General features: G+C 34.5%; 61 protein-coding genes and 1 tRNA gene (1 of these 62 only partly in view). 31 read left to right on the top strand and 31 right to left on the bottom strand.

Annotated features, from left to right (window positions below; genetic code table 11):
* On the top strand, positions 1–715 hold the 3' portion of the coding sequence (locus DRF58_RS07915) for an MBL fold metallo-hydrolase (protein WP_116034433.1). 221 nt of this gene lie to the left of the window's left edge; the window shows 715 of its 936 coding nt (coding positions 222–936); its start codon lies beyond the left edge, outside the window; the stop codon is at positions 713–715.
* A gap of 66 nt (positions 716–781) precedes the next feature.
* Here DRF58_RS07915 and DRF58_RS07910 read toward each other — a convergent pair whose 3' ends face one another.
* Complete coding sequence (locus DRF58_RS07910) at positions 782–2,092, bottom strand: ABC transporter permease (protein WP_116034431.1); 1,311 nt, start codon at positions 2,090–2,092, stop codon at positions 782–784.
* Positions 2,093–2,144: 52 nt separating this feature from the next.
* On the bottom strand, positions 2,145–3,050 hold the full coding sequence (locus tag DRF58_RS07905; protein WP_116034430.1) for an ABC transporter ATP-binding protein: 906 nt from the start codon (positions 3,048–3,050) through the stop codon (positions 2,145–2,147).
* 412 nt (positions 3,051–3,462) lie between these two features.
* Here DRF58_RS07905 and DRF58_RS07900 point away from each other — a divergent pair, with 412 nt between their 5' ends.
* The 3 genes from DRF58_RS07900 to gloA2 all read left to right on the top strand — a co-directional run bounded on the left by DRF58_RS07900 (position 3,463) and on the right by gloA2 (position 5,549).
* The gene (locus DRF58_RS07900) at positions 3,463–4,518 is read left to right on the top strand and encodes a diphosphomevalonate/mevalonate 3,5-bisphosphate decarboxylase family protein (protein WP_116034428.1); all 1,056 of its coding nucleotides are present in this window, start codon (positions 3,463–3,465) and stop codon (positions 4,516–4,518) included.
* 212 nt (positions 4,519–4,730) lie between these two features.
* Positions 4,731–5,111, top strand: a complete 381-nt coding sequence (locus tag DRF58_RS07895; RefSeq protein WP_116034426.1) for a hypothetical protein — start codon at positions 4,731–4,733, stop codon at positions 5,109–5,111.
* Positions 5,112–5,171: 60 nt separating this feature from the next.
* Entirely contained in the window at positions 5,172–5,549 is a 378-nt protein-coding gene (gloA2, locus tag DRF58_RS07890) for an SMU1112c/YaeR family gloxylase I-like metalloprotein (RefSeq protein WP_116034423.1), read from the top strand.
* Between the two features lie 75 nt (positions 5,550–5,624).
* Here gloA2 and DRF58_RS07885 read toward each other — a convergent pair whose 3' ends face one another.
* On the bottom strand, positions 5,625–6,011 hold the full coding sequence (locus DRF58_RS07885) for a DUF1634 domain-containing protein (RefSeq protein WP_116034422.1): 387 nt from the start codon (positions 6,009–6,011) through the stop codon (positions 5,625–5,627).
* Positions 6,012–6,842, bottom strand: coding sequence for a sulfite exporter TauE/SafE family protein (locus DRF58_RS07880; RefSeq protein WP_116034419.1), 831 nt, complete (start codon positions 6,840–6,842; stop codon positions 6,012–6,014).
* A gap of 181 nt (positions 6,843–7,023) precedes the next feature.
* Here DRF58_RS07880 and DRF58_RS07875 point away from each other — a divergent pair, with 181 nt between their 5' ends.
* Both DRF58_RS07875 and DRF58_RS07870 read left to right on the top strand, forming a co-directional pair.
* Complete coding sequence (locus DRF58_RS07875) at positions 7,024–7,464, top strand: nuclear transport factor 2 family protein (RefSeq protein ID WP_116034417.1); 441 nt, start codon at positions 7,024–7,026, stop codon at positions 7,462–7,464.
* A 200-nt stretch (positions 7,465–7,664) separates the two neighbouring features.
* Positions 7,665–8,777, top strand: a complete 1,113-nt coding sequence (locus DRF58_RS07870) for a 5-(carboxyamino)imidazole ribonucleotide synthase (protein WP_116034416.1) — start codon at positions 7,665–7,667, stop codon at positions 8,775–8,777.
* Positions 8,778–8,817: 40 nt separating this feature from the next.
* Here the strand turns inward: DRF58_RS07870 and DRF58_RS07865 are convergent, their stop codons facing one another.
* Positions 8,818–9,318 (bottom strand): hypothetical protein, encoded by a 501-nt coding sequence (locus tag DRF58_RS07865; RefSeq protein WP_116034414.1) that lies wholly within the window; start codon positions 9,316–9,318, stop codon positions 8,818–8,820.
* A gap of 64 nt (positions 9,319–9,382) precedes the next feature.
* Positions 9,383–10,291, bottom strand: a complete 909-nt coding sequence (locus tag DRF58_RS07860; protein WP_116034413.1) for a DMT family transporter — start codon at positions 10,289–10,291, stop codon at positions 9,383–9,385.
* Between the two features lie 86 nt (positions 10,292–10,377).
* Between DRF58_RS07860 and purE the strand changes: the two genes are divergently transcribed.
* The gene (gene purE, locus DRF58_RS07855) at positions 10,378–10,881 is read left to right on the top strand and encodes a 5-(carboxyamino)imidazole ribonucleotide mutase (protein WP_116034411.1); all 504 of its coding nucleotides are present in this window, start codon (positions 10,378–10,380) and stop codon (positions 10,879–10,881) included.
* 213 nt (positions 10,882–11,094) lie between these two features.
* On the opposite strand, the gene DRF58_RS07850 is transcribed toward purE, so the two are convergent.
* The 4 genes from DRF58_RS07850 to tsaE form a co-directional block, all read right to left on the bottom strand.
* Positions 11,095–11,940, bottom strand: a complete 846-nt coding sequence (locus DRF58_RS07850; RefSeq protein WP_116034409.1) for a prephenate dehydrogenase — start codon at positions 11,938–11,940, stop codon at positions 11,095–11,097.
* 167 nt (positions 11,941–12,107) lie between these two features.
* On the bottom strand, positions 12,108–12,479 hold the full coding sequence (locus DRF58_RS07845) for a hypothetical protein (RefSeq protein ID WP_116034407.1): 372 nt from the start codon (positions 12,477–12,479) through the stop codon (positions 12,108–12,110).
* Between the two features lie 9 nt (positions 12,480–12,488).
* Entirely contained in the window at positions 12,489–13,688 is a 1,200-nt protein-coding gene (locus DRF58_RS07840) for an alanine dehydrogenase (RefSeq protein ID WP_116034405.1), read from the bottom strand.
* Positions 13,689–13,745: 57 nt separating this feature from the next.
* On the bottom strand, positions 13,746–14,153 hold the full coding sequence (gene tsaE, locus DRF58_RS07835) for a tRNA (adenosine(37)-N6)-threonylcarbamoyltransferase complex ATPase subunit type 1 TsaE (protein WP_116034402.1): 408 nt from the start codon (positions 14,151–14,153) through the stop codon (positions 13,746–13,748).
* A gap of 108 nt (positions 14,154–14,261) precedes the next feature.
* On the opposite strand from tsaE, the gene dnaG reads away from it, so the two are divergent.
* From dnaG to DRF58_RS07785, 10 genes are all read left to right on the top strand, one after another.
* Positions 14,262–16,187 (top strand): DNA primase, encoded by a 1,926-nt coding sequence (gene dnaG / locus DRF58_RS07830; RefSeq protein ID WP_116034400.1) that lies wholly within the window; start codon positions 14,262–14,264, stop codon positions 16,185–16,187.
* 72 nt (positions 16,188–16,259) lie between these two features.
* A complete protein-coding gene (gene clpP, locus DRF58_RS07825) occupies positions 16,260–16,937 on the top strand; it encodes an ATP-dependent Clp endopeptidase proteolytic subunit ClpP (protein WP_116034399.1) in 678 nt (225 codons plus the stop codon).
* 304 nt (positions 16,938–17,241) lie between these two features.
* Positions 17,242–17,496: a hypothetical protein gene (locus tag DRF58_RS07820; RefSeq protein WP_116034397.1), complete on the top strand. Its 255-nt coding sequence runs from the start codon at positions 17,242–17,244 to the stop codon at positions 17,494–17,496.
* Positions 17,497–17,632: 136 nt separating this feature from the next.
* The gene (locus DRF58_RS07815; RefSeq protein WP_116034395.1) at positions 17,633–19,015 is read left to right on the top strand and encodes a dipeptidase; all 1,383 of its coding nucleotides are present in this window, start codon (positions 17,633–17,635) and stop codon (positions 19,013–19,015) included.
* Positions 19,016–19,194: 179 nt separating this feature from the next.
* Positions 19,195–19,896 (top strand): SDR family oxidoreductase, encoded by a 702-nt coding sequence (locus tag DRF58_RS07810; RefSeq protein ID WP_116034394.1) that lies wholly within the window; start codon positions 19,195–19,197, stop codon positions 19,894–19,896.
* 264 nt (positions 19,897–20,160) lie between these two features.
* Positions 20,161–20,907: an electron transfer flavoprotein subunit beta/FixA family protein gene (locus DRF58_RS07805; RefSeq protein ID WP_116034392.1), complete on the top strand. Its 747-nt coding sequence runs from the start codon at positions 20,161–20,163 to the stop codon at positions 20,905–20,907.
* Positions 20,908–20,932: 25 nt separating this feature from the next.
* Positions 20,933–21,880: an electron transfer flavoprotein subunit alpha/FixB family protein gene (locus tag DRF58_RS07800; RefSeq protein WP_116034390.1), complete on the top strand. Its 948-nt coding sequence runs from the start codon at positions 20,933–20,935 to the stop codon at positions 21,878–21,880.
* A 177-nt stretch (positions 21,881–22,057) separates the two neighbouring features.
* Positions 22,058–22,663, top strand: coding sequence for a bifunctional nuclease family protein (locus DRF58_RS07795; protein ID WP_116034389.1), 606 nt, complete (start codon positions 22,058–22,060; stop codon positions 22,661–22,663).
* A gap of 27 nt (positions 22,664–22,690) precedes the next feature.
* Positions 22,691–24,025 (top strand): MFS transporter, encoded by a 1,335-nt coding sequence (locus DRF58_RS07790; protein WP_116034387.1) that lies wholly within the window; start codon positions 22,691–22,693, stop codon positions 24,023–24,025.
* 38 nt (positions 24,026–24,063) lie between these two features.
* Complete coding sequence (locus DRF58_RS07785; protein WP_116034385.1) at positions 24,064–24,639, top strand: hypothetical protein; 576 nt, start codon at positions 24,064–24,066, stop codon at positions 24,637–24,639.
* A gap of 30 nt (positions 24,640–24,669) precedes the next feature.
* Here the strand turns inward: DRF58_RS07785 and DRF58_RS07780 are convergent, their stop codons facing one another.
* From DRF58_RS07780 to DRF58_RS07750, 7 genes are all read right to left on the bottom strand, one after another.
* Positions 24,670–24,987: a DUF6804 family protein gene (locus DRF58_RS07780; RefSeq protein WP_116034384.1), complete on the bottom strand. Its 318-nt coding sequence runs from the start codon at positions 24,985–24,987 to the stop codon at positions 24,670–24,672.
* 104 nt (positions 24,988–25,091) lie between these two features.
* Positions 25,092–26,069 (bottom strand): chorismate-binding protein, encoded by a 978-nt coding sequence (locus DRF58_RS07775; RefSeq protein ID WP_185144537.1) that lies wholly within the window; start codon positions 26,067–26,069, stop codon positions 25,092–25,094.
* Positions 26,070–26,080: 11 nt separating this feature from the next.
* On the bottom strand, positions 26,081–26,512 hold the full coding sequence (locus DRF58_RS07770) for a PaaI family thioesterase (protein WP_116034380.1): 432 nt from the start codon (positions 26,510–26,512) through the stop codon (positions 26,081–26,083).
* An 80-nt stretch (positions 26,513–26,592) separates the two neighbouring features.
* The gene (locus DRF58_RS07765) at positions 26,593–27,165 is read right to left on the bottom strand and encodes a 1-acyl-sn-glycerol-3-phosphate acyltransferase (RefSeq protein WP_116034379.1); all 573 of its coding nucleotides are present in this window, start codon (positions 27,163–27,165) and stop codon (positions 26,593–26,595) included.
* 247 nt (positions 27,166–27,412) lie between these two features.
* The gene (locus DRF58_RS07760; RefSeq protein ID WP_116034377.1) at positions 27,413–28,243 is read right to left on the bottom strand and encodes a GLPGLI family protein; all 831 of its coding nucleotides are present in this window, start codon (positions 28,241–28,243) and stop codon (positions 27,413–27,415) included.
* A 92-nt stretch (positions 28,244–28,335) separates the two neighbouring features.
* The gene (locus DRF58_RS07755; RefSeq protein WP_116034376.1) at positions 28,336–30,036 is read right to left on the bottom strand and encodes a PspC domain-containing protein; all 1,701 of its coding nucleotides are present in this window, start codon (positions 30,034–30,036) and stop codon (positions 28,336–28,338) included.
* A gap of 4 nt (positions 30,037–30,040) precedes the next feature.
* On the bottom strand, positions 30,041–30,382 hold the full coding sequence (locus tag DRF58_RS07750) for a PadR family transcriptional regulator (RefSeq protein ID WP_116034374.1): 342 nt from the start codon (positions 30,380–30,382) through the stop codon (positions 30,041–30,043).
* Positions 30,383–30,919: 537 nt separating this feature from the next.
* On the opposite strand from DRF58_RS07750, the gene thrA reads away from it, so the two are divergent.
* The 4 genes from thrA to rpsO all read left to right on the top strand — a co-directional run bounded on the left by thrA (position 30,920) and on the right by rpsO (position 36,099).
* Positions 30,920–33,364: a bifunctional aspartate kinase/homoserine dehydrogenase I gene (gene thrA / locus DRF58_RS07745; RefSeq protein WP_116034373.1), complete on the top strand. Its 2,445-nt coding sequence runs from the start codon at positions 30,920–30,922 to the stop codon at positions 33,362–33,364.
* Between the two features lie 82 nt (positions 33,365–33,446).
* Positions 33,447–34,373 (top strand): homoserine kinase, encoded by a 927-nt coding sequence (locus tag DRF58_RS07740; protein ID WP_116034371.1) that lies wholly within the window; start codon positions 33,447–33,449, stop codon positions 34,371–34,373.
* Between the two features lie 63 nt (positions 34,374–34,436).
* Positions 34,437–35,744, top strand: coding sequence for a threonine synthase (thrC, locus tag DRF58_RS07735; RefSeq protein ID WP_116034370.1), 1,308 nt, complete (start codon positions 34,437–34,439; stop codon positions 35,742–35,744).
* 85 nt (positions 35,745–35,829) lie between these two features.
* Positions 35,830–36,099, top strand: a complete 270-nt coding sequence (rpsO, locus tag DRF58_RS07730; protein WP_116034368.1) for a 30S ribosomal protein S15 — start codon at positions 35,830–35,832, stop codon at positions 36,097–36,099.
* A 63-nt stretch (positions 36,100–36,162) separates the two neighbouring features.
* Here the strand turns inward: rpsO and DRF58_RS07725 are convergent, their stop codons facing one another.
* The 9 genes from DRF58_RS07725 to DRF58_RS07685 all read right to left on the bottom strand — a co-directional run bounded on the left by DRF58_RS07725 (position 36,163) and on the right by DRF58_RS07685 (position 42,984).
* Positions 36,163–36,633 carry a hypothetical protein gene (locus tag DRF58_RS07725; RefSeq protein WP_116034366.1) on the bottom strand — a complete coding sequence of 157 codons (471 nt, stop codon included), beginning with the start codon at positions 36,631–36,633 and terminating at the stop codon, positions 36,163–36,165.
* Between the two features lie 25 nt (positions 36,634–36,658).
* Entirely contained in the window at positions 36,659–39,196 is a 2,538-nt protein-coding gene (locus DRF58_RS07720) for a YfhO family protein (protein ID WP_116034365.1), read from the bottom strand.
* A 100-nt stretch (positions 39,197–39,296) separates the two neighbouring features.
* Positions 39,297–39,524 (bottom strand): hypothetical protein, encoded by a 228-nt coding sequence (locus DRF58_RS07715; protein ID WP_116034363.1) that lies wholly within the window; start codon positions 39,522–39,524, stop codon positions 39,297–39,299.
* Positions 39,525–39,533: 9 nt separating this feature from the next.
* On the bottom strand, positions 39,534–40,577 hold the full coding sequence (locus tag DRF58_RS07710; RefSeq protein WP_116034362.1) for a DUF6263 family protein: 1,044 nt from the start codon (positions 40,575–40,577) through the stop codon (positions 39,534–39,536).
* 48 nt (positions 40,578–40,625) lie between these two features.
* Positions 40,626–41,372: a 23S rRNA (guanosine(2251)-2'-O)-methyltransferase RlmB gene (gene rlmB / locus DRF58_RS07705; protein ID WP_116034360.1), complete on the bottom strand. Its 747-nt coding sequence runs from the start codon at positions 41,370–41,372 to the stop codon at positions 40,626–40,628.
* A gap of 98 nt (positions 41,373–41,470) precedes the next feature.
* Positions 41,471–41,914 (bottom strand): hypothetical protein, encoded by a 444-nt coding sequence (locus DRF58_RS07700; protein WP_116034358.1) that lies wholly within the window; start codon positions 41,912–41,914, stop codon positions 41,471–41,473.
* A 21-nt stretch (positions 41,915–41,935) separates the two neighbouring features.
* Positions 41,936–42,415, bottom strand: a complete 480-nt coding sequence (locus DRF58_RS07695; RefSeq protein ID WP_116034357.1) for a DinB family protein — start codon at positions 42,413–42,415, stop codon at positions 41,936–41,938.
* 18 nt (positions 42,416–42,433) lie between these two features.
* Positions 42,434–42,751, bottom strand: coding sequence for a type II toxin-antitoxin system RelE/ParE family toxin (locus tag DRF58_RS07690; RefSeq protein ID WP_116034355.1), 318 nt, complete (start codon positions 42,749–42,751; stop codon positions 42,434–42,436).
* Positions 42,742–42,984, bottom strand: a complete 243-nt coding sequence (locus tag DRF58_RS07685; RefSeq protein ID WP_116034354.1) for a hypothetical protein — start codon at positions 42,982–42,984, stop codon at positions 42,742–42,744. Before DRF58_RS07685 ends, DRF58_RS07690 begins: the two co-directional genes overlap by 10 nt.
* Positions 42,985–43,195: 211 nt before the next feature.
* Between DRF58_RS07685 and DRF58_RS07680 the strand changes: the two genes are divergently transcribed.
* The 5 genes from DRF58_RS07680 (at position 43,196) to DRF58_RS07660 (ending at position 48,284) form a co-directional block, all read left to right on the top strand.
* The gene (locus DRF58_RS07680) at positions 43,196–44,200 is read left to right on the top strand and encodes an AAA family ATPase (RefSeq protein ID WP_116034352.1); all 1,005 of its coding nucleotides are present in this window, start codon (positions 43,196–43,198) and stop codon (positions 44,198–44,200) included.
* Between the two features lie 88 nt (positions 44,201–44,288).
* Positions 44,289–45,149 carry a DUF58 domain-containing protein gene (locus DRF58_RS07675; protein WP_116034350.1) on the top strand — a complete coding sequence of 287 codons (861 nt, stop codon included), beginning with the start codon at positions 44,289–44,291 and terminating at the stop codon, positions 45,147–45,149.
* Between the two features lie 125 nt (positions 45,150–45,274).
* Positions 45,275–46,228 (top strand): BatD family protein, encoded by a 954-nt coding sequence (locus DRF58_RS07670; protein WP_116034349.1) that lies wholly within the window; start codon positions 45,275–45,277, stop codon positions 46,226–46,228.
* A 99-nt stretch (positions 46,229–46,327) separates the two neighbouring features.
* Positions 46,328–47,272 carry a VWA domain-containing protein gene (locus DRF58_RS07665; protein WP_245955381.1) on the top strand — a complete coding sequence of 315 codons (945 nt, stop codon included), beginning with the start codon at positions 46,328–46,330 and terminating at the stop codon, positions 47,270–47,272.
* A gap of 4 nt (positions 47,273–47,276) precedes the next feature.
* Entirely contained in the window at positions 47,277–48,284 is a 1,008-nt protein-coding gene (locus tag DRF58_RS07660; protein ID WP_116034345.1) for a VWA domain-containing protein, read from the top strand.
* A gap of 4 nt (positions 48,285–48,288) precedes the next feature.
* On the opposite strand, the gene DRF58_RS07655 is transcribed toward DRF58_RS07660, so the two are convergent.
* Positions 48,289–48,723: a type I restriction enzyme HsdR N-terminal domain-containing protein gene (locus DRF58_RS07655; RefSeq protein ID WP_116034344.1), complete on the bottom strand. Its 435-nt coding sequence runs from the start codon at positions 48,721–48,723 to the stop codon at positions 48,289–48,291.
* A gap of 8 nt (positions 48,724–48,731) precedes the next feature.
* Between DRF58_RS07655 and holA the strand changes: the two genes are divergently transcribed.
* Together holA and trxB are read left to right on the top strand one after the other, a co-directional pair.
* On the top strand, positions 48,732–49,769 hold the full coding sequence (holA, locus tag DRF58_RS07650; RefSeq protein ID WP_116034342.1) for a DNA polymerase III subunit delta: 1,038 nt from the start codon (positions 48,732–48,734) through the stop codon (positions 49,767–49,769).
* 177 nt (positions 49,770–49,946) lie between these two features.
* Positions 49,947–50,915, top strand: a complete 969-nt coding sequence (gene trxB, locus DRF58_RS07645) for a thioredoxin-disulfide reductase (RefSeq protein WP_116034341.1) — start codon at positions 49,947–49,949, stop codon at positions 50,913–50,915.
* Positions 50,916–51,017: 102 nt separating this feature from the next.
* Here the strand turns inward: trxB and DRF58_RS07640 are convergent, their stop codons facing one another.
* From DRF58_RS07640 to DRF58_RS07625, 4 genes are all read right to left on the bottom strand, one after another.
* On the bottom strand, positions 51,018–51,875 hold the full coding sequence (locus tag DRF58_RS07640; RefSeq protein WP_116034339.1) for a YoaK family protein: 858 nt from the start codon (positions 51,873–51,875) through the stop codon (positions 51,018–51,020).
* Positions 51,876–51,915: 40 nt separating this feature from the next.
* Positions 51,916–52,407: a hypothetical protein gene (locus DRF58_RS07635; protein WP_116034494.1), complete on the bottom strand. Its 492-nt coding sequence runs from the start codon at positions 52,405–52,407 to the stop codon at positions 51,916–51,918.
* A 174-nt stretch (positions 52,408–52,581) separates the two neighbouring features.
* The gene (locus tag DRF58_RS07630) at positions 52,582–53,979 is read right to left on the bottom strand and encodes a HAMP domain-containing sensor histidine kinase (RefSeq protein WP_245955380.1); all 1,398 of its coding nucleotides are present in this window, start codon (positions 53,977–53,979) and stop codon (positions 52,582–52,584) included.
* Positions 53,979–54,680, bottom strand: a complete 702-nt coding sequence (locus DRF58_RS07625) for a response regulator transcription factor (RefSeq protein WP_116034337.1) — start codon at positions 54,678–54,680, stop codon at positions 53,979–53,981. The genes DRF58_RS07630 and DRF58_RS07625 overlap by 1 nt, the downstream gene beginning before the upstream one ends.
* A 94-nt stretch (positions 54,681–54,774) precedes the next feature.
* Here DRF58_RS07625 and crcB point away from each other — a divergent pair, with 94 nt between their 5' ends.
* The 3 genes from crcB (at position 54,775) to DRF58_RS07610 (ending at position 56,831) form a co-directional block, all read left to right on the top strand.
* Positions 54,775–55,140, top strand: coding sequence for a fluoride efflux transporter CrcB (crcB, locus tag DRF58_RS07620; RefSeq protein WP_116034336.1), 366 nt, complete (start codon positions 54,775–54,777; stop codon positions 55,138–55,140).
* Between the two features lie 115 nt (positions 55,141–55,255).
* Positions 55,256–55,340: transfer RNA gene (locus tag DRF58_RS07615), tRNA-Ser, on the top strand.
* A gap of 252 nt (positions 55,341–55,592) precedes the next feature.
* Entirely contained in the window at positions 55,593–56,831 is a 1,239-nt protein-coding gene (locus DRF58_RS07610) for a site-specific integrase (RefSeq protein ID WP_116034334.1), read from the top strand.
* Positions 56,832–56,985: the final 154 nt, after the last annotated feature.

Genomic DNA, 56,985 nt, shown 5'->3' with positions numbered 1-56,985 from the left:
AAGAGATGTTGTTCTCAAAGATTATATCAAAGCTTATTTTATATCACATGGTCATTTGGATCATATTTCAGGATTAATTATCAATTCTCCTGCAGATTCTAAAAAAAATGTCTATGCTATCCCTTTTGTGCAAGATATTATAAAGAAACATTATTTTATTAATGATACTTGGGCCAATTTTACTGATGAAGGCGTTGCTCCTATTGGAAAATATACGTTGAAAAATTTGGATACTCAGAGTTATACAGAAATCCCAGAAACTGGATTGAAAATAAAAGCTTTCGAACTGAGTCATACCAAAGATTATAAAAGTTCTGCAGTTTTGGTTAATCACAACAATCAGTATGTTTTATATTTTGGCGATACTGGAGCAGATAGAATTGAGGAAAGTAAAGATTTAGAAATTCTTTGGAAAAGCATTGCCGAATTAATCAAGAAAAATAGTTTAAAGGCGATTTTGATAGAAGTTTCTTTTCCTAATAATCAACCCGAGAAATTTCTTTTTGGTCATCTTACTCCCAATTTGCTGAACGAAGAATTTTCTAAATTGGCAAAACTTGCAAGCAAGGAAAAGATGAAAAATTTTAAGGTTATAGTTACCCATAGAAAACCAACCGGCAACAACCCAGAGATTATAAAAAAAGAATTGCTGCAAAATAATTCTTTGGAACTTAATTATATTTTCCCTGTTCAGGGAGAAAAATTAAGTTTTTAATTACAGAATTTGATTTTGTTTTTAGCTAAAATAAACCCTCAGAATTTTCTGAGGGTTACTTTTTTATTAACTCCTAATCCACTTCCAAATCTCCTTCAAAGTCGCCTTATTTCCATACATCAGGATTCCAACTCTATAAATTTTCGCTGCAATGTAAACCATCAATAGAGTAGAAGCAATCAATAGGAAAATCGATAACAAAATCTCCCAAAGCGGAACTCCAAATGGGATTCTCGCAATCATTGCAACTGGCGACGTAAACGGAATAATAGACAACCAAAAAGCCATTGGTCCGTCTGGATTTTTCATAATCGTAAAACTTCCATAAAGTCCCAACATCAAAGGAACAATTGCAAACATCGTGAATTGCTGAGTCTCTGTTTCATTATCAACTGCACTTCCAATCGCGGCATACATCGAGCTATAAAAGATATAACCGAACAAAAAGAAGAACACGAAAACACTGATGATTCCTATATAATTCATATCCAAAAGAACGTGAGAAATCTCGGTAGCTGTTTGTTGGAAATCCATATTTTTCATCATTTCAGTTTGTTCTGCGGGGATGTTTTTGTGCATTGCTGCAAATCCTGTGTTGAGGAAAATTGCTGCAGTTACAGACATTGCAATCCAAACGATAAACTGAGTGAGAGCCACCAGAGTTACGCCCAATATTTTTCCCATCATCAGTTCAAATGGCTTTACAGATGAGATGATGATTTCCACAACACGGTTGTTTTTCTCTTCCAAAACGCTTCGCATTACTCTTACACCATAGATGATGATGAACATAAAAACCACATACATCAATCCAAAACTCAACGCAGTTTTGATTCCGAAAGCGAGATCGCTTTCTGGGCTGTCACTTTCCGTTACATTTTGAGAAATGATTTTGAAGTTCTTATCAAGATTTACAATTCTGTCTTCGGAGATTCCAAGCATTTTAATTTTTTCTTTTTTCAAGATTTCGCTCAAGTCTCTAGAAACAGCAGTTTTTGTATCGATGCCAATTTTTTTATTCGTTAGTAGTTTTGTTCCACTTTCCAGCGCATCAAAATTCTTATCTTTCAGTTCTGGAATTATGAGGATTCCGTCTGAACCTTTCATTTCTTTCAGGCTTTTAACTAGTGCATTTTCTACGTTGGTTGATACAAAAGTGTAAGTAATATCTTTTGTTGATTTCAATTGACCAGCGAAGATTCCGCTTTTGTCAACCACTTCAAATTGGTATTCAGCTTCGTTGGCTTTGAACATAAAACCAATTAACGCACCAAATCCAACTATCATTAATGGCGCCAAAATCGTCAAAATAATAAAAGATTTTTTCTTAACCTGCGTCAGGAATTCTCTTTTCGTTATGAGGAATATATTTTTCATTCTTTTTGTAAAAAGTAAAATGTATTAAGTAAAAAGTAAAATCCGTCAACTATCAACCACGAACAGCATTAATGAAGACCTCATTCATACTAGGGATTTTCTCATTAAAAGTTCGTATCGTTCCGGTTTTCAAAAGGTCTTGCAAAAGAATCGTCTGATTCTCGGTATTTTTCAACTCAAAATTGAACAAACCATTCGCCGTTCCAAGATTTTCGATTTGATATTTTCTCGTCAGTTCCTCCAGATTTTCAGAATTTACGTCTGACAAAACCACAGAAAAAACATTCTGTTTAAACTGTTCACGAACATCAAAAACTTTCCCGTCCAGAACTTTTTTAGAATTATTAATCAATGCTACAAAATCACACATTTCCTCTACACTTTCCATTCGGTGTGTTGACAGGATGATTGTCGTTCCCTCATTTTTCAATCGGATGATTTGGTCTTTAATAAGATTCGCATTTACAGGGTCAAAACCCGAAAAAGGTTCATCCAGAATCAACAATTTCGGACGATGCAAAACTGTCACAACAAACTGAATTTTCTGCGCCATTCCTTTGGAAAGTTCACTTAGTTTTTTCTTCCACCATTGGTCGATATTCAGTTGTTCGAACCAAAATTTTGCTTGCGAAAGAGCTTCTTGTCGGGACATTCCTTTCAGTTCTCCAAAATACAAAAGCTGGTCGCCCACCGTCATATTCTTGTAAAGACCGCGTTCTTCCGGCATATAACCAATGTTTTTGATATGTTCCGGATTCAGTTTTTCGCCATCAATCCAAACATTTCCCTCATCAGCTTGAGTGATTTGATTAATAATTCGGATGAACGACGTTTTTCCTGCACCATTTGGACCAAGAAGTCCATAAATACTCGCAGTTGGAACTTCAATAGAGAAGTCCTGAAGTGCAATTTTTTTTCCGGCGTTGTACGTTTTTTTGATATTTTCTGCTTTTAGCATACAGATTTTTTATTTTTAGGAGCAACTAGATTTGCTCTTTAGTTCATTTTTCCAACCCGCTGTCCGCTATATCTTTTTTTTGCAAAAAAGGATGCCGCTACCATCGGGGCTATGTTGAGGTTTTGTCTTCTTTCTCAACCGATTTTTAAAACCTCACAAAATTAGTTTAAAAAAGACAAAAATGTTACAGAATACGAAATTCAAAATATGATATTAATTCTTTGATGAGCGTCAGCGTCTTTATCTCCTATATTTATTATTTTTAAAGGAATCGATGAATCTATGATTTGTTAACCTTAAAAATGTTTTCAATAATTTCAAAAATCTTTGTTGACTTTGTATTCAAAACCCCAAAGTCGAATTTAAAATAATTAAATTTGCGCAATAAAAGCAATTCGCTAAAATCCAAACTATGACTCAAGAATTTTTGGGGAATTCCCAATTCCAGATATCCAATCAACTCGTTTCCGCAAGCTGTCCTTCCAATATCGCACTCATCAAATATTGGGGGAAATACGAAAATCAAATTCCTGCCAATCCAAGTATAAGCTATACTTTGAACCATTGCAGAACCAACACAACAATGGAGTTTTTTGCCGGAGATGATTTCTCTGTTCAGACTTTTTTATCAGGAAATGAAGAGAAAAAATTTGCTGAAAAAATTGAAAAATATTTCAAAAATATCGAGCCATATCTGCCTTGGATTCTGAAAGGAAAATATATCATCAAAACCGAAAATACCTTTCCTCACAGTTCTGGAATCGCCAGTTCAGCTTCTGGTTTTGGAGCGATTGCAAAATGTCTGATGAATCTTGATGGTATTTTCACAAATAATTCTGCTGAAAATTTCAAAACTAAAAAAGAAAGTTTTCTTGCAAGATTAGGAAGCGGAAGTGCTTGCAGAAGTCTTTATGAAGGTTTGGTAGTTTGGGGCAAAACCGAAGAAGTGGAAGGAAGTTCGGATTTGTTTGCTGTTCCTTATAATAATGACGAGATTCACCCGATTTTCAGAAACTTCAACGATTGGGTTTTGTTGATTCACGAAGGGCAGAAATCGGTTTCTTCAACAGTTGGTCACGGTTTGATGAACACCAATCCTTACGCAGAAAGACGTTTCCAGGAAGCTCACGAGAATTTCACCAAACTCAAAACGATTCTTTCATCCGGCGATATGGAAGGTTTCATCAAATTGGTTGAGCACGAAGCATTGACGCTTCACGCAATGATGATGATGAGCGAGCCTGCTTTCATTTTGATGCAAACAGGCACCTGGCAAGTCATTAATAAAATTTGGGAATTTAGAAAAATCACTGGTTTGGCTTTGTTCTTTACACTAGACGCAGGAGCCAACGTTCATCTTCTTTTCCCTAATGATATTGACAACGACAGAATCACAGATTTTATCAAAACAGAATTGATTCCATTCACGCAAAAAGGTGGAGTTGTGAAAGATGTGATGAGGTTTTAATTTTTGTAAAATGTATTATGTACAAAGTCAAATGTACTTTAATAATAAAATAACAGTTTGTCTTTCCGGAGAAATCTCAACATAGAAGTAAAAAGTAGTTTAGATTCCTCCGAAATGACAAACTTTGTGGATAATGACTATTCTTATCTTTATGGAAAAATTAGAGTTTGCAGAATTTTTAAAATTAAGAAGAAGAAAAAGATATTTTAAATTTGGGAGTTTATAAAGAGATTCCAACACAAAAGGTATTTCGTCAAAGCGGAAGTTTATTTTGGGTGATCTTGATGACTACATTAATTTTATTCTTTTACATTTATAGAACCAATAATTCTGATAAAGCTTATGAACTTGCAATGGGGGGTGTCGTTTTTTCGATCCTTATATTTGGTTTTCTTGTTAAATTTATTCTAAGTTTATTTTTCCCCGAATTAAGTGAAACTGGAATTAAATTTATAGGAAAAAAATCCATTGATTGGAAAGAAATTAAAAAGATAAAAATTGTATTTAGTGACGTTTCCAAAATTAGGGTTATTATCATCAAAAGGAATTCGAAAAAAATCTCTGAAAATCTTAATTTTTTCCAATCTTTATGAATTAAGATTTTTGATAAGATCTTTTATGAAAAAATACCGTTTAAAACATTTTTTATTAAAGTGAAAATTCACCACATCGCCATCATCTGTTCCAATTACGAAGTCTCCAAAAAATTCTATACAGAAGTTTTAGAACTTAATATTATTCGTGAAGTTTATCGTGAAGAGAGACAATCTTACAAACTTGATTTAGCAATCGGTGAACATTATGTTATCGAATTGTTTTCTTTCCCGAATCCGCCAGCTCGACCTTCAAGACCGGAAAGTTGCGGACTGCGTCATCTCGCTTTTTCAGTAGATAATGTAGAAGAAAAACGAAATGAATTAATTTCAAAAGGATTAAACTGCGAAGAAATTAGAGTTGATGAATTTACTGATAAACAATTCTTCTTTACAACGGATCCAGATAACTTGCCTTTGGAATTTTATGAGAATTAGACTTAGAGATAATAGACGGATAGATGATAGACTTTGAAAAATCATTTATAATTCATCATTAATAATTTATAATTACTAATGTGCATATCCTGTTAAGAAACTGACAGTCATAATCACAAGAACGATGGTTGAGATAACTACATAAACGTAATCTTTTTCTTTCAGATAACCGATTAAAGCAAAAATAATTCTTACTAAAGGTGTCAAAATCAAAAGTAAAATCCCCAGCTGAATAATCGCCATTCCTTCACCTTTACAAAGAGAATTCCAAAAATGTCCCCAAACTTTTTCAGATGAATCTCCCATTTCCAAAAGTGTATATTTTCTGGGCATCACAAAACCTTCCGAAAAAAGTTTAATAAAGCCAATCAAAGATGTTGTAACAGAAAGAATTACACCTAATCTTAGGAGATTGCCAACCGAACGATTGAGGTCTATATCAGTAAAAGGTCTTGTTCTCATTTAGTTAAAATTTTTAGCAATGCCGTTATACATCATATAAATCGAAAGAATCGTAATCACAATTGCAAAAAAGATTTTCAATTTTTTCGTTTTAGAAATCATCAGCGTTTTCGAACCAATAAAACTTCCTACAACTACACCAATCAAAACCGGCGCAGCAATTACAGGAATAATCTGTCCTCTTTGGAAATAAATCAAAGCACCTGCAACAGCCGTTACACCAATCATAAAATTACTCGTAGTCGTAGAAACTTTGAAGGGTAATTTCATCATATTATCCATCGCCAGAACCTTCAAAGCGCCGGAACCAATTCCTAAAAGTCCGGACATTGCACCTGCAAAAACCATCATCAAGAATCCTGGAATTGTGTTTCGAGAAGCATAATGTTTGATGCCGTCCTTATCAGGGAAAGTTCCATAAAGCTTGAGTTTATCCGCTAAACTTCCTTTGATTAATTCTTCCTGATGGTCTGGTTTTCCTCTTAAATTTAATAAAACTGTCAAAATCAAAATACTTGCGAAAATAATTCCAATGGTATTTGGATTAAGAAATCCTGAAACTAATGCACCCGAAACTGCTCCTGCTGTGGTCGCAATTTCCAGAAACATTCCGATTCTCATATTGGTAAAACCCTCTTTCACAAAAGCAACAGCAGCACCCGAAGAAGTTCCGATGACAGATATAAGAGAAGCGCCAATCGCATAATGCATTGGAACGCCAAAACCAAGTGTAAGAAGAGGAATAATGATGACACCGCCACCCAGACCTGTAAGAGAACCCATCAATCCGGCAGCAATCGCTCCAATAAAGAGAATTATGATTTCTGACATCCGACAAATATAAAACCTTTGAGAGTAATTTTATCTTAAAATTGAATAAATTTCTATGTTTTTGATTCCTATAATTTCTACCAAATTCATAGGAAATGAGAGACTTTAGCTTCAATTTTATCTCATTTAAACCAAGCAACACCAGCAAAAAAATCTCTATTTTTGTAGAAAATATTGACAGATGAAAATCGGATTTTTGTTATTGAGTATTCTGCCCATTTTTGGGTTTTCTCAGACTTCGGAAGAGGATTGGGTTAAAGCAACGGTTAATCAATTATTTAATGGAATGAAAACTTCTGATTCTGTATTGATTAGAAAATCGTTTTCTAAAAATGCTGTTTTGCAGACGATAACTAAGAATGGCGAAGTCAAAAATGAAAATATTAATGATTTTGTGTTAAGTATTTCTAAAGCTGAAAAAGAAAGTCTGGATGAAAGAATCAAATTTTCAAATATCTTGATTGACGGAAATCTGGCTTCGGTTTGGACCCCTTATGAGTTTTATTACAAAGGTCAGTTCTCGCATTGCGGAGTCAATTCTTTTCAATTGGTAAAATCAAATAATGAATGGAAAATTCAATACATTATTGATACGAGAAGAAAAGATAATTGTAAAAAGTAGAATAAGTTTTGAATTAAATCTTTGATAAGTTTGAAGTTTATGCTGAGCTAATCGAAGTAGCTTTGTGAACTTAAAAACATTGAATTGAGCCAAAAAACTTTGTGAACTTTGTGTTCAAAAAAATAAATCTAAAAATAAAAAGAAAGTAAAAAATGAAACGCTTAGCGTTCCATCTAACAAATTAAAAAATAAGTATTAAGATGAAAATCGGAATTTTAGGAGGTGGACAACTCGGTCGAATGTTCATTCAGGAGGCATTGAAATATGATGATGAATTCTATGTTCTGGACCCAAATCCAGAATGTTCTTGTGCGAATATTTCACATTTCACAAGAGGAGATTTCAATGATTATGACACTGTTTTGGAATTTGGAAGAGACAAAGATGTTGTAACGATTGAGATTGAACACGTGAATGCAAATGCACTTGAAGAACTCGAAAATCAAGGCGTAAAAGTAGTTCCGAATTCTAAAATTATTAAAATCATTCAACAGAAGATTCTTCAGAAACAATTCTACGAGGAAAATAGACTTCCGTCTCCCGAGTTTGAAATTATGGATGGAAGCGAGGACGAAATCAAAATCCAAATCCCATTTGTTCAAAAGCTGAATACGGGCGGATACGACGGAAAAGGCGTTCAATTATTGCGTTCCAATGATGACTGGAGAAATCTTTGGACTCAGGAATCTGTTTTGGAAAATTTGGTGGATATTGATAAAGAATTATCCGTAATTGTTGCTAAAAACGAAAGCGGAGAAATCAAAACTTTTCCCGTAACAGAAATGGTTGCCGACCCAAAACTGAATCTCCTAGATTTTAATATTTGTCCGGCTGACATTTCTGATGAAACTCAGAAACAAATTGATGTGATTGCGAAACAATTTATTAAAAGTGCAGATTCTGCAGGACTTTTCGCTATCGAATTATTTCTGGATAAAAACGGAAAAGTTTGGGTCAATGAAACTGCGCCGAGACTTCATAATTCAGGTCATCAATCTCAGGAAGGCAACGCCAATTCTCAGTTCGAGCAGTTTTATAGAGTTGTAACAAACTCACCTTTAGCGGATACCGATGCTTTCGGGTTTTCTGGGATGCTGAATCTTGTTGGTGAAGAAAATCACTCAGGAAAAGTCAAATATCAAGGTTTAGAAGAGGTTCTGAAACTCCCAAAAACCTACGTTCATCTTTATGGAAAAACCGAAACCAAACCCGGTCGGAAAATGGGACACATCAATGTATTAGCAAATTCTAGAGAAGAATTGATGCAGAAATTGATTAATATAAAATCTTTGGTGAACGTTATCGCAGAATAATAAAAACGGTCAGAAATTTCTGACCGTTTTTTGTTTTAACTTATTTTGCTTTTAATTTGTCCAAAGTGTTATTGTAAGCATCTTTTGTGTCCTGTGCAGCTTTTTTAGTTGCCTCTTTTGTGTCTTGCGCTGCTTTATCCATCGCGTTTTTGGTGTCTTGTGCAGTTTCTTTCATATCCTGCTTCGCATTTTCGGTGGCTGCTTTCGCTTTGTCTACTGTATTATCCACCCCATCTTTTACGTCTTGTGCAGCATTATCAACTGCTGCTTTTGTATTTTCCCAAGCCATATTAGCATCGGTTAGAGCTTGTCTTGCTGCAGCTTCGGCTTTCTTGTCGCCATTTTTGATAGCCGCATCCAAATCTGCTTGTGCTTTATCTACTTTTGCTTTTGCTTCGTCATTGGTTAGAGTGGTTGTTTCTGTAGTTTCGACAACACTTAAAGTGTCGTTACCATCGGTTGTTACAAAAGTTTCACTTTTCTTGCAAGACGTTGCAAACAATAGAGTAGCTGTAGAAGCTAAAATCAGAATTTTTTTCATTTTTTTGAAAATTAATTAATGTGTTTATTGATTTTTAAATATAAAAAATTATTTGATACCTAAATTATTTATTTAGTTTTGATTTGAATTTTAACATTCCATGTCTATAATTAATTATAAAAACGCCGCTGATAATTAAAGTTGTAGCAACAATGAATTTCTCAGAAATCGATTCGCCAAGAATCAACCAGCTCAAGAAAATACTAATAATTGTATTAACGTAAGATAGCATCGAAACCTGTGTTGGGAGCAATGTTTTCAATAAATAATTGTAAGCAAAAAAAGCCAAAACAGAACCGAAAACTGCCAAATAAATAATTGCTGAAATACTTTTTACAGACCAAGTTTCAAATTCGATTTTATCTGAAAAAGAAAAAGCGAAAATCAACTGAATTATGCCTGCCCAGGCAAATTGATAGAAAAGATTCAAAAAAAGATTGTTATTTTGAATGTGCATTTTTTTAGTATAAATTGTTCCAGTCGCCCAGCAGAGAAGAGCTAAAACCATCACAATCAATCCATTTCTATAATCAGGATTAGAAAGCTCACTCAGTCCGTCCCAAAAAATAAATACAACACCAGAAAAACCCATTAATAGACCAATTAAAGTCTTAATCGTAAACTTTTCCATTCCAATACTTATACTTCCAATAAAGATAAAAACCGGCGAAAGCGCACTGATTAAAGAAGCTAAACTACTCGTTAAATTTTTCTCGGCCACCGTTGTTAAACCATTGGCACCAATCAAAAGCAATGATGATAAGGTCAACTGTGTTCTAAAATTTCTCCAACCAATCCATTTTAGATTTTTGGTGAATATTAAAAATGGTAAAAGAATCAATGAGGCTAAAAATTGACGAAGACCAGCAACAAACCAGGGCGGGACAGTTTCCACACCGATTTTTATACCAAGAAAAGTTGTGCCCCAAACTAGGGCAACAATCAGAATAGCGACAATGGTTTTGGAATTCAAATCTCGAAAATTAAGAAGCAAAGATATTCCAAAAAACTGGTATTTTATTGATTAATCTTTATCTTTGAGCATCTAATAAAATTGAAATGGTCGGAATAATAATGGGCAGTCAAAGCGATTTGCCAATCATGCAACAAGCTGCAGATTTTCTAAAAACTTTGGAAATCCCTTACGAGTTAACAGTCGTTTCTGCACACAGAACACCAGAACGTATGTTCGATTATGCAAAGTCGGCAAAAGAAAGAGGCTTGAAAGTTATTGTTGCAGGAGCAGGAGGCGCTGCGCATCTTCCGGGAATGGTTGCCAGTTGTACAACTTTGCCTGTGATTGGTGTCCCAATTTTGTCCAGCAATTCTATCGACGGTTGGGATTCGGTTTTGTCGATTCTTCAGATGCCGTCTGGGATTCCTGTTGCAACTGTGGCTCTTAATGGCGCTACAAATGCTGGGATTCTCGCTGCAAAAATCGTTGGGACTTCCGATTCCGAAGTTTCAGAAAAATTGCAAAAATATCAGGATTCGTTAAAAGAAAAAGTTCTTGGAACTGTTGATGAAATCAAGAAACAACATCCGAATCAGTTTGATAAATAGGATTATTTGGGCAGCTTAATCCGTCTTCCGCTCCCGCTTTTTTCTGTCATTGCGAACCAAGTGAAGCAATCTGTTGAACTTTCGGACAATCGCAATGTCAGAAAAAGAGCTCCGCTCAAGCCGGGCTGCAGATTCAGTATAAAATTAAGATTAGTCATAAGATCCAATTTTGTCATTCCGTAAGAATCTCGACTATACGGAATGACAAAAAAACTACTTATCCAAAATCCCCCTAATCTTATTAGCATTTACAATCAACTCTTCCAAATAATCAAAATTCTCTTTCTCCAAAGCAGATTTGAATTTTCTAAGCTGCGAAATATGCTCATTAAGAACATCTAAAACGTTTTCTTTGTTTTGACGGAAAATAGGAACCCACATTTCTGGATGAGATTTTGCCAAACGAACAGTACTCGAAAAACCGGAACTCGCCAGTTGGAAAATAGTGTCTTCTTCACGTTCTTTTTCCAAAACTGTGTTAGCTAAGGCGTATGAAGTAATATGCGAAATGTGCGAAATGTAAGCTGTGTGAACATCGTGTGCATCGGCATTCATATAAATGGGATGCATCTCCAAAGTATTGATGACTTGTTCTACAATTTCCAAAGCATTTTCATCCGATTCTTCTTTGTTGCAAATCACCGCTGCTTTTGCTGTAAAACTGTCTTTAGTTGCAGCTTTTGGACCAGAATTTTCCGTTCCCCACATGGGGTGAAAAGCTACAAATCGTTTTCTATTCGGATGATTTTTGATTGAGTTTACAATGCCAGATTTTGTAGAACCAACGTCCATTACGGTTTGATTTTCATTAATCAAATCCAAAACATCAGGCAATATTTTCTTTGCCGAATCTACCGGAACAGAAATGATTACCAAATCAGAGTTCTTAATTCCAGATTCAAAATCTGCTTTTTCATCAATGATATTAAGTTCGAGAGCTTTGTTTAGGTTTTCTTCGTTTTGGTCTATTCCGTAAACCAAATTGGTGAAATTTTTCTCTTTCAATTTCAATGCGATAGAACCTCCAATTAATCCGGTACCAACAATACTTATCTTCATTTTATTTTCAATTTTTTTAACGAAAAAACCCCGTCTTTAGGACGAGGTTTTGATATTTCTATATACGAATCCTAATCCTCTTGAAGGGGTAAAATTGCGTAATAATATGTTCTGTTTGCTGTTTTCACAAAGCGAAGATAGAAATTAATTCTGAATTTTTGAGATAATTATTTCAATTTTTTTAAGGAAGTAAATTCTGCTTTTTCCTTGCATTTAGAATAATTAATTTCCATCCTCGGATTCTTTTTTGGATAAATCAACAGATATTGCGGACAAGGTTCTGCTTGAGCTTTGCTTCTGTCGAAATCGATTTCACCTTTTGAGATAATGCTGTCTTTTAGAAACTGTTCGGAGATTTTGCTGGTTTCCATTTCTTTTTTAAAATTTTCTGAGTAAGAAAAATCTTTGGTCAAAGTTTCTGCAATTACCCTGTCATTAGGGAAATAAGAACAACTTGCACCTTTTTGATTGAGGACAAAGAAAACGATTAATAGTCCCGGAATCAAGCCGATGGTATAGAATTTAAGTTTTTTAAGCATGGTTTGATTTTAAAAAATCAGAAGATTAATGTCGTGATAAGGAAGGTCGAACTTGTTGCAAATCAATTGTTTTGTATGTCTTCCTTTGTACATGTAAAGCGATTGTTTGATTTCGTTTTTATGAACCAGCATATTTTCGAAACCGCCTTCTTCATCGTAACCAAGAAGATAACTTAGAAAGAAATTACTCACCGCTTTTGTTGTAGTTCTCGGCATTTTAGACGTTAAATTAGGAAGTCCACAGTGGATAACACCGTGTTTTACAACAAAAGGACTTTCTGTTGTTGTAAGTTCCGAAGTTTCGATAACTTTTCCGTTATCAATGGTGATATCTATAATGACGCTGCCTTTTTTCATTTTCATCACCATATCTTCGGTAACGATTGGTGGTAGATTAAGTCTTGGTAGAGCACCAATAACCACATCGGCACGTCTAAGAGATTTAGTCAATTCTTTCGGATCTATGATCGAGGTAGGAACGCGGCTGTCTACCAAAGTATGAAGCCTTCTGAGTTTTGATAACGAATTATCAAAAACTTTTACGCTTGCTCCCAATCCAATCGCTGCTTTAGTTGCAAATTCGCCAACGATTCCTGCGCCTAGAATAACAACTTCTGTAGGACGAACACCTGTGATTCCACCAAGCATCAATCCGTTTGACATTGCCAAAAGTTCCGATGCATAAAGGATAGAAACACTGCCTGCAATTTCGCCAATTAGCCGAACTAATGATAATTGCTTGTACTCATCCATGATGAATTCGAAAGCAATAGCGTTGACTTTTTTACAAGCCAATTTTGTAAAATAATCTTTATCTCTAAGGTTGATTTGAAGCGCCGAAATCAGATAACTCATTGGTCTTAAGTATTCAATTTCTTCCTCTGTCGGTGGATTGATTTTAAGGATAAGGTCTTGAGAAAAAGCTACTTTTGGATCGTTTGTGATTTCTGCGCCAGCTTCGGAATAAAGTATATCCGAAAAGTGAGAACCTAATCCTGCACCGCTTTCTATGATGACTTTGTGACCATTATTAACCAATATTTGAACAGCGTCGGGAATAAGACAAGTTCTTTTCTCATTAAGGCAAGTTTCTTTTGGAACGCCAATGCTAAAAGCTTTTCCTTGTTTTTTTACGACATCCAGTTTCTCTTCTTTCGGAATCAATTCTTGCTCAGAAAAAGGTGTAAAAATGGTTGATGTGCTGCTCATAAAATCAAAACATTAATCAATTATATAGAACAAAGATAAAATAATTTATATTAAACTTTATTGAAATTCTATTTCTCTCCCAGATTCTGTATTATTAATGGTCATCTCGTGGAAGCCATAGCCCTCAAGTTCGTCCATATAGATTTCTGGCCATTCGATGATCGAAAGAAAAGCATGATCTAAATATTCCTCGATCCCAAAATCGTAAGCTTCTTCCACGGATTTTAATCGGTATAAATCGAAGTGGTAAACTTTTCCTTTTGGCGTGTCATATTCATTTACAATAGAGTAGGTTGGGGAGGAAATCTCATCCTTTGTACCCAATTCCTTCATTAAGAATTGTGTGAACGTTGTTTTTCCCGCGCCAAGATTTCCCTTTAATAACAAAATATTATGATCGAGATTTGGAATAATTTGATTAACAATATCTTTCCATTCCTCAAGTTGATGAATTGTGAATTGCATCTTTTAATTTTTTTGCAAAAATAAGCTTTTGAGAATTGAATTGTTGAAGGTTATTAAGGATAATTATTAACTTTACCACTTCATTTTTCCAAATCAAAAGAACCATAATTGATTACCAAAGAAACCATAGATAAGATTTTTTCTACCATCCGCGTAGAGGAGATTGTTGGCGAATATGTTCAACTGAAAAGAGCTGGCTCCAACTTCAAAGGTTTGAGTCCTTTTCACGAGGAGAAATCGCCAAGTTTTGTTGTTTCTCCAAGCAAACAGATATGGAAAGATTTCTCGTCAGGGAAGGGAGGAACGGCTATTTCTTTCTTGATGGAGATTGAAAATTTCACTTATCCCGAAGCTCTTCGTCACGCTGCAAAAAAGTACGGAATCGAGATTGAAGAAAACATCCGAGAATATTCCGAAGAAGAAAAACAGTCACAAACCGAAAAAGATTTACTTTACAAGATCCACGAGGTTGCCAATGATTATTTTCAAGATCAACTCTGGAATTCGGAAGAAGGGAAAATGATCGGTTTTTCTTATTTCAAGGAAAGAGAACTTAGAGACGATATCATTAAGAAATTTCAACTCGGTTATTCGCCGGAAAAGAAAAGTGCCTTTACTGAGTTTGCTCTAGGAAAATCTTATTCCAAAGAAATTCTAGAGAAATCCGGACTTTCTATTTTTCCGGAAAATACACCTTCGGGGATTGACAGATTCCGTGATAGAGTTGTTTTCCCGATTCATAGTTTTTCGGGTCGAGTTCTTGGTTTTGGTGCGAGGATTCTCAAGAATAATCTCAAAACGGCAAAGTACCTCAATTCTCCTGAAACCGAGATTTATCATAAATCCAATGTTCTTTATGGTCTGAATCAAAGTAAACAATCCATTTCCAGAAAGAATCTTTGTCTTTTGGTTGAAGGTTATATGGATGTTGTTTCGCTTCACCAGTCAGGAATTGAGAATGTTGTAGCAAGTTCCGGAACATCTTTGACAACGGAACAAATCAAACTCATCAAAAGATTAACGGAAAATGTAACGATTCTTTTTGATGGTGACAAAGCCGGAATTAAAGCGAGTTTCCGAAGCATTGATATGTTGTTAGCGGAAGGAATGAACATTCGTGTTTTATTGTTTCCAGATGGTGACGACCCCGATTCTTTTGCTAGAAAACATCCACAGGAATACGTTGAAAATTTCATTGAGAAAGAAGCCAAAGATTTTATTGATTTCAAAGCAGAGATTCTTCTTCGTGATGCAGGAGATGACCCGATTAGAAAAGCTGAATCTATTCGTGATATTGTAAAATCGGTTTCATTTGTTCAGAATGCTTTGAAGCGAGAAGTTTATCTGAAAGAGGTTTCCAACAAATTTGGATTAAGTGAACAAAGTTTATTTAATGAACTTCAAATTCAAACCAATGTAACGCAACAGCAGGAATCAAAACCAAAGTTTGAAGAAAAAAAAGCACCTCAAAAACTAGAGATTGTTCAGGAAGCTTTTACATCTGTCAATCCACTTTTATTATTGGAAGAGAAGTTGGTGGATTTGATGCTCAAATATGGCGATGTAGTTTTAGAAAGAAAAGATATTGAAGGAAATGATTATAAAATCACAGTTATTGAAGAAATTCTGAATCATTTGGAAGAAGACGATTGCGAAATCCAATTGGATATTCATAAAAAAATTGTTTCTGAAGTTAAGGAAGGAATCTTGCAAAATGAAATCCGTTCTGGTCAATTTTTCTTTAATTTTATGGATGAAGAGATGTCCGGCAAATTAGCAAACGCTTTGATTGATAATTATCAAACCAGCAATTGGAACAAGTTTAATATCTATTTCAGTTCAGAGGAAGAAGTTTTACCCAAAATGGTTTCGGATATCGTTTTAAGACATAAGAGAGAGTATATTGTCAAATTAATTAATGATTTTAAAAATTCTCTAAGTGAGGAAAAAGATAATACAACTATTTACCAGCAGATTATTTTATTAACGCAACTTAAAAATAAATTAGACAGCGAATTATTTCGTATTTTATGACAGAATGACTTACTTTGGCAAAGGAATAAAAATTGCAAACTCAATACAGATTTAAAAATAACCAAATATAATATGGACATTAAAAAAGAATTCAGAGATTTCTCAGTTAAGCATATGGGAAACAACGGTCTTGCTACAGACCAATATATGGGAATGTTCAACCCAACCAATCTTACGCCATACATTATGGAGGAGCGTAGAATGAACGTTGCACAGATGGACGTCTTTTCAAGATTAATGATGGATAGAATCATATTCCTAGGAACGGGAATCGATGATCAAGTGGCAAATATTGTAACCGCGCAATTGTTATTCTTAGAAAGTTCCGATTCAGCGAAGGATATTCAAATTTATATCAACTCTCCTGGAGGAAGTGTTTATGCAGGATTGGGAATCTATGACACAATGCAAATCATTAAGCCTGATGTTGCTACGATTTGTACAGGAATCGCTGCTTCTATGGGAGCTGTGCTTTTGGTTGCAGGTGAGAAGGGAAAACGTTCTGCGTTGAAGCATTCTCGAGTGATGATTCACCAGCCTTCTGGCGGCGCACAAGGTGTAGCTTCTGATATGGAAATCAATTTGAGAGAGATGTTGAAATTGAAAAAAGAATTGTATGACATCATTTCAAACCATTCAGGACAAACTTACGAGTGGGTAGAAAAAGCCTCTGACAGAGATTACTGGATGACATCCACCGAAGCCAAAGAGTTCGGAATGGTAGACGAAGTTCTCGAAAGAAAAAAATAAAACAACAAAGCCTGATTCATTTTGAGTCAGGTTTTTTTATGATAATTCAAATTATTTGGGCGCCTTTATCCGCCTTCCGCTCCCAATCTTTTCACTCCACTGCGTTACGTAAAAAGGATTTCCGCTCAAGTCGGGGCGCGCTTCGCAAAGTAGAAACATTTCCTCTTCCATTAGAGATTTGTAAAGAAAAGAAGAAAAATTAATTAGATAGATTACATTTTACTTTTTACGTCGTACATTTTACAGAAAATAATTTTGCAGAAAATCTCAATTTCACTACTTTTGACACGTTAAATAATAAAAAATGAAAAAATCTGTTATATTGTTGGCTTCTGCTATCTTAGTTGTATCTTGTGACCTTCCTGCTGGTGGGAACAAAGGACGTATTGTAAAAACTGATGACGTTGTAAGATACGATGACCCAAATGCACCTCACGGGACTTATAAAGCAACAGCAGATTCTACAAAAACTGTTTCTCGCGTTGTAGCAGATTCTGCAAAAGTGGCAACACCGGAAGCAAAACCAGCAACAACAGAAGCTCCGGCTGAACATCACTAAGAATTTTATAAAAATATTATAACAAAAAATGTCTTGCGTTTGCAGGACATTTTTTATTTTTACGAACCAACTTTGTCAAAGTTTCAGATCCTTGACAAAGTTTCAAATCATTTATCAATCATCATTTATAATAAAAATGAGTAATACACAACAATACATCCAAGAAAATAAACAACGTTTCTTAGATGAACTTTTCGATATCCTTAGAATCGCTTCCATTAGCGCAGACCCAGCTTACAAATCCGAAGTCCTGAAATGCGCAGATGAAGTGGCAAGACACCTAAAAGTTGCTGGAGCAGACAATGTAGAAACGCTTGAAACCAAAGGTTATCCAATTGTTTTTGGAGAAAAAATAATTGATGCTAATTTGCCAACGGTTTTAGTTTACGGTCATTATGACGTTCAGCCAGCTGACCCATTGGAATTATGGACAAGTGACCCGTTTGAGCCAGTTGTAAAAACGACTGAACTTCATCCAGATGGCGCAATTTTCGCAAGAGGTTCTGCGGATGATAAAGGACAATTCTTTATGCACGTCAAAGCTTTCGAGGCAATGATGAAAACAGATTCACTTCCTTGTAATGTTAAGTTTTTGATTGAAGGTGAAGAAGAAGTGGGTTCTGCAAGTTTGGCAGATTTCCTAGAAGACCATAAAGAAAAACTGAGTTGCGATGTTATTTTAATTTCTGATACTCATATTTATTCTAATGAACAGCCAACGGTTACAACAGGTTTGAGAGGTTTGAGTTATGTAGAAGTTGAGGTTGAAGGTCCAAATCGTGATTTACATTCTGGGCTTTATGGAGGAGCAGTTCCGAATCCAATTAATGTTCTGTCAAAAATGATTGGCGATTTGATTGATGATAAAGGACATATCACCATCGACGGTTTTTATGACAATGTTCTGATTGTTTCCGATGAAGACAGAAAAGAAATGAACAAACTGAAAGACGATCCGGATGCTTATAAGAAATCAATTAATCTTAATGATATTCAAGGAGAAGAAGGCTGCACAACTTTGGAAAGAGCTTCGATTCGTCCAACTCTTGATGTTAACGGAATTTGGGGAGGTTATACTGGAGAAGGTGCAAAAACTGTGATTGCGTCAAAAGCTTTTGCTAAAATCTCAATGAGATTGGTTCCGAATCAAACGCCTGAAGAAATCACTGAAAAGTTCACGAAACATTTTGAAAAGATTGCACCAAAAAGTGTTAAAATAAAAGTGACGCCACATCACGGAGGAATGCCTTACGTTTTGGAAAGTAATACCAAAGAGTTTTTGGCTGCTAAAAAAGCAATGGAAAAAGCTTTCGGAAAAGAAGTTTTGCCTTACAGAAGTGGAGGAAGTATTCCAATTACCTCTTTGTTTGAAAAAGTTCTTGGTGCTAAATCCGTTCTTATGGGATTTGGATTGGATTCAGATGCTATTCATTCACCTAATGAACATTACGGATTGTATAACTATTATAAAGGAATAGAAAGTATTCCTTACTTCTTTGAGTTTTACGCAAAAGGATAAAAAATTGAAGACAGTTAAGGCTGTCTTTTTTATTAAAATTAATCATAAACTAAACCACATAGTCACATAGAAAATCAATTTTAATTCAAAAATATTAAATAATAGTTTAAAGCAGTTTTCTATTTAATCTTAAACAAAAAACTATGTGACTAAGTGGTTCAAATAAATTTTTAAAAATTATGTCAAAAGTTGTATATATCACAGGTGGAACCAAAGGAATAGGTTTCGGAATCGCAGAAGTTCTGTTGAAAAATGGTCACAAAGTGGCTATTAGTGGAAGAAAACAACAAGATGTTGATAAAGCTGTTTCTGAACTTAAAACCATTTCAGAAAGTGTTTTTGGAGTGAGTTCAGATGTTAGAAATTTCGAAGATGAAGAAAATGCAATTTCGAAAATTGTTGAAAGATTCGGAAGAGTGGATGTTGTGATTGCGAATGCGGGTTTAGGAATCTTCAAACCGGTTGATGAATTGTCAATCGAAGATTGGAACGCAATGCAAGAAACCAATTTGACAGGTGCTTTCTACACTTTGAAGGCTTCTGTTGAGGAATTGAAAAAATCAGAAGGCTATTACATTACAATTGCAAGTCTTGCAGGAACTAATTTCTTTGAAAATGGAGCTGGATATAATGCTTCGAAGTTTGGCGTTGTCGGCTTCACACAAGCTGCGATGATTGACCTTAGAAAATACAATATCAAAGTTTCAACCATAATGCCAGGTTCCGTTGCCACTTATTTCAACGGAAATGTTCCTTCTGAAAAAGACGAATGGAAAATCCAGCCGGAAGATATGGGAAATCTTGTCCTCGATATGCTGAATATGAATCCTCGTGTTTTGCCAAGTAAAATTGAGTTCCGAGCGAGTCAGGTAAAGAAATAAAAATTATTAGTTTTTTGAAAATTCGATAATTTAACCTCAATATTTGTAAAGAGTTGAATCTGCTAAATCGCTTTAAAACGGACAAAATTATTTGTAAAAATTCTAAATACCCTATTAATAAAGCATTTCAGAAAACTATTTAATAAATAACAATAAATTATGCATGCATAGTATTTTTTATATATATTAGCCACAGTTAGTAACATCAAATGTTATCGTTAAGATTGATTCTTATTGATAATTAATTAAAAATATATTTAACAGATGAAAATATTAGTTTGTATCAGTAGCGTTCCGGACACTACAAGTAAAATTAATTTTACAGCAGATAAATCTGCTTTTGACAAAAACGGAATACAATGGGTGATTAATCCATTAGATGAGTTTGCTTTAACAAAAGCTATAAAATTACAAGAATCTCAAGGTGCAACTGTAACGGTTGTGAACGTTGGAGATGCAGGAACAGAAGCTGTTATCAGAAAAGCTTTGGCAATCGGAGCGAATGATGCAGTGAGAGTTAATGCAGAAGCTAAAGACAGTTTCTCTGTTGCAAAAGAAATTGCAAAAGTAGCTCAAGACGGAGGTTATGACCTAATTCTTACAGGAAAAGAATCGATTGACTATAACGGTGGAGCAGTTCCTGGAATGGTTGCCCAATTATTGAATTACGCTTTTGTTAATGCGAGTGTTGGATTAGAAGTTAATGGTTCAGAAGCAACTGCAGTTAGAGAAATCGAAGGTGGAAAAGAAACTATTTCTGTGAAATTACCGGCTGTTGTTGCAGGACAAAAAGGTTTGGTTGACGAAAAAGATTTGATTATCCCGAATATGAGAGGAATTATGTCTGCAAGAACTAAAGCTCTTAATGTTGTGGAACCTTCAAATTCTGAAGTGAAAGTGGAAGCAGTTTCTTTTGACAGTGTTGCGCCAAGAGCAGCTGTGAAGTTGGTTTCTGCTGATAACCTGGATGAGTTGGTAAGATTACTTCACGAAGAAGCGAAAGTTATTTAATTATTAATCTTTTAAATCAAACAAAATGGCAGTATTCGTATACGCAGAAAATATAAACGGAGTTTACAAAAAAGCAGCATTTGAAGCGGTTTCTTATGCAAAAGCTATTGCAGGAAAAACTGGAGATTCAGTGACTGCAATTTCTATCAATCCGACAGATTCTTCAGATTTGCTTTACAAATATGGAGCAGATAAAGTAGTTAATGTAAAAGATGCAGGTCTTAAGAATTTCAGTTCTAAGGCTTATGCAGAAGCAGTTGGTCAGATTGCTGACGGAAATATTATTGTTTTTCCTCACACGACAGACGCTTCTTCTATTGCACCAATGTTAGCGATTCAGAAAAATTATTCTTTGATTACTAATGCGATTGATGTTCCTGAAAGTACTTCACCTTTCCAAGTGAAAAGAAGAGCTTTCTCAGGAAAAGGTTTTATGCACGCAAAAGCTGATGCAGCTGGCGTTATTGTAACCGTTTCTCAAAATGCTTTTGGTGTTAAAGAAAATGCAGCTTCTGGTTCTGAAGAGGTTAAAGAATTGAGCATTGCAAATGAAGATACAAAAGTGATTAATCACGAACAGTCTTCTGGTAAATTAGACTTGAAAGAAGCGGAAATCGTAGTTTCTGCAGGTAGAGGTCTTAAAGGCCCTGAAAATTGGGGAATGATTGAGGATTTGGCTAATGTTCTTGGAGCTGCAACAGCTTGTTCAAAACCAGTTTCTGATATCGGTTGGAGAGGACACAACGAGCACGTTGGACAAACAGGAAAAGCAATTTCTCCAAATTTATATGTAGCGGTTGGTATTTCTGGTGCGATTCAGCATTTGGCGGGAGTTAACAGTTCTAAGACAATTGTTGTTATCAATAATGACCCGGAAGCGCCTTTCTTCAAATCTGCGGATTATGGAGTAGTAGGAGATGCGTTCCAGATTATTCCTGCATTAACGGAGAAAATCAAAGCATTGAAAGCTTAATCAACTTTTCGAAATATATTAAGAACCTGAGTTTTTGCTCAGGTTTTTTTTCTGATATGATAGTAAAATCAGAGATAAATAGAAAGCAAAATAAAGTGATTATGATTTTCCAACGGAAACTATGTAATAATCTTCAAATGTTAAATAGGAATTAACAAAAAATTTTATATTTGCTGAATGGATTATAAAAAATTAATCATCAGAGGAATCTCCTACAGCCAAACCCAATCAGGAGCTTACGCGCTGTTGTTGGAACATGAAGAAACATCGGTCAAACTGCCTGTTGTTATTGGGAATTTTGAAGCACAATCCATTTCTTTAGGATTAGAAAAAGACATTAATCCACCTCGTCCTTTGACTCACGATTTATTTACAAAATTTGTTAAGAATACTGGTTTTAATTTAGAATCGGTTATTATCTATCAGATCAAAGATGGCGTTTTCTTTTCAAACATCAATTTCAAAAATCCATTAACTGACGAGGAATTGATTCTGGATGCAAGAACTTCTGATGCTGTTGCAATGGCTGTTCGTTTTGATGCACCTATTTTTACTACTTCTGAAGTTTTGAATGAAGCGGGGATATTATTAGAACTTGATGAAACTCCAAAAGTAGGAGATGAAGATTTAGGCTCTGATGAAATTTCAGACTTCAATGATTTGTCAGGAATCTCTTTGGAAGAATTAAATCTATTGTTGAATGATGCTGTAAAAGAAGAAGATTACGACACAGCTCTTAGATTACAAGAGGAAATCAAAAGAAGAAATAAAAAAATAGAATAAATATATTATATATTATCATTTTAAGATATGAATTTAAAATTACGATTAATTATACTTAATTTCTTGCAGTTTGCAGTTTGGGGAGCCTATTTGACATCGATGGGGAATTATCTCGGTGCAGTAGGACTTGGTTCAAAAATTGGACTTTTTTATGCTATGCAGGGGATTGTTTCTATTTTTATGCCAGCAATAATGGGAATTATTGCAGACAGATGGGTTCCTGCTCAAAAATTATTAGGTATATGCCATTTAGTTGCTGCCGTTTTTCTTGCTGCTGCTGGCTATTATGGAATGACTTCTGGCTCTAATGTTGATTTTTCTACATTATTCTCTTTATACTCGGTAAGTGTGGCATTCTATATGCCAACTATTGCTCTTTCCAATTCTTCTGCTTATGGAATATTGGTAAGTAATGGTTTTGATACTATTAAGGCTTTTCCTCCAATTAGAACTCTAGGGACCGTTGGTTTTATCTTTGCAATGTTGTTTGTAAATTTTGCAGGAACTTTAGATGGGCAGTTTTCTATTAGCTTTTCGGGAGATAAAAATTTTTTAAGTTTCCAGAATAATTATAACCAATTTTTTGTTTCTGCAATTTTAGGATTGCTTTTATTTCTTTATTCTTTTACACTACCTAATGTTTCCATTAGTAATAATAAAGAAAAAAAATCGCTTTCTGATGCTCTTGGACTCAAAGCTTTTGCATTGTTCAAGGAAAGGAAAATGGCTATTTTCTTCATTTTCTCTATGTTCCTGGGAGTGTCTCTACAGATAACAAATGGTTATGCTAATCCTTTTATCACCAGTTTTAAGGATGTTCCCAATTATGCAAATAGCTGGGGAGCAAATAATGCTAATGCATTAATCTCTTTGTCACAAGTTTCAGAGACACTTTGTATTCTGCTAATTCCATTTTTCTTAAAAAAATTCGGAATCAAAAAAGTGATGTTGATGTCTATGTTTGCTTGGTTTCTGAGATTTGGTCTTTTTGGATTAGGAGATCCAGGATCTAATGTTTGGATGTTTGTATTATCAATGATTGTTTATGGTGTTGCATTTGATTTTTTCAATGTTTCAGGTTCATTGTTTGTAGATAAAGAAACATCTCCTGAGATTAGATCTAGTGCACAAGGTGTTTTTATGATGATGACCAATGGGTTTGGTGCTACTTTAGGGATGCTAGTTGCTGGTGAGGTTGTGAATCATTTTGTCTTTTCTAAGACGGATATTATTGAACAATTGAAAGGCTGGGAAATTAGTTGGTATATATTCGCTATTTATGCCTTAGTAATTGGGGTTTTATTTGCTATTGTTTTTAGATACAAACATTCTGCAAAAGATGTTCAAAACATTAATCATTAACAATACCGGCGTGTTTTTTACGTTTATAAAATGAAATTATGAGAAAAATAACCGCAAGTATATTTTTAATGTCCATGCTTATAGTGGCTGGAAGTGTTGTTTACAACTGTAGTAAAGTAGATGATATAGTTGAAAATATCTCTATACCAATTCCTTTCTCAGTTCCTACTACAACAGACATAACAGTTCCGTTGGTAATTGCCGATACTATAAATGAGGTTACAATACCAGAAATTCCGCTGAATATTAATTTTGATACAGATATAAAAGAAGAGTATCCTTCCTTGTCAATTAATAATCTAAAGTCTGCTAAACTAAGTCTATTAAGTATAGATTATGTTAGTTCTGAAGATAGTACGGCATTAAGTGTTATTAAAAATGCTAAAATACTTATCAAAGCACCTAATTTGGATGAGGTTGTTATGGCAGAATCTACAAATAACACAAATAGTTCTTCTATTAGTTTTACTCCGGTCGCTGATTTACAGTTGTTAAACTATTTTAAAACTAATCAAAACTCTATTATTTTAAAAGTTCAAGGTCGTGAAGAAGGTGTTGATGATATTATGAAACTGAAAATTAATGCCACTTTCAAGTTAGAAGTAGGATTGTAAAAAACAAAAAAAGATGACTAAAACTATTAGTCATCTTTTTTTTGTTTGATCCTCGTAAGGATTGTCTTCTGCAAAAAGGATATTCAGTATCAATCCTATGATCACTATCACATTAATGATAACCCATAAAAAATGTGGCAACGGTAATGTTATAAAAGGATTGTAGAGTAATGCAAGAATCACAAAAATCTTGACATCTATGTGGTCTTTTCTTTGAAATGAATCGTATGCTAACCATCCAAAACCAGAGAATAAAATATATCCAGAAAATCTGTAGAAAATGAGAGGCATTTTCAAAAAACAGAGAATCAAAATTCCTGTTAAGATTAATTTTAATAGCTGATTCATACGTCTCAGTTTTTTGTAAAATTAATCAATTAAAATTAATATATTGATATTAATTTTATTGGTTGGAGTGTTTTATTGTAATTAATGATTTTTTTTGGTGTTGATTATTCAAATATTAGATTATTTTGTATTGCTAAAGATTTTAATTCTGTTTCCTGCCACTCTTTTTCCGCATCGCTTTTCAATGTAATGCCACCACCAACAAATAAGAAAGCATAATTTTTGAAAAAGCTAGCGCATCTTAGATTCACAAAGTAATATATAAAATCTGCTGTTTCAACTTTGATATAACCTGCGTAAAACTCACGATTAAAATGTTCTATACTTTTTATACCTTGAGCACAGAGTTCTTTTGGGAAGCCACAAACAGCTGGTGTGGGATGAAGCTCTGAGATGATTTTATCAAGACTTTCTGGACTTATCTCTGCTGAGAAATCAGTTTTTAGATGTTTTATATTTCCAGATATTAAGTCTTTGGTTGTAGATGTTTTTAGATTCGAAGAGAACTTTTTCAGTATAGATTGTATATAGTCAGTCACTGCTTTTTGCTCTTCTATCTCTTTATCAGTCCAGCTTTCTTCCACAGGAACGGTTCCTGCAACGCTCATTGTTTCAAAAGAATTATTCTTTTTGTCAAATTTTCCCAGAACTTCCGAAAAACCGCCCATCCAGATTTCTCCTTTTTTTTCGAACAAATAACAAAAAGCATTAGGGTAACTTTCACAAAACTTTAGAAAACTCTTTGTTAGCGATATTTTTTTTTCAGAATCAATATCCAGATACATCAAAAGTTTTCTCCTGGAAAGAACTAGTTTTTTTAGTTCATTCTGTTCTATAAAGTCTTTCGCTTGAGCTATTTTCAGGGCATAAGATTCTGGAGTCTCTTTTCCTATTTCTATAAGAGGACTTTTGCTTTTAGGAGAAATGTTTTGACCTTCTATATTCTCTCTGGATATTTCTTGGATTGAACCTTTAAAATCCAAAACAGTTTTGTTGTCAAAACTTACAAAAGAAACATTTTTTTCCTGAGATTTTTCTAAAGTGTAGAAAATATCGGAATCGGGTAATTTGAAAATGAGCATTAACAAAAATATTAAACTTTCCCGACAGGAACAATGTTATTCGTCATAGTTGTGTGATTGATGAGGTGACCTTTCTCATCACGAATTTCGATTTGCGAGACGTGCATTGTGTTACCTTTTCGTATAAACTTTGCTGTTCCTGTAACAATACCTTCTCTTATCGCTTTCAAGTGATTACTATTGATATTAGTCCCAACAGGAACAAATTTTGAAGTGTCCAAGTTGATAAGAGAAAGACAAGAACCTAAAGTCTCAGCCAAAACACAACTTGCGCCACCATGCATAATCCCATAAGGTTGATGAACTCTGGAGTTGACAGGCATTGTTGCTGAGAGATGCTCATCAGAAACATCGGTATAAGTGATTGTCAGAGTTTCTCCTAATGTATTTTTGCTTGCATTATTGAGATGCTCAAGGATTTCTATTTTTTTTGCGTCGTCCATTCTTGTTGGAAGTTTAAAGTTGAGTGTTTCAAGTTTGGATTCTTAGTTTTTGCTTTAAACTCCAAATCTTGAATTTTTAATTAATATATCTGAGGATTCCAGTTTTTTGGATGCTTAGGAGTAATGTCGTATTGGATATAAAAATCCTGAATCTCCTGCATTATTTCCTCAAAAGTATGAGTTTCCAATTTTTCGTAAGGAATCTTGTAACCCAAATTAATCGTCTTTCTTTTATAATCACCACCAGCTAGAACAATTGGGACTTTTGCAGTCAAAGCCATATTGTAAAATCCTTTTCTCCATTTTGGAACCCAACTTCTTGTTCCTTCTGGAGTAATTACAAGACTGAAGTCATTTTTTTTAAATTCGTTAGCAACAAAATTAACAAGATCATTTTTCTGAGAACGATCTATTCCAATTCCACCAATTCCCTTTACAATTGCTCCATACCAAGCTTTTGTGTGAGCGTCCTTAATGATAATTTTTAGTTTTTTTCCAAGGGACCAATAGGCGAGATTACCTAAGATATACTCACTATTGTCGGTATGTGGAGCAACAACCAAGATACATCTGTCAAGATTATTGACATCGCCTTGAAGAACAACTTTCCAACCGATGATTTTTAGAATGGCTTTCGCAAAGAGTTTTTTCATAAAAAAAAGTATAACCATAACGGTCATACTTTACAAATTTACAAAATATGTTTATTCTTAAGAAATATCTAAGTATTCTTTAACGTATCAAAACAAGTTGCTGATGAAATCTACAATCTTGATTGCGATTTCCAATACTAGTTGAATCATTTTTGTGGTTTTTTGTGATTAGAAGTTTGTTTCTTTAGCAAATTTAATAATAATTTTGTTTATTGTGTAGTTAAAACGTTAAAATTTTATTAAATTATCAATTGATTGTCGGGTAAATGACAGCGTTGCTCAAATCTAGAGGATTGTAGTTTTTTTTAATGAAATTTTGAATAACTCTTTCCGCTTCTTTGAACTGTTCTTTGCTTGTAATTATTTTTCCGCCAACACTTATGGTTCCAGGATCTGCTGAATCAAATTTTTCTCTCATATCTTTCATTGGATCATTATAGAATTGAATCATTTGCTTGTGAGTATTGGCTTTGCTCAGTTCCAAAGCATTTTTGCCAGAGAAAGATTCTAAAAAATAAGACGTGTCATAAGTTTTTTCAAGTTTTTCACTTTTTGATAATTTGAAGATGAAGTTGTCTTTGTCATCATTCAACTCAAAAATCAATCCTGGTAATCCTTGGAATTTATAAGGTCCTTCGGATATGTTGATGTCTTTACAAAACCAAGCGATCCAATGTCTGCCTCCAAAATCTGTTGTTGCTTTTTGAAGTGTATATTGTCCAGACGTTTTGGTTTCATTGTCTAGTTTCCAATCCATTTTATCAATAGATTTGTAGGAAAAGTAACTTCCTGTGTATTCGTAATTGGTGTTCTCAAAAGAGTTTCTATTTCTTTTCAAAGCAGGAGTCCCGTTCCAGCTGTAGCTGCGTCCACCATTTCGATTGATAGAATCATTTTTGATGTTGAGGTAATTATAAAATTTCACATCTTTAGGATTAATGTCCAGAGCCATATTTACAGTTTTATAATTGCTGGCAGTAGAATCCGGCTTGAATTTGTATTCGTAAACAAAACGATGCGTTTGTCCTTTTGATAGAGTGGTGAAGAATATCAAAAGTAATATAGTATAAATTTTCATATTAAATTTTGGGATTCGATGGTTAAAGAGAACTAGGAGAAAAGCGGAAGTCCTAATACTTTTGCCCGCTTTTCAACTAATCCACTCTCAATTTATTTAGTTTTGATAGAAATTTCTTTCTTTCCATCCTTTATATTGATGTTCAAGTCTTTGATGCTTTTCTTAACTTGGTCATCCAATTTCATTCTTTCCAAAACTACATCTGCAGAATCTTTGGAGTAATATTTCCCATTGATTTTTACGCTGTCATTCTCGTCAGAATTGTACTCGATCGTAGTTCCGTTGATATTGATTTTGTTTTTCTCAACTGTGATTCCGCTGTTGTCATCATTATCGTCGTCGTCATCATTGTCGTCATCCAAATTAATTTTGTCAGAAACATCTATTACTTTGAAATGTCTTGGAACAACCAATTCATAATTTGCGTTATAATGTCTCATTCTTTCATTGTAAGAATATTTGAAATAATTTGGGACAAGAATTTTATTACCGATTATTTCAACAGGAACAGTCAGTTGTATTGGCTGATTATATCCTTCTGCTTCTTTTTTGATGATCAAATATGGCTTTGTAATATCCTGACGTTTTACTTTTACGTAGGGATAATCTTCCTTGTAAATGACTTTTCCGTCTGAGAAATAATCGCCAAAATAAGATTTGAAGTCTGCAGGAATATTCACTTTTTTGACATCCAATAAGATGCTGTCAGATTCTGTATTAATGCTTACATTCTGAGTTTCATTGTTCTCACCTGAGTATTTTGTAAACATTCTTGTAGCTGTGAATCCACCGATGAACAGTAGTCCGAACCAAAGGAATATTAGTGCCCCAATGATATATCCTGTATATTTTAATTTAGATTTCGGTGCAAATAATTTGATAGAGATCAAAGTAAATATAATTGCAGGAATCAGGAACGATAAAACCAAGATCGTGGTAAGCCAAAAGTTTGGCATGTCATTTCCTAAGAAAAAAGCAATTCCTTCGGGAACATTCACTGCATCGGAACCAAAACTAATTCCAACAAATGCAAAAGAACCAATTAAAAAAGATAAGCCCAACAAACCAAAGATAATTCCTAAAAATACTCTGATAATAGTTACAACGACATTTCCAACATTGTCAATATTTCCTTTCTGGGATTGGAACGCTTGTCCTACTTTTTCGGTAGATTCATTAGCAAACTGAACTATTTTCCCTGATTCTTCCTTTAGGTTATCAAAATTCATTGGCTTCCCTTTCATTTTCAAAAAATCAGATGCAGTTTGTGCTTGGGGAAGAATTACCCAAAGTATCACATAAAGTAATCCAACAAACAAAAATAATGGTGCTAATGGAAATCCTATAATAAAGATAGCGATCCAAATCAGTCTCATCAACGTTATATCCAATCCAAAATAAGATGCTAAGCCTGCGCAAACGCCTCCCAGTTTTGCATTTTCCGGATCACGAAACAGCTGTTTTTGAGAATTGCTGTAAAACGTACTTCTGCTTTTGGATTGTTTTTGTTTCCCTTCAGAAAAATAAGCTTCTTCCTGTTCGTCAATTTGTTCAGGTGTTCCGATCTGAGCAATCACTTTCTCAACGTCAGAATCATTCACCACTTCTCTTTTTCCAAGTGTTTCTTTGAAAATCTCGACCATTCGGATTTCAATATCGTGCATTACTTCGTCTGCTTCCTGAGCGTCTAGAGAATTTCTCAAGGCATTCAGATAATCGCTAAGCTTGATGTAAGCGTGTTCATCTATCATAAAAGAGAACCCTGCGAGTGCTATAGATAATGTCTTGTTCATAATATTAGTTTTGAGAGTGAGAGTTTGATGTGATTTGGTTGACGGAATCTGTCAATTCCTGCCAAGTGCTTTGTAATTCTGCTAGGAAGAGGCTTCCTTTTTCAGTAATCTGATAATACTTTCTTGGCGGTCCGCTTGTAGATTCTTCCCATCTGTAAGCGAGAAATTCGCCGTTTTTCAATCTTGTAAGGAGAGGATAAAGAGTTCCTTCCACTACATCCAGTTTTCCTTTTTTGAGAGATTCTATCAGGTCGGAAACATACATTTCGCGTTGTTGGATAAGACTCAAAATACAGAATTCCAGAATTCCTTTACGCATTTGCGCTTTTGTGTTCTCGGTATTCATATTAATTGTTTGGTTAAAATTCAAATAATTATAAAGTTTAATGTTCTTGCTTTCTTGAGTTTTTTAAGTCAGCTTCGAACTCGCTTCTCTAACTTTACATTGCAAAGATATATAAATAGAATGGTATTATGCAATACAAAGTAGTAAATATTTTTAAATATAGTATTTAAGTAATTGATTTTCAGTATTAAAAATTTTAAATGATAATTTCGTTGAAATTTTCAAATTCAGAAATTTTGATGATTTGTTGAATTAATTTTAAAAAATTGCTTTTAAAATTTGCAGATGAGAAATGTTTTCATATTTTCGTAACAGATTTACAAAACGATAATGAATTTTACAACCACAACAACGATTTCTACAACAACTACAATTCGTAGCTGCAGAAAGGTGTGTTTGTGATATTGTGAAAAATAGATAATTAACAAAAGCCTTTCTGAATTCAGAAAGGCTTTTTGTTTTGAGTAAATCTAATATTATTTAGAATTGTCACACTGAGCGGAGTCGAAGTGTTTAAAAAAATAAGAATATCAAATAATGAAAATTTTAAAATTTGGGGGAACTTCGGTTGGAAGTGTAGAAGCATTGAGAAATGTAAAATCAATCATTGAAAAAGAATTTAATAAAGACAAACCTTTAATCGTTGTTTGTTCCGCTTTATCAGGAATCACGAATGCACTTTTATCGGCATCGCAAGAAGCTTTGAAACAGAACGATTTTTCTGAAATCTTGAAATCTGCAGAAGAAAAACATTATCAGATTATTTCAGAATTGTTGCCAAGGACGGCTCAAAATCCATTATTGATGATGGTGAAAGTGAGTTTCAATGAGGTCGAAGATGTTTTATTCAGTGTTAAAAATCTGGGTGAATTATCAGACAGAATCAAGGATAGACTGCTTTCTTACGGAGAACAGATGTCTAGCAAGATTGTCTCAGCTTTTCTTCAATCAGAAAATTTCCCTGCAGTTTTCCAAGATTCAAGAGAATTGATTGCAACAGATTCTCATTTCGGAAATGCGAATGTCGATTCTAAAAAAACCAATGAAAACCTTAAAAACTGGAAACTGGAAAATCAAGTTTATGTTGTTACGGGTTTTATCGCAAAAGATAAAAATGATGATACCACCACTTTGGGAAGAGGAGGTTCTGATTACACCGCCGCAATTTTAGGTTCAGGTTTAAAAGCTGACGAAATACAGATTTGGACAGATGTTGACGGTTTCTTAACGGCTGATCCAAGATTGGTTAAAAATGCATTTTCTCAATCTGAATTGAGTTACCAGGAAGCAATGGAAATGTCGTATTTCGGTGCAAAAGTGATTTATCCTCCAACAATGATTCCTGCTATTGAAAGCCAAATTCCGATTTACATTAAAAATACTTTTAAGCCGGAAAGTCAAGGAACTTTGATTCATCAGAAATCTGAAATTTCAAAAGGTCTTATCAAAGGAATTGTTTCTATCGAGAAAACCTGCCTCATTAATATTACTGGAAATGGGATGATTGGGATGAAAGGTTTCAGTGGAAGATTGTTCAATGCTTTGGCGAAATATGAAGTCAATGTAATCCTCATTACGCAGGCAAGTTCTGAACACAGTATTTCGTTTGTGGTTTCTTTTGATGATGAGAAAAAAGCCAAAACAGCAATTTATGAAGAATTTGATTTTGAAATTAATGCCAATAAAATTGATGAACCGCAGTTCGATAATGAGTTAAGTATTCTTTCTGTCGTTGGCGAAAATATGAAAAAAACGAGAGGAATCAGCGGTAAATTTTTCAGTGCATTGGGCAAAAACGGAATCAACATCATTGCGATTGCACAAGGTTCATCTGAGCTCAATATTTCTGCCGTGATTGAAAGAAATGAACTTTCAAAAGCTCTTAATGTTGTTCACGATTCGCTGTTGCTTTCACCTGTAAAAACCTTTAATGTGATGTTTGCGGGAACAGGAAATATCGGGAAAGAATTGTTCCGACAATTGGAAAGAGAACAGAGAAATCTCGAAGAAAATCATCAGATTAAAATCAATGTTGTAGGAATTACTAACAGTCGGGAAATGAAAATTTTCGATAATCCTGAATCTGATTTTGATTTAAATAATAACTTTAATACTAATTTACAAAAATCAGATTTGAAAGAATTTATAAATTCTATTTCAAGTAAAAATTTACCTAATTTGGTTTTTGTAGACAATACTTCCAGCGAAGATGCTGTTGCAGAATATTCATTGTTATTCAATAATAATATCTCAATTGTAACTTGTAACAAAAAAGGAAATTCTTCGTCTTACGAACAATACAGTAAGTTCAAAAGATTGGCAAAAAAGAACAATGTGAGTTTCTTATATGAGACTAACGTTGGAGCTGGTCTTCCAATTATCAAAACCTTAAATGACCTTTGGATTTCCGGTGACGAAATTCTGAAAATCGAAGCAATTTTATCGGGAACAATTTCTTACATTTTCAATAATTATGTTGGCGATAATACTTTTGCAGAAGTTGTAAGAACTGCTCAGGAATTAGGTTATACAGAACCAGACCCGAGAGATGATTTGAACGGAATGGATTTCTCTCGAAAAATGCTGATTCTTGGAAGAGAAATCGGATTGCCGTTGGAAATGTCAAATGTTAATATCAAAGATTTCCTTCCGGAAGCTTGTCTCAAAGCAGAATCAATTCCTGCCTTCTACGAAGAGCTGGAAAAACACGAACCTTACTTTTCATCATTCAAAAATGAAGCAGAAAATTCCGGAAGAAAATTGAGATTAATTGGTGTTCTTGAAGATGGAAAAATCAACATAGAAGTTCAGATTGTAGATGCTAATCATCCGTTTTTCGGATTGTCAGGAAGTGATAATATCATTTCGTTCACAACATCAAGATACAAAAATACGCCGTTAGTTGTAAAAGGTCCGGGCGCAGGTGCAGAAGTTACAGCCGCTGGAGTTTTTGCAGATTTAGTAAGAGTTACAGCTCAATAATAATTGTTAATGATTAATTATCAATGATTAATTTTTAACACCAATCAATTAACAATTTACCATTAACAATTAATAATTAAAAATGGATTCTATAAAAGTTTTTGCTCCGGCTACAGTTGCTAATGTCGTTTGTGGTTACGACGTTCTCGGTTTTGCTATACAAGAACCCGGCGATGAAATTATCTTGAAAAAGAACGATTCCAATCAAATCGTCATTACAAAAATCGAAGGCGATAACGGTAAACTTCCGAAAGACCCGAATAAAAATGTTGTTTCACACGTCATTAGATTATTTCTGGAAAAAATCAATTCGAATCAAGGAATTGATATCGAATTATATAAAAAAATGCCGCTCAACAGCGGAATGGGTTCTAGCGCAGCGAGTAGCGTTGCGGCTTTGGTTGCAATCAATGAGTTGATGGGAAAACCATACACAAAACAAGAATTGTTGCCATTGGCGATGGAAGGCGAGAGAATTGCCTGCGGAAATGCACACGCAGACAATGTTGCGCCGGCGCTTTTGGGAGGTTTGGTTTTGGTAAGAAGTTATGAACCTTTAGACGCAATCAAACTGCCTTATCCAAAAGATTTGTCTGTGGTTTCCGTTCATCCGCACGTAGATGTTCTGACAGGCGAAGCGAGGAAAATCATCAAAGAAAGAATCAGTCTCAAATCTGCGGTTCAGCAATGGGGAAATGTCGCAGGTTTGGTTGCGGGATTTTGTACTGGCGATTTGGATTTGGTTAGCCGAAGTATGGAAGATGTCATCATAGAGCCGGTTCGCGCAATGTTGATTCCATATTTTTATGAGATGAAACAACTGGCTTTAGATAACGGTGCGATTGGTTTCGGGATTTCTGGTTCTGGTCCGTCGGTTTTTGCTTTGTGCGAAAAGAAAGAAACAGCGGAAGAAATTTCATTCAAAATCAAAGAATTACTCAATCAAAAAAATATAGAAAGCGAAGCTTTTGTAACGAAAATCAATGATGAAGGAGCGAGAGTTCTTTAAAGATAAAAGAATAAAGAACAAAGAGGAAAGACTGTCAACCGACAAATAACAACTATCAACAAAATGAAATACATATCAACAAGACAACAACAAGCAACTAATATAAAAACAGCCATTTTAAAAGGTTTGGCAGATGACGGTGGACTTTTTATGCCGGAATATATTCCGCAATTAGATTCAGAATTTTTTGAAAATCTTCCAAACCTTACTTTACAGGAAATCGGATTTCGAGTAGCAAAAGAATTTCTTGGCGAATCCATTTCAGATGATAATTTAAAAGAAATCATTGATGAGGTTTTGAATTTCGAAATTCCAGCTGTAAAAATTTCGGAGAATATTTATTCATTAGAATTATTCCACGGTCCAACGATGGCTTTCAAAGATGTTGGAGCGAGATTTATGGCAAGAATGATGTCTTATTTCTCGGAAGGAAAACCAATGAAAGTAATTGCTGCAACTTCCGGCGATACGGGAAGTGCGGTCGCTTCAGGATTTTTCGGAGTTCCAGGAATTGAAGTTTATATTCTTTATCCAAAAGGAAAAGTGAGTCCGTTGCAAGAAAAACAATTGACAACTTGGGGCGGAAATATCAAAGCTTTGGAAATTCATGGTACTTTTGACGATTGTCAAGCTTTGGCAAAACAGATTTTGTCCGACGAAGAATTGAATCAGAAATTCACTTTGACATCAGCAAATAGTATCAATATTGCGAGATTAATTCCTCAATCATTTTATTATTTCTGGGCATTTGCACAATTGCAAAAATTGAAAAAACCGATTGTTTTCTCGGTTCCAAGTGGAAATTTTGGAAATTTAACAGCGGGACTTTTTGCTAAGAAAATGGGATTGCCAATTCATCATTTTGTAGCTTCAACTAATGAAAATGATGTAGTCCCGAAGTTTTTAGAAACTGGGAATTACGAATCAAAACCTTCGAAACAAACCATCAGCAACGCAATGGATGTTGGCAATCCCAGTAATTTTGAAAGAATGAAAAGCTTGTTCAATAATGATGTTTCGGAATTCAAAAAAGAAATTAAATCGTATTCTTTTTCTGATGAAGCAACGAAAAAAGCAATGCAAGAAGTAAAAAAAGATTTTAATTATACGCTTGACCCACACGGTGCAGTTGCATATCTTGGACTTCAGGCTCTTCGACAAGCTCAGAGTGACAAAATAAATGAAGATTTTGTTGGTGTTTTGTTGGAAACTGCTCATCCTGCGAAATTTGTTGAAGTGGTAGAAGATGTTCTGAAAGAGCAAATTGAAATTCCTGAAAAATTGGAAGCTTTTAATAAAAGAGAAAAGAAATCTGTAGAGTTTCCTGTTGATTTTGAAGCTGTGAAAAACTATCTGATAGAGGAGAAGTGATAATTTTTTGATTTACAGTTTCTAATCCAGAAAATAATCTTATCTTTGCACCTCGTTACATAATAATCATTTAAATAATATTGGAATGTATTTAACAACAGAAAAAAAAGCAGAAATTTTCGCGAAGCACGGTAAATCTGCACAAGACACAGGAACTGCTGAAGGACAAGTTGCTCTATTCACATTTAGAATCAACCACTTAACTCAGCACTTGAAAGCTAATCGTCACGATTTCAACACAGAAAGATCTCTAGTGAAATTAGTAGGTAAAAGAAAAGCTCTTTTAGATTATTTGAAGAAAAAAGATATCAACAGATATAGAGCAATTATCGCTGAACTAGGAATCAGAAAGTAATCCTGAGCTCACGCAAAAAATTAAAGCAACTCAATTTGAGTTGCTTTTTTTGTATTATTAAATTTATATTTTTTTTAGGAAATTTGAAAAATACGACTCATAAAAATCAATGCACTTTTGCAATTCAACTGAGAACTCTGTTTTTGTTCCATTCGACAATTCTATATCTAAACTTGATGTATCGAAAGTAGAATCAAAAGTGAAGTCAAAAGAACCTTCGTATTTTTCTGTATTAATTACTTTTGACGACGTATTTCCCTCTGTGTGCTTTGTTCCATTACATAAATCCTGCATAATTTTTAGTGAAGGACATAATATTTTTATTTTATCTTTGAAATCACCTATATTCTTAACTGCTTTTAGTTGAGTGTGTTTGTAATCCTTATAAATCCATTCGTGTAAATGCCAAGCTGTCATAGCACAATTCAAAGCAATTCTGCTTGATGTCTCCTTCGTACAAAATTCATTATAATCTTCTTTTAATTTATTATAAAAATCATCGGAAGTTTTAATGTCAAAACTATATTTATTCATTGATTTATAGTTTGGAAATTATTTATTAAGCTTCAGCAATCTCAGACTTTCGATAATTCTTCACCAAAAAATAACCACCAACCAAACTCAACAAAACAAACAAACCAAAACTGATTAAAGAAAATAATTTCCCAGTTTCAATAACAGCTGGTTCAAATTTCATTTCGATTTTATGTTTTCCTGCAGGAACATAAAGTGCTCTCAAAAGATAATTTGCTTTGATGTAATCTACCTTATTTCCATCCAAATAAACATTCCAGCCGTGAGGATAATAGATTTCTGAAAATACAGCCAACTGAGGCGTTTTAGAAGATGAATAAAAAGATAATTCGTTGGGCTGATAAGTTTTCAAATCCAAATAAGCTGTTGAATCCTTAACCAGATTTTTCCCGTTGAAATATGCTCTATCCTCTTTAGAAATTACCGCAATTTTCTTTGTGTCCACATTTCCTGTTTCGTTAAGTTCTTCATTTGGATTGTCCACGAATTTGATGTCAGAAACAAACCACGCATTGCCATTCGCTTCAGGATTGGGTGTGATTTCTGGTTTTTGCTGGTCACCAACTAAGAAATATTTGGTGTTCAGCATATTCAGAATGTTGACCGTTTTTACTTGGTCTGTTGTCGAGAAATATTTGTTGATTAAATCATCATAACGTCTCAATTTCACCGCGTGATAACCTCCGATTGACGATTTGAAGTAAGAAGTATTTGTCTCGCTGAAAGTCGATAGAATATTATTGAAAACTCTGTAATGGTCTTTATCTTTCTCAGCGATTGTTTGCAAAGCTTTATTAACGTTTGTTTGTTGCAAAAGACTTTGAACAAAAGAATCGTTTCCGGCTTTACTCATCAGATATTCCGAATTTTCGGTTTGGAAAGGATAATCAGCAAAAGTTTTATCCACGAAATTATCATCGTTCAAATAACGTCTGTTAACCGTCCAAAGGTCGAACAAACTTACAATTCCGATAATCAGTAAAGCGATATTGATATTGAGTTTTTTCTTCAGTCCTAAGAACATAACGATAGCTGTGATTGCTACAAAAACAATAGCTTTCAGAGCATCGGCTTGGAACATTTTGTAACGTTCATCAACCAAATAATCCAAAACGTAAGGTGGAAGATAAGTTTTCTCATTCGCAGTGTAAAATCCTAAAATTCCTTTTCCGAAAAGCGTTAACAACAACGTAATTCCTAAAACAGTTCCGGAAACATATATCAAAGTTTTCTTTTTGCTTTCTTCTGTTAATTTTTCATTCGTGAAGAATTGATAAAGCCCGAGAATCGCAATGAAAGGAAACAAAAATTCTACAACTACCAAGATAGAAGACGGCGCACGGAACTTGTTGTACATCGGAACATAGTCAATAAAGAAATCTGTGAGCGCAGAGAAATTGCTTCCCCAAGCTAATAAAACTGTCAAAATCGAAGCGCCTAAAATCCAGTATCTGTATTTTTTTCCGGCAAAGAAAAATCCTAAAATCGCTAAGAAACAAACAACCGCACCCTGATATGCTGGTCCAGATGTGCTCGGTTGGTCGCCCCAGTAGGTGAGACTTCCAAAACCTTTCATCATCATTTCGTATTCCTGTTGGGATTTGATATTTTCCTGAGCTAGTTCCTGTACGTGTTCCATCATTTTGTCAGAACCCGGTTCCTGACTTCCGCCTCCCATTAATCTGGGAATAAAGAGATTCAAAGTTTCCAGTTTTCCGTAGCTCCACATTGTGATACTTTCTTTATCCATTCCAGATTTTCCTGCGGTGTGAGAACCAGTGTACAGGATTTGTTTTCCACGCACTGTTTCTTTCACATATTCTGCATTGGCCATAATTCTTTGCGAATTCATTCCAACTCCGAGAATTACACCTAATCCAACAATTCCAGAAGAAATCAAAAAATGTTTCCATTCGATTTTTCCTTTGATAGCTCTTATTAATTCAGACAAGAATAAAAATCCTAATCCAAGGAACAGATAATAAGTCATCTGTGGGTGATTCGCACAAATCTGCAATCCGGCAAACAAAGTCGTAACAATGAATCCTAGAATATATTTTTTTCTGATATAAACTAAAAGAATCCCGGCTAGTAATGGCGCGAAATAAGCAATAGTGTGAACTTTTCCGTTGTGTCCAGCAGCAATGATAATGTAAAAGTATGTCGATAATCCAAAGAATGTTGCACCCAGCAAAGCATATTTCCAATTACGAACTGCGACCATTCCTAAAAAGAAAAATCCGGCAAATAGCAAGAAAAGGTAATTAGCAGGTTTTGGAAGGAACAAAAACAAGTCATCAATTTTTTTGATAATATCGCCTCGGAACTGAGCTCCGGTCTGATAAGTTGGCATTCCGCCAAACATTGCATCGCTCCAGTAAGTTTCGTTTTCGTTATTTGCACGATATTGCAAAAGTTCTTCAGCACCTCCTTTGTAGAAAACGATGTCGTGTTGCATCAGACGTTTTCCGGAGATTACTGGATTGGCGTATAAAACTGCCAGCAAAACGAAAATCACCAGACTGGCGATAACGAATAGGATATTTTTCTTGTTTTTGAACATATAAAATGTCTTTTGATTTTTAAATTCCAAATTTAATATTAAAAAACCTTTCAGACTTAAAAATCTGAAAGGTTTTCTGTTTATTTTAGTTAAGATTAAACTAATTTTTCTTCTCTTCCTTCACTTCCTCATAATCTACCGTTTCCGCATCCCAATTTACTTTTTTGTTGGGCATTTTTTTAGAATTGGTTTGCTCGTTCTGTTGTTGATTTCTTGGATTAAGATTCGGGAAATTTTTATAGAATGCATTGAAAAACAATCGTTTCAAAATATTCCAAACGAAGAATATGATGATAGTTGCTAATATGAATTCGAAAATGTATTTCATTTCCTAATTTTATTTATAAGAAGGATTAATAATAATAGATGTTGTAGAGTTTTTGGTCATACTTTGCGACTGTTTTCCGTCTGACAAAGTTTCTTTCTGATTTGTTTTTACGGAAAGGTTTTGGTTCAGAAGCCAGCCTGTATTTTCATCGATGATGATTTTTCCGCTTTCAGAACCGCCCATACTCATTGTATGTGTCATTCCGTTTTGGCTCTGTTTGTCAGATTTGGAAGGAATTACACCAGTTACACTAATTTCCGCTTTTCCATCTTCAACTTTTACCAAAGTGAATGTCAAAGTTTGTTTCAATTTTCCACTTGGGTCAATATCTTCGGAAGTTGTCCATTTTTCTCCGATTTTTGTTCCTTTTGCAGGAATCAATTTAAGGTTTTTGCTTAATTGTTCTTTCAACATTTCCTCATTGAAACCAGCTTTGAAACTTTCTATAAAGGCATCTTGTTGTTTGGTGTCTTTTACAGTTCCAGCAATAGCTTTTTTTAGATTATTATAAACAGAATCAAAACCTGTGATGGATTTGATGTTTCCGTAAGAATCCATTTTAACATTCAGTTTGTTTCCAGCTAAACCTTTGCTCACGATGTAATCCATTTTTAGATTATCTTCTTTGGGAGCTGGTTTTTTAGTATCAATAGAAACCGTTTTTCCGTTAGCTGTTGTTGACATTCTTTTTCCAACCATATTCAGAGTCAAATCGTAGATGTTGTCTTTGAAATCATTCACGGTGATAGACATTTCGTCTGTTGTTTCACTCGTTCCAGAAACCGTTTTTCCGTCTGGTGAAGTCAATTGTTGGATTTCTCTTTGATAAGAAACTAATGGATAAGTTGTTCCTTTTTCCAGAATGAATTTTTGCTTATAAATCCCACTGCTGTCAGCAATCGCTTTTGGTTTTGCAGCTTCTTCAGAGGAAACTTCTACGGTTACAGTTTCTGTTTTTCCCGTTTTTGGGTCAACTCTTGTAATAGTTTTGGTTTCTTTTTTACAAGCTACTAATGTTATTGCAATTAGCGCAAGCGCTGTTAATTTTTTCATTTAATTTGATTTTAAGAATCTTTTCTCTTTGTTCTTGATTCTTGTTTCTTATTTTATTTTCTGTCTCATTGCTTCGTAAAGAATTGCTCCACAAGCTACAGAGACGTTCAGAGACTGGGTTTTACCTTCTATCGGAAGTTTTATTTTTTCATCAGCGTGATGAAGCACTTCTTTGGAGATTCCAGTTTCTTCATTTCCCATTACGATGGCGCAAGGTTCTTTGAAGTCGACATCATATATCAATTTTTGCGCCTTTTCTGTCGCCGCAAAAACGGAAACACCGCTTTGTTGCAGAAAATCAACAGTATGCGCCAGATTTTTTTCTTTACAGATTTTGATGTTATAGATTGCTCCAGCGGAAGTTTTAATAGCATCCGAATTAATTGGAGCTGCTCCTTTTTCAGGAATTACAACAGCGTCAACGCCAACACATTCCGCAGTTCTGCAAATTGCACCAAAGTTTCTAACGTCTGTCAATCTGTCAAGAACAAGGATAAAAGGTGTTTTTCCTGCTTCGAAAATCTGAGGCAAAACATCTTCAATCTTATGAAAAGGAACATCTGAGATGAAAGCAACTACACCTTGATGGTTTTTTCTCGTAAAACGATTCAGTTTTTCTACGGGAACGTAATTGGGACGAATGTTATGTTTTGATAAAAGTTGTTTCAGTTCTATATAGATTTCACCTTGCAAAGCATTTTGAACAAAAATTTTGTCAATAGTTTTTCCTGCTTCTAAGGCTTCTAAAACGGGTCTAAGACCGAAGATGAAATCGTCTTTTTTCTCTGGATTCATTAATGAGATTTTGAATTTACAAAAGTAAGGTTTTTGTAATTAATGAAGTCAAGGATTGAGAGCCAGGACGTTTTATTTATGATTGTTTAACATTAAAATCAATCCAACATAAAAACCAAAAAATCATCATTCTCGGTTTTGAATTTCAAATCCCCGGTTTTTCGCAAATCTTCAAATAATGGAGTAGGAAAAGTATCATCAAATTGTTTTGTTTTAAAGAATTTTCCTTTGATTGTCAACGGGATTCTCTTAATCAATTTATCTGTTGTGGTCGGAATTTTGAATTTCCTTTTCTCTGGGGCTTTGGAATCGACGTAGAAACAATAATCAATCAACTCCGCATTGTCAACGTACTTTTTGTAATCTGATGTTTTGATGAAATTTGGTAAGTTAGTGTCTTGCCAAGTCAAATAGAAAACTTCAATTTCTTGAGTTTTGCTAATTTGTTGATAATATTTGAATCTTTCATTCTCAGATTTTGAAAATGACAACAACCCTAAAATAAAAATCGGAAAAAGAAATCGAAAATTAAAAGAAATCATTTATCTCTTATAATTGATCATTTATAAACTGCTGAGTCCTTCCCCAATCAAAGCTCTTTTCTGAGCCAAAATGTAACCGTAATGAATACTCTCGTGCATATTATTGAAAATAATTGCATCCTGAATATTCTTCAAATCAATCCCAAAACTTGTAGAATAGGGTGTGTAATCTGAGAAAAAGTCATTGTCAAAATCCTTCATCAAAATTTTTGAAGTTTCTATCAGAAGATAAGCCAAATCTTCCATTTCGGACTGTTTTACATCTACATTTGCGAATGTTCCTTTTTTATAAGTTTCTACCCAATATTTGTCAATTCGGAATTGGTTTCCACTGAGATAATAACAAAGCAATTGTTGCTGAGCAATACAATGGGCGATATTCCAGTAGATATTGTTATTGAATCCGTCAGGAATCGTGAGAAGGTCTTTTTCTGAAGTATTTTGTAATAGGTCAAGCAGATTTTTTCTGACTTGTCTATGATTGGCAAAATGATAATTCATTTAATTTTATTGAAATTTTTATTTTGTTTCACTCAGTTTTTCTGGATTTTGCCTTGTGTCAAAAACATTGGCGATCACGATTCTCTGAGTTTCCAAATTGATGTAGTAAATTATTTTATAATTGCTCGAAACCAAATACCGAAATTCTTGTTTTCTATCTTTCAAAAGCTCTTCGGTTTGTCCTATTTTTGGATTTTTGTCAATGTCAATTGTTTTATCAACAATATCAGTCACGATTTTCTTTGCAATTTTGACACCAGCTTTAAATTTGTAATATTGAAAAATATCTATCAATTGGTCTTCTGCAAGTTGTGACCAAAAAATCTTTAACTCCATTTCTGGATTTTGTCTTTTAGGTCATTTACAGAAACTAAATTACTGTTTTTTTCATCTTCCAAAGCTTGGTCAATTTCTTGGTAAAACTGTTGTAAAGATTTTGGTTTTAAATTTTGTTCAAAAAAATCGGATTTACTTTTATGAAGGAATTTTTCCAAAGCACCAATGATATTTTCATTGTCTATTCTCAGAAATTCTTGAACCAATGATAATTTTCGTCCTTCTAAATTCATATTATTCAAATTTATATCAAATTTAAACTAATTCTTTATAAACGACAAATGTTCCAAATTTATTAACAAAAACTAAAGCAGTTTGCTTAAGACTTCCGACTTATAACCTACAACCTCAATCCTTTTAACAAATATTTAACGCAAGATTAGCAATTGTTGTGTTTGCTGTTGCGGGTTTTTATATGAAATTTACCAATTATTAAGATTAACTATGCCAGAATTGAATCAAGCAGAAGATATCAGACAACTTACCGAGAAAGTAAAAGAACAGAATTACTTTTTTAATATCCTAAAACAAGAAATCAACCGCGCTATTATCGGTCAGGAATATATGATTGACCGTCTTTTGATAGGACTTCTGGGAAATGGTCACGTTCTTTTGGAAGGTGTTCCCGGTTTGGCAAAAACTTTAGCGATCAAAACTTTGTCCGAAGCTGTTGACGGGGAGTTTTCCAGGATTCAGTTTACACCGGATTTGTTGCCTGCAGATGTTGTGGGAACAATGATTTATAATGTCAAAGACAATGATTTTTCTATAAAAAAAGGACCTGTTTTCGCTAATTTCGTTTTAGCGGATGAAATCAACCGTGCGCCGGCGAAAGTTCAGTCCGCACTTTTGGAAGTAATGCAGGAAAAACAAGTGACAATCGGAGATGAAACAATGCAATTGCCAAAACCTTTCCTTGTATTAGCCACTCAAAACCCCATTGATCAAGAAGGAACTTATCTTTTGCCAGAAGCACAAACCGACCGTTTTATGCTAAAATGTAAAATAGATTACCCTGAATTTGAAGATGAAAGAAAGGTAATGAGAATGATTTCTACACAGGATATTCCTCAAATCAGACAGGTCGTTAATCTTGAACAGATTGTTGAAGCGAAGAAGCTCATCAATCAAATCTATCTGGACGAAAAAATCGAAAAATATATTCTGGATATGGTTTTCGCAACCCGTTATCCTGAAAAATATGGATTGTCCGAACTTAAAAATTATATCAGTTTCGGAGCGTCGCCAAGAGCGAGTATCAATTTGGCAATTGCTTCCAGAGCTTATGCTTTCATCAAAGGAAGAGCATTTGTAATTCCTGAAGATGTGAAGGATATTGCAAAAGATGTTTTGAGACACAGAATCGGATTGAGTTTCGAAGCGGACGCAGAAGAAGTCGCTCAGGACGAAATCGTCAATAAAATTTTAGGGAAAATACAAGCGCCCTAAACTGGTTGTTAGTTGATGGTTGTCAGCTGTCGGAAAACTTCGATGTCTGAAAACTATCAACACACAACCGACAATTATCAATTAATTTATGCAGATAAAAGATATCGTCAAAAAAGTAAAGCAGATAGAAATCCGAACTCGAAAGAAAACGGAAGCATCGCTTATGGGACAATATCACAGCGCTTTCAAAGGTCAGGGAATGACATTTTCTGAGGTTCGACAATACCAATTTGGAGACGATACAAGACGAATCGACTGGAATAAAACAGCACGTTTCCGCGAACCATTCGTGAAAGTAATGGAAGAGGAGCGAGAACTGACAATGATGTTGGTTGTGGACATTTCTGCATCTATGAATTACGGAACCAAAACCCAACTGAAAAGAGAATATGTTGCAGAAATCTGTGCTTCTCTCGGATTTTCAGCGACAGGAAATAATGATAAAGTCGGATTGATTTTATACGCCGATAAAGTTTTGAAAGTTGTTCCTCCACAAAAAGGAAGAAAGCACGTTTTGTCGATTGTCAGTAATATTTTGACTGCGGATTATGTTCCTGCAGAATCGGATCTTGATTCGGCGTTCAATTATATGATGAGTGTTTTTAAAAGGAAATCTTTCGTTTTTGTTTTTTCTGATTTTGAAGATGACTTTGACCAAAAAATTCTGAATGTCACTGCAAGAAAACATCAGGTTTTGGGACTTCGGGTTTTTGATGAAAAAGATATGGAGATTCCTGATGTTGGTTATGCATTATTTCGTGATGCTGAAACCGGAAAACAAGTCTGGGCAAATACTTCCAGCGCAAGGTGGCGTTATGAATTTGCAGAACAACAAAAACAGAAAATGCGACATATTAAGGAGGAATTTGAGAATTCTTCAGCCCATTTTTTAGATATCAAAACGTCTGATGATTACAGCAAATTTTTGTATCAATATTTCAGAAAATAAAAAAAATAAAAAAATGAGAGGCTTCGACAAGCTCAGCCTGACATTGCATAAAACAATTAGTATTAGAGTTGTCACTCTTGTCATCCTGAGCTTGTCGAAGGATTGTCGAAGAGTTTTAATAATAAATGAAAATTTTGAAAAAAACATTTTTACTCATATTCAGTTTTTTTTGCGCAATTTTTTTCTCGCAAACCTTATCATCGAATCTGGACAAAACCACTTTGGCTTTGGGCGAAGTGGCGGTTTTCAAGATTCAGATTTTGGATTTGAACGGACAAGATGTTCAGGCTTCTCCAAGAAATGAACTGTTACCTTTTCACTTCGAAATGGTCAATGACAGTATTGCTAAGGAAAAAGACATCTATCTGCGCTCGGTAAAGTTCGCTGTTTTTGAAGAAGGAAAATTTACAATTCCGGAAATTCAGGTGAAAGTTGGCGATAAAATCCTTAAAACAATTCCTTACGAAGTTGAAGTCATTAATACAGCCAAGAAAGGTGACCAGATTAATGATATTATGAAGAACAAAGAAGTAGAACTGAATGTCCAAGATTACTGGGATCTTTACAAATTTTATGTTCTTTTAGCTTTGATTATTATAGCAATTATTGTTTTAATTATCGGAATTATAAAATACGGAGGGAAACGCAAATCAAGCCCTGTTGTCACGACGAATCAAACATTGAAGGATTTGGAAAAACTTAGAAAGAAAAATTACATCGAGAATGGAAATTTCCGTGCTTTCTATGTGGAATTGATTGATATTACGAGAACTTTCATTACGAAACAATATCAGATTCCTGCGGATGTTTTGCTGACAGACGATTTGATAGATTATATGAAAAACACGAATGCGATTTCTCAGGAAAATGAAAAAATTTTGGAAGATATATTCTTACGTGGCGACCTTGTGAAATTTGCGAAAACCATTCCTACAAAAGAATTAATGGCTAAAGATTTTACAGCAATCAGAGACTTTGTAAAACGTTCTACTAAAGATGTAGAAGCAGAAAATCTTCGTAATGCCTCTCAGGCGGAGCTTTCGGATGAAGACCAATTGAAAATACGAAAATTAAAATAAGAAAAGTTAAATAAAATCATTTATCAATCATCATTAATCATTTATAATTAATCCGTGAATTTCGAGTTTTACAGTCCGTGGTTTTTACTGCTTTTTATTTTGTTCATTCCATTATTGATATTGGATTCGGGCAAGAAAAAGAGTAGAGGAATTGTTGTGCCTTCAGTGAAAAATATGCAGCCGAGCGGAAATATTTCGCTGGTAATGACTTTTCTGAAGATTTCGAAATATTTCATTCTTTCCGCTTTGATTATTGCTTTGACAAGACCGAGAACTTATACAATTTCTCAGGATAGAGACGAGTCCAAGGGAATTGATATTATGCTTTCAGTGGACGTTTCTTTGAGTATGATGGCGAAAGACCTTGACCCAGACAGATTAACAGCGTTGAAAAAAATCGCAATTGATTTCGTTAATAAAAGAGAAAATGACCGGATTGGTTTGGTGGCTTATTCGGGAGAAGCTTATACCAAAGTTCCTTTGACAACTGACCATCAAGTTGTGATTGATGAATTGAATCAACTTAATCCATTGGAATTGCAACCTGGAACGGCAATTGGAGAAGGACTTTCCGTTGCTGTCAATCACCTGAAAAAAAGCAAAGCTAAAAGCAAAATTATCATCCTGATGACCGATGGTGTAAACACCGTTCTGAATGCTATGCCACCACAGATCGCTGCAGAACTGGCAAAAAATAATAGCATCAAAGTTTATACAGTTGGGATTGGGAGCAATGGATATGCAGTAATGCCCACAGCGACCAATATTTTCGGTGAATTGGTCTTCACGGAAACCAAAACTCAGATTGATGAAAATACATTGATGGATATTGCACAGTTAACTGGTGGTAAATATTTTCGTGCGACTTCCAACAGCAGTCTTCAGAATGTGTATGATGAGATTAATCAACTGGAGAAATCTGATGTCAAATCTTCAAAATTGTATAATTATGAAGAGTATTTCAGAATTTTTCTTTGGATAGCTTTAGGTCTTCTATTGCTGGATGCGTTGTTGAGATGGGTAATTTTTAAAATTTTGAATTAAGCTGATGAATTGGTATTTAGGAAATTACTGGTATCTGTTGTTGCTTCTGTTGTTGCCTGTCATTGGCTACTTCATCATTCATTATATCCGTTGGAAAAGCAAAAGAAGAAATGTTTTTGCAGAAGAAAGATTTCAGGATGTTTTGTTTGAGAAAACGTCTGGTTTTGCAAAGTTGTTTCCAGTTTTATATCTACTTGGATTTTTATTCTTAATATTTTCGATTATCGACCTTTTGGGAGGAAAAGAAGAAATCAGTGTTCAGCAAAATGTAAACAGTACGATTTTCGTTTTGGATGTTTCCAACTCGATGAATGCTCAGGATATCCAACCGAGTCGATTGGAAGAAGCGAAAAATATCATCATCAATTCTCTTCAAAAGATGACCAATGATAGAGTAGGAATCATTGTTTTTGCAGGTGATGCTTATTCTGTAATGCCTTTGTCCAGTGATTATTCTGCCGCTGAGACTTATCTTTCCGGAATCGAAACCAGTGTTATCCAAAACCAAGGAACCGACTTTCTAAAACCAATCCAAATCGCTGCCCAGAAATTCAAAAATATCACCAAAGGTTCTCGAAATATCGTATTAATAAGCGACGGGGAGGATAACGAAGATCACGAGGATGAAGCTATTAATCTTGCCAAAAAAGAAGGAATCAGAGTAACGACGATTGGTGTGGGAACGGAAGAAGGCGCGCCAATTCCTGAATATTATTTTGGACAATTGATGGGTTACAAGTCCGATATGTATGGAGAAACGGTTGTTTCAAAGTTACAAACGAAAGCACTTAAAAATATAGCTAATTCAACCGGAGGTAATTATCTCGACGGGAACAATCTTGATAACGCCATTAATAATCTTATAACCGAACTTCACAAGTCCTCAAGTTCCACCAAAACTACGATAAGTTCACAATCTGCAGTTCATTATTACCAATACTTTTTGGCGGTTTCCGTTTTGTTTTTCTTTTTGATTTATCTTTTCAATCCGAAGAGGGATTTTAATTTGTAATTTTTCAAACCTTAGCATTCAAAAACTGATATTTCCCATCTCTATAATCAGCAAAAATATGATGCAAACCATTGCTGATGATGATTTGTTCTGCACCAATTAAACTGTTGTAACGTGCGACTTGCTCAAAGTGGATTTCTTTCAAAGCAATACTTGGCGCTTTGAGTTCCAGTAATATTTTTGGTTTTGTTTTTTCGGTGATGAGAAGGTCTATTCGCTTTGTAGTTCCGTTCAGTTCCAGTTTTTGTTCAAGGATCAATGACGACAGATTTTTCTTTTTTATAAATCTGTAATAATGAAGCCAATGCTGCCTTACCCATTCTTCCGGCGTCAGCACAAGCCAGCTTTTCCGAACCAAATCATAGATAAAAAATGTATCTTTGTCTTGTTTGATTTTAAAATCGAACTGATGTTCAAAATTTAGTTTCGGAACTTGCATACTTTAAGATGAAAGAAATAGATATTATCCTCAAAAATATTAAAAATAAAGAACTCTTACCGGTTTATTTTTTTCAGGGCGACGAGGCTTTTTATATCGATTTGGCTGTCAAGCATTTTGAGCAAGATGTTTTGGAAGAGGACGAAAAAGCCTTCAACCAAACGGTTGCATATGGTCGAGATACTAATTATCTGGAAGTGCTTTCTTTGGCGAGGCAATATCCGATGATGGGTGACAAACAGCTCATTATCGTGAAAGAAGCGCAGGATATGAAACTGAATGAAGAAGAATCTAAAGCTTTGGAAACTTATCTGGAAAATCCAGTTCCTTCTACCATTTTGGTTTTTGCTCATAAACATAAAAAGTTGGATGCCAGAAAGAAAGTAGCGAAAACTTTGGCCAAATCCGGAATGCTTTTCACGAGTGAGAAGATGAAAGATTATCAGCTTCCAACTTGGATTCAAGGGGAAATGTCTGTAATGGGAATCAAATCTGCGCCCAACATCAGCCATCTTTTGGCAGAGTATCTTGGGAATGATCTTTCCAGAATTGCGAATGAACTTAATAAACTGAAAATCGTTCTAAAAGACGGAGCAGTTCTCGACGGAAAAATTATTGAAGAACACGTAGGAATCAGTAAAGATTTCAACATCTTCGAGCTTCAGAAAGCTCTGGCAACGAAAGACCAAGCAAAAGCTTTCAGTATTGCTTATTATATGGGAAAGAACAAAAAATCCAATCCCATTCAAATGGCTTTTGGTGCGCTTTACAACTTCTTTTCCAATATTATTATTTATCACACTCTTAATGGACAATCGCCTCAAACAATCGCTTCAACAATGGGCGTGAATCCTTATGCAATCAAAGATTATTCAGAGGCTGCGAGATTTTATCCTTTGAAACACGCAACAAGAGTAATTTCTATTCTTCGTGAAATGGATTTGAAATCCAAAGGTCTCGGTGTAAGACAAATGGAAGATGAGGAAATCTATAAAGAAATGGTTTATAAAATCATAAAAGTGGATGAGCTGAAGGTTTCAGTTTAATTCTATTATTCAATAGTCTAATAAATCTCATTGACAGTTTAGATAGGATTTGAATAATTAATTCCCGAAATTTGTATCCGAGTTTTCAATCAAAGAATTTATATTTGAAAACTCCAATTTCGACAAGAAATTTGAACCAATTTATATCCTTAAAAATAAAATAATTCAATAATAAAAATGGAAAACAATATTTTAGATTGTGTCATTATAGGTTCTGGACCAGCTGGTTTTACAGCAGCAATTTATGCAGCCAGAGCAAGCCTGAAACCGGAACTTTTCACAGGATTGGAACCAGGCGGACAATTGACAACAACTACAGAAGTAGAAAATTTCCCAGGTTATCCGGACGGAATCACAGGACCGGAAATGATGCTTCAACTTCAAAAACAAGCGGAACGTTTTGAAACTAAAGTTCATTACGAGATGATTTCCAAAGTTGAGTTTTCCAAAGAAAGAGGTGGGATTCATAAACTAAGTACAGGTTCTCGTGAGATTTTGGCGAAAAGTGTCATCATTTCAACAGGAGCTGCTGCAAAATATCTTGGTTTAGCTGATGAGAAAAAATATGCAGGTGGAGGAGTTTCTGCTTGCGCCACTTGTGATGGATTTTTCTACAGAGGAAAAGATGTTATCGTAGTTGGAGCTGGAGATACAGCCGCAGAAGAAGCGACTTATCTTTCTAAAATTTGTAATAAAGTAACTCTGTTGGTAAGAAAAGACCACTTCCGTGCTTCAAAAGTAATGGTTGATAGAGTTTTGAGTACTTCTAATATTGAAGTTAAATACAACCACGAATTAATCGGAATCGAAGGTGAAAACGCTTTGGTAGAAAGAGCAAAGGTTATTAATAATTTAACAGATGAGGTTTCTACAATAGATGTTCACGGGATTTTTATTGCAATTGGTCACAAACCAAACACAGATCTTTTTAAAGGTCAAGTTGACCTTGATGAGAATGGATATATCATCACAGAAGGAAAATCTGCAAGAACCAATCTTCCAGGTGTTTTTGCTGCAGGAGATGTGCAAGATCATCATTACAGACAAGCGATTACAGCTGCTGGAAGTGGTTGTATGGCGGCAATGGATGCGGAAAAATATCTTGGTGAATTAGCTGGAGAAAATCATACTTGGGTAGAACAATAATTGTAAACTCAATATTATAAAATCAAAACCGCTTTAGAATTTCTAAAGCGGTTTTTTAATAAAGAACTATTACAAAAAATTGAAATATATTGGATTGTGTTTCTACTTTTCACCAAACGCAAGTTTAGTTTGAGGTCTTGGGTTATTTGCTGGCTTAATTTTTTTATTTTTTCTTTTGTGAAATAGCTTATAATACAAAAAAGCAAGTAATGTTGATTTTTGATATATCTTGTAATATCTATAATCGGTTTTGAAGTGTCTTATGTTGATTTTGTAAGCATCATAACTTATCACAATCATCAAACAAATACATATTACATAGAAGACTCTGAATTCTAATTTGTAGTAAGTCAATCCAGAAAATACCGCTCCTAAAACATACGCCAACATAATGCTCATCAATAGTTTTGCTCTGGCAATCAATTCTGGGCTTTTTCTGAATTCTTTCTGTGTAAACATAGAGAACAATATTCCCAAATCGGTTGTTGTACCTGTTAAGTGAGTTGTTTTTACAGAGAAGTTGGAGATACTTGCCGTCAACCCGTTTTGTAAACCTGTTGCAAAAAGCATCAGTGCGACTAGAGCTTCGGTTTCTCCTAATGTTTTTTGATAAAAAAGTTGACCGTATATCCCTACTGCCAAAAGACATAGCATTTCTAAAATCAATGGAAATGCGTGGGCAAAATACTTGCTTTTTTTATTAAAATTAATGACACTTAGATTAGCTACAAACCCTCCGAAGAAGAAAAGGAAAATCCAGGAAGCTACCACTGCGACCTGAGTCCAGTTTCCTTGACTGATTTCTGCTGCGAAAATCGCATAATGTCCTGTTACATTGGATGTAAATGAGAGAAATATTAATAGAGATGCTATGTTTATAGTTCCTGCAGTGAATGCAGTCAGCGTCCCCAGTCTGATGTTGTCTCCCAACGTTCTGCTGTTACTATAATTTCTTAACATTGTTTTATTTTTTTATAATTAAATTTTGAATGTTTTCTTATTAGCCGAAAACTTCTGCCAATCTTCCTTTTTCAGGTAAGAATTCTGTCTTTTGGATGACTACTTCCTGAGCCTCAATCAATTTGTTTTTCTTTAGATAATTGATGATTTCAAACTGTCCTTTGCTTAGATTTTTACTTTTTGTAGAAGAGTAATAAGCTTCGTCAGCATTGGCTGCTTCTATAAAATTGTTGAATGTTCTTTGGAAACTTCCCGTGTAGATATCGCAAGTGATTTTGTTGATGAGATCTGGATATTTGTTTCTAATAATACTGTAAGCATCACAAAACTCGGCTGGTCTTATTTTATTGAAGATTGTATTTTTACTTGTGAATAACAGATCTCTGATAGAATCTCCCATATCGTAACCAGAAACGAAAAGAATGTTGTATTGATTCTCATCATTTTGTTCGTGTTTCTTTTTCAATACTTTTTTCAAGATGTCCAAAGATTCCAGTGAAAAGTCTGTAGCTATTAAAATGGTCTTGGTCATAACTTTATATTTTTTTGTGAGTGGCAATTTTTGATATTACAAAACTATACTCATCAAATTAGAAAGTATTTGGAACCAAATTAAAATGTAATTAAAGAAATTAAAATGAGATTAGAATTTCATTTTAAATAAAGAAAGATGGGGTCTTTTTGTTCAAATCATGCGTGGATTTGATTATGATACTACAAAAATTGGAAAACTTATCTGTACAGTTGTTCCAATGTTTTCTTTAGAATTGATAATCAACTCGCCTTTGTGCATTCTGATAATATTCCTTGCAAGTGGTAATCCAATCCCATATCCTTCATAGTTTCTGGTATTAGAAGCTCGGAAGAATGGGTCATATATTTTATCGAATTCGGTATCCGGAATTCCAATTCCATTATCTTTTATAATGACGTAAACGTGTGTGTCTGTTGCGCCTAGAGAGACTTTTACTTGTTGGAAGTCAGAGTATTTGCATCCATTGTTGATAATGTTTGCCATTGCAAGATGCAGGAGTTGTTCGTTGCCAAAAACCTTCAGCTTTTTAGGGTTGTCTGGTAGCATACTGATGTCCATATAGACATTGTTTTTGGAATTGATCCTGGTTGCAGTTTCTATAACATCCCACAGTAACTGATCCATTCTCACTTTGTCCATTTTTTGGATTTTTCCATCGAATCCAGTTTGAGCAATCATCAGAAGAGCTTTGATTTTTTTATCCAATTTTTCAGCTTCATTTAGGATGATTTGAAGTGTTTCCTGATAGTGTTCATTAGATCTTTTCATAGAAAGAGCAACATCGGCTTCTCCCATTATAGAAGTCAATGGCGTTCTAAGCTCGTGAGAAACATTTCCTATCAAATGATTTTGGGTTTCAAAAGAAGTCTCGATTCTGTTTAACATTCCATTGAAGGTATCAATTAACTCATTTAACTCAGTGTTTCCTGGTTGAGGTTCTAATCTAAGGTGTAGATTTTCGGAACTGATTTCTTTAACTTTATTAGTAATTTTCAAGATGGGTTTGAATAAAGTCTTAGACAAATAAAAAGAGAAAATCATCGAAAAGAAAAGTGCCAAGATCATACAAGTAGTCAAAGTTCTCTTCAGATAACCTAGGTAATAGACTACGTAATGGTTTTTTGCAGAAGCAATGGCAATGTAGGTTTTGTTTTCTGATTTAAAAGATTGTCCTATATAATAGAATTCTTTATCATTAAAGTTGGCTTCCCCTTTTTTGACAATGTTTTTGAAAAAAGTATCAGGAATGTGAATCTGACTAGTGATTTGATTGTAATTAGAATCCTTTGGAACTTCAAAGACATAATCTTTCTCCATAGGAAGCTCTTCATCATTTAGGCTGTTGAGGATATGGTTTTTCGGGATGTCTAGATGTTGTTTGCTTTTCTCGATTTGGACAATTGTGGTAGCTCGGATTTTCAGTAATTCGTAAAAACGTTGATGGGAAAAATTAACAATAGAAAAATAAACCAACCCGCTGAAAAGTAGTATAACGACAGAAAAAACAAGCATCAAGAGAAGCATTGTTTTAGTTTGATTGGTCGAGATTCTTTTCAGTATGTTTTTCATTATTTTTTCAGCACGTAGCCCATTCCAATTACTGTGTGTATTATTTTGGTGTCATCTTGGTTGTCTAGTTTTTTCCTGAGATAATTAACATACACATCCACTACATTGGTTCCCAATTCATAATTTACGCCCCAGACTGCTTCCAAAATTTCTGCTCTGGAAATCACTTTTTCAGGATTGTTTAGAAAATAGAGTAGGAGCTTGTATTCCGTAGAGGTCAAAGATACTTCTTGGCCGTTGCGAACTACTTTTTTGGTGTAATCATTTAAGATTAAATCCTCAAATTGGTAGATGTTACCGTCATTTTCTATATCACTAGGCTCTGTTCCGTATACATGTCCGCTTCTTCTTAATAATGATTTGATTCTCGCAACCAATTCTATGAATTTGAAAGGTTTTACAAGATAATCATCTCCGCCACTTTCCAACCCAAGAACGATGTTTTCCGAAGAATCCAATGCTGTTAGAAACAAAATAGGAACAGTTTTGTTTTTTTTTCTGATTTCCTTGCAGACTTCCAAACCATTGATATCAGGTAGCATAATGTCTAGAATAATCATATCAAAATTATTATCCTCAACCATTTTGATTCCCGAGTTTCCATCAAGAGCTACAGAAATCTCGTAATCCAATTCCTGCAGTCCTTTTTTGATGAAAGATACAACGCTGGATTCGTCCTCGATCAGAATAATTTTTTTCATTGATATTAAATTCAGAATAATACTAGGTTTTCCAAAAATAATAATTTAAAGTTGAAGTTTAAAGTCTAAGCTCTAAATTTCATAATTTAGCAAGATGAGAAATTTAATTTATATTTTCTTAGGAGGAGGTTTGGGGAGTGTAATGAGATTTTTAATATCCAATTATACCCAGAAGTTTTGGCATATTAATGCTTTTCCAATGGGTACTTTTTTGGTTAATACTTCTGGTTGCTTTTTAATAGGCATATTAACAGCCTATTTTCTAAAAGTAGATAATTCTCTTAGATATCTTTTGATTACGGGACTTTGTGGAGGTTACACTACTTTTTCTACATTTTCGGTAGAAAATTTTTCACTTTGGCAAAATGAGAACTATTTTATCCTGATTTTATACGCTCTTTTAAGTCTATTTGTTGGAGTAATGATGGTTTTTATCGGCTATTATTTAGTTGGGGATTAATTTTTGTCTTTGATAATTAACTAATTAAAACTTTTTATCAAAAATAATTTGCTCAGTATGTAAAAGCTTTCTATATTTGCACCACTGAAAACAACGATACAATCGGAGTTTCAAAGGAGAGTTGGCAGAGTGGTCGATTGCGGCAGTCTTGAAAACTGTTGACTGTAACAGGTCCGGGGGTTCGAATCCCTCACTCTCCGCTGGTTGAGAAACTAAAATAAGCTAAAACGCTGTAAACATCAATGTTTACAGCGTTTTTTGTTTTGCGCTAGAATCAAAAAAAAACAAAATAGGTCACGATTTATATGACCTATTCCGTGACCCATCTTGAAAATTTGAAAATGGGTCACGAAAAATTCAGGGAAAGCCGACCAATAGGCAGTCTAACGATTGTACATCTTGCAGAAAGTGGTAACAAAAAGTAAATTATTAACAATTAAAGTTACCACACTATGAACAAAACATTCAACCTATTATTCTTTATCAAAAAGAATAAAGTCAGAACAAACGGAACTGCTCCCATTTACTTACGAATCACGATAGATGGCAAGGCAGCGGACATTGCCGCTAAAAGGTACATCGACCCTAAGAAATGGGATGTTAAAGCACATAAAGCAGTTGGCAACTCTCAGGAGGCGAAAACGCTTAATGTCTATCTTAAAACTTTGGAACAACAAGTTTACGATTCTCACTACCAGATGCTGAAAGAAGAAGACTTTGTAACATCTGAAGGTTTAAAATCTAAACTGCTTGGAACTGATGTTTCCACACGAATGCTCATTCCTATTTTTCAGGATCATAATGATAAAGTGGAAGCACTGGTAGGTCAGGATTTTGCCCCAGGAACATTGGAGCGTTATAAAACATCGTTAAAGCATACGCAGGAATTCCTAATCTGGAAATATAAAACCTCGGATATTGACATTACAAAGATCGACCACGCCTTCATAATGGATTATGATTTCTGGCTTCGTAGTGTAAGGAAATGCGCAAACAATACAGCAGTAAAGTATATCAAGAATTTCAAAAAGATTATTCGGTTATGTATAGCAAATGGCTGGCTCACCAAAGATCCCTTTTTAGGCTACAAAGCAAAGCTTAAGGTAGTGGAACGACCATACCTTACCAAAGAGGAAATTCAGACGATTTATGAAAAGGAATTTGCATCAGACAGATTGAGCCAGGTACGTGATATTTTCCTTTTCAGCTGCTATACAGGTTTAGCCTATGTAGATGTAAAGAAATTGTCGAAATCGCACGTCAATATCGGAATAGATGGTGACAAATGGATATTCACACATCGTCAAAAAACCGACACCTCAACCAGAGTTCCGTTATTACCTTTAGCACAGGAACTGATTTTAAAATATGAAGACCACCCGGAATGTGTAAATTCAAATGTCTTGTTTCCCGTTCTGAGTAATCAAAAAATGAATTCCTATCTCAAAGAAATTGTGAACGTCTGTGGAATCAATAAAGAGCTGACATTTCATATCGCAAGACATACATTTGCCACTACTGTTACATTGTCCAATGGGGTGCCGATTGAAAGTGTAAGCAAAATGCTCGGTCACACGAATATCAAGACCACTCAGCATTATGCGAAGATCTTAGATAAGAAAGTGAGTGATGATATGTCAGTTTTAAGGGGAAAGCTTCAAAGTAGAGAGGAAATAAAGCGTTTAGGATAACAATTAGTAATCAAAGATGAGCTTTAAAGCGTTACTCTAATCAATATCCAAAATAAAAGAATCCGTCTCACAACTTGAGGCGGATTTTTTTTGGTTATAATTGTTATTTTTTGTATATTTATATCTGATAATCAGATATTTGTCTATGAATTTC

It is taken from the genome of Epilithonimonas hispanica, assembly GCF_003385395.1.
Lineage (GTDB): Bacteria > Bacteroidota > Bacteroidia > Flavobacteriales > Weeksellaceae > Epilithonimonas > Epilithonimonas hispanica.
Note: the sequence above shows the minus strand (reverse complement) of the source record. Positions and strands in the feature narration are given on the sequence as shown.

What these genes read in the sequence shown, in the direction of transcription:
- DRF58_RS07880 (WP_116034419.1), bottom strand. Translation starts at nt 6,842, where the DNA reads ATGTCAGAAATCATAATTCTCTTTATTGGAGCGATTGCTGCCGGATTG.
- DRF58_RS07760 (WP_116034377.1), bottom strand. Translation starts at nt 28,243, where the DNA reads ATGAAAATTTATACTATATTACTTTTGATATTCTTCACCACTCTATCA.
- DRF58_RS07790 (WP_116034387.1), top strand. Translation starts at nt 22,691, where the DNA reads ATGAATTTAAAATTACGATTAATTATACTTAATTTCTTGCAGTTTGCA.
- DRF58_RS07755 (WP_116034376.1), bottom strand. Translation starts at nt 30,036, where the DNA reads ATGAACAAGACATTATCTATAGCACTCGCAGGGTTCTCTTTTATGATA.
- DRF58_RS07630 (WP_245955380.1), bottom strand. Translation starts at nt 53,979, where the DNA reads ATGAAAAACATACTGAAAAGAATCTCGACCAATCAAACTAAAACAATG.
- DRF58_RS07900 (WP_116034428.1), top strand. Translation starts at nt 3,463, where the DNA reads ATGACTCAAGAATTTTTGGGGAATTCCCAATTCCAGATATCCAATCAA.
- DRF58_RS07640 (WP_116034339.1), bottom strand. Translation starts at nt 51,875, where the DNA reads ATGTTAAGAAATTATAGTAACAGCAGAACGTTGGGAGACAACATCAGA.
- DRF58_RS07910 (WP_116034431.1), bottom strand. Translation starts at nt 2,092, where the DNA reads ATGAAAAATATATTCCTCATAACGAAAAGAGAATTCCTGACGCAGGTT.
- DRF58_RS07810 (WP_116034394.1), top strand. Translation starts at nt 19,195, where the DNA reads ATGTCAAAAGTTGTATATATCACAGGTGGAACCAAAGGAATAGGTTTC.
- DRF58_RS07865 (WP_116034414.1), bottom strand. Translation starts at nt 9,318, where the DNA reads ATGAAAAAAATTCTGATTTTAGCTTCTACAGCTACTCTATTGTTTGCA.
- DRF58_RS07715 (WP_116034363.1), bottom strand. Translation starts at nt 39,524, where the DNA reads ATGAAATACATTTTCGAATTCATATTAGCAACTATCATCATATTCTTC.
- DRF58_RS07710 (WP_116034362.1), bottom strand. Translation starts at nt 40,577, where the DNA reads ATGAAAAAATTAACAGCGCTTGCGCTAATTGCAATAACATTAGTAGCT.
- DRF58_RS07655 (WP_116034344.1), bottom strand. Translation starts at nt 48,723, where the DNA reads ATGCAAGTTCCGAAACTAAATTTTGAACATCAGTTCGATTTTAAAATC.
- DRF58_RS07785 (WP_116034385.1), top strand. Translation starts at nt 24,064, where the DNA reads ATGAGAAAAATAACCGCAAGTATATTTTTAATGTCCATGCTTATAGTG.
- rpsO (WP_116034368.1), top strand. Translation starts at nt 35,830, where the DNA reads ATGTATTTAACAACAGAAAAAAAAGCAGAAATTTTCGCGAAGCACGGT.
- DRF58_RS07805 (WP_116034392.1), top strand. Translation starts at nt 20,161, where the DNA reads ATGAAAATATTAGTTTGTATCAGTAGCGTTCCGGACACTACAAGTAAA.
- thrC (WP_116034370.1), top strand. Translation starts at nt 34,437, where the DNA reads ATGAAATACATATCAACAAGACAACAACAAGCAACTAATATAAAAACA.
- DRF58_RS07625 (WP_116034337.1), bottom strand. Translation starts at nt 54,680, where the DNA reads ATGAAAAAAATTATTCTGATCGAGGACGAATCCAGCGTTGTATCTTTC.
- DRF58_RS07905 (WP_116034430.1), bottom strand. Translation starts at nt 3,050, where the DNA reads ATGCTAAAAGCAGAAAATATCAAAAAAACGTACAACGCCGGAAAAAAA.
- DRF58_RS07770 (WP_116034380.1), bottom strand. Translation starts at nt 26,512, where the DNA reads ATGGACGACGCAAAAAAAATAGAAATCCTTGAGCATCTCAATAATGCA.
- tsaE (WP_116034402.1), bottom strand. Translation starts at nt 14,153, where the DNA reads ATGCAATTCACAATTCATCAACTTGAGGAATGGAAAGATATTGTTAAT.
- DRF58_RS07725 (WP_116034366.1), bottom strand. Translation starts at nt 36,633, where the DNA reads ATGAATAAATATAGTTTTGACATTAAAACTTCCGATGATTTTTATAAT.
- DRF58_RS07780 (WP_116034384.1), bottom strand. Translation starts at nt 24,987, where the DNA reads ATGAATCAGCTATTAAAATTAATCTTAACAGGAATTTTGATTCTCTGT.
- DRF58_RS07700 (WP_116034358.1), bottom strand. Translation starts at nt 41,914, where the DNA reads ATGATTTCTTTTAATTTTCGATTTCTTTTTCCGATTTTTATTTTAGGG.
- trxB (WP_116034341.1), top strand. Translation starts at nt 49,947, where the DNA reads ATGGAAAACAATATTTTAGATTGTGTCATTATAGGTTCTGGACCAGCT.
- DRF58_RS07670 (WP_116034349.1), top strand. Translation starts at nt 45,275, where the DNA reads ATGAAAATTTTGAAAAAAACATTTTTACTCATATTCAGTTTTTTTTGC.
- DRF58_RS07680 (WP_116034352.1), top strand. Translation starts at nt 43,196, where the DNA reads ATGCCAGAATTGAATCAAGCAGAAGATATCAGACAACTTACCGAGAAA.
- rlmB (WP_116034360.1), bottom strand. Translation starts at nt 41,372, where the DNA reads ATGAATCCAGAGAAAAAAGACGATTTCATCTTCGGTCTTAGACCCGTT.
- DRF58_RS07820 (WP_116034397.1), top strand. Translation starts at nt 17,242, where the DNA reads ATGAAAAAATCTGTTATATTGTTGGCTTCTGCTATCTTAGTTGTATCT.
- DRF58_RS07850 (WP_116034409.1), bottom strand. Translation starts at nt 11,940, where the DNA reads ATGAAGATAAGTATTGTTGGTACCGGATTAATTGGAGGTTCTATCGCA.
- DRF58_RS07815 (WP_116034395.1), top strand. Translation starts at nt 17,633, where the DNA reads ATGAGTAATACACAACAATACATCCAAGAAAATAAACAACGTTTCTTA.
- DRF58_RS07885 (WP_116034422.1), bottom strand. Translation starts at nt 6,011, where the DNA reads ATGAGAACAAGACCTTTTACTGATATAGACCTCAATCGTTCGGTTGGC.
- DRF58_RS07690 (WP_116034355.1), bottom strand. Translation starts at nt 42,751, where the DNA reads ATGGAGTTAAAGATTTTTTGGTCACAACTTGCAGAAGACCAATTGATA.
- crcB (WP_116034336.1), top strand. Translation starts at nt 54,775, where the DNA reads ATGAGAAATTTAATTTATATTTTCTTAGGAGGAGGTTTGGGGAGTGTA.
- DRF58_RS07800 (WP_116034390.1), top strand. Translation starts at nt 20,933, where the DNA reads ATGGCAGTATTCGTATACGCAGAAAATATAAACGGAGTTTACAAAAAA.
- purE (WP_116034411.1), top strand. Translation starts at nt 10,378, where the DNA reads ATGGTCGGAATAATAATGGGCAGTCAAAGCGATTTGCCAATCATGCAA.
- thrA (WP_116034373.1), top strand. Translation starts at nt 30,920, where the DNA reads ATGAAAATTTTAAAATTTGGGGGAACTTCGGTTGGAAGTGTAGAAGCA.
- DRF58_RS07610 (WP_116034334.1), top strand. Translation starts at nt 55,593, where the DNA reads ATGAACAAAACATTCAACCTATTATTCTTTATCAAAAAGAATAAAGTC.
- DRF58_RS07875 (WP_116034417.1), top strand. Translation starts at nt 7,024, where the DNA reads ATGAAAATCGGATTTTTGTTATTGAGTATTCTGCCCATTTTTGGGTTT.
- DRF58_RS07765 (WP_116034379.1), bottom strand. Translation starts at nt 27,165, where the DNA reads ATGAAAAAACTCTTTGCGAAAGCCATTCTAAAAATCATCGGTTGGAAA.
- holA (WP_116034342.1), top strand. Translation starts at nt 48,732, where the DNA reads ATGAAAGAAATAGATATTATCCTCAAAAATATTAAAAATAAAGAACTC.
- DRF58_RS07720 (WP_116034365.1), bottom strand. Translation starts at nt 39,196, where the DNA reads ATGTTCAAAAACAAGAAAAATATCCTATTCGTTATCGCCAGTCTGGTG.
- DRF58_RS07750 (WP_116034374.1), bottom strand. Translation starts at nt 30,382, where the DNA reads ATGAATACCGAGAACACAAAAGCGCAAATGCGTAAAGGAATTCTGGAA.
- DRF58_RS07685 (WP_116034354.1), bottom strand. Translation starts at nt 42,984, where the DNA reads ATGAATTTAGAAGGACGAAAATTATCATTGGTTCAAGAATTTCTGAGA.
- clpP (WP_116034399.1), top strand. Translation starts at nt 16,260, where the DNA reads ATGGACATTAAAAAAGAATTCAGAGATTTCTCAGTTAAGCATATGGGA.
- DRF58_RS07675 (WP_116034350.1), top strand. Translation starts at nt 44,289, where the DNA reads ATGCAGATAAAAGATATCGTCAAAAAAGTAAAGCAGATAGAAATCCGA.
- DRF58_RS07740 (WP_116034371.1), top strand. Translation starts at nt 33,447, where the DNA reads ATGGATTCTATAAAAGTTTTTGCTCCGGCTACAGTTGCTAATGTCGTT.
- DRF58_RS07845 (WP_116034407.1), bottom strand. Translation starts at nt 12,479, where the DNA reads ATGCTTAAAAAACTTAAATTCTATACCATCGGCTTGATTCCGGGACTA.
- DRF58_RS07870 (WP_116034416.1), top strand. Translation starts at nt 7,665, where the DNA reads ATGAAAATCGGAATTTTAGGAGGTGGACAACTCGGTCGAATGTTCATT.
- DRF58_RS07635 (WP_116034494.1), bottom strand. Translation starts at nt 52,407, where the DNA reads ATGACCAAGACCATTTTAATAGCTACAGACTTTTCACTGGAATCTTTG.
- DRF58_RS07660 (WP_116034345.1), top strand. Translation starts at nt 47,277, where the DNA reads ATGAATTGGTATTTAGGAAATTACTGGTATCTGTTGTTGCTTCTGTTG.
- DRF58_RS07775 (WP_185144537.1), bottom strand. Translation starts at nt 26,069, where the DNA reads ATGCTCATTTTCAAATTACCCGATTCCGATATTTTCTACACTTTAGAA.
- DRF58_RS07795 (WP_116034389.1), top strand. Translation starts at nt 22,058, where the DNA reads ATGGATTATAAAAAATTAATCATCAGAGGAATCTCCTACAGCCAAACC.
- DRF58_RS07695 (WP_116034357.1), bottom strand. Translation starts at nt 42,415, where the DNA reads ATGAATTATCATTTTGCCAATCATAGACAAGTCAGAAAAAATCTGCTT.
- DRF58_RS07840 (WP_116034405.1), bottom strand. Translation starts at nt 13,688, where the DNA reads ATGAGCAGCACATCAACCATTTTTACACCTTTTTCTGAGCAAGAATTG.